The sequence below is a fragment of the Devosia sp. genome (assembly GCF_039927955.1).
Classification (GTDB): Bacteria; Pseudomonadota; Alphaproteobacteria; order Rhizobiales; family Devosiaceae; genus Devosia.
In genome coordinates this window covers 1-57,671 of sequence record NZ_JBDSUA010000047.1, presented here as the reverse complement: position 1 = coordinate 57,671, position 57,671 = coordinate 1, and the positions used below count along the sequence as shown (strand labels likewise).

General features: G+C 60.9%; 46 protein-coding genes (1 of these 46 running past the window's edge). 19 read left to right on the top strand and 27 right to left on the bottom strand.

What is annotated here, in order from left to right; genetic code table 11:
* On the bottom strand, positions 1-700 hold part of the coding region annotated (locus ABIT12_RS12705; RefSeq protein WP_348046249.1) for a BMP family ABC transporter substrate-binding protein (this coding region is incomplete at its 3' end). The annotated region extends 231 nt beyond the left edge of the window; 700 of 931 annotated nt are visible.
* Positions 701-1,238: 538 nt separating this feature from the next.
* On the opposite strand from ABIT12_RS12705, the gene atzF reads away from it, so the two are divergent.
* Positions 1,239-3,044: an allophanate hydrolase gene (gene atzF / locus ABIT12_RS12700; protein ID WP_348046247.1), complete on the top strand. Its 1,806-nt coding sequence runs from the start codon at positions 1,239-1,241 to the stop codon at positions 3,042-3,044.
* Here the strand turns inward: atzF and ABIT12_RS12695 are convergent, their stop codons facing one another.
* The 3 genes from ABIT12_RS12695 to ABIT12_RS12685 all read right to left on the bottom strand — a co-directional run bounded on the left by ABIT12_RS12695 (position 3,045) and on the right by ABIT12_RS12685 (position 12,784).
* Entirely contained in the window at positions 3,045-5,078 is a 2,034-nt protein-coding gene (locus tag ABIT12_RS12695; protein WP_348046245.1) for a GMC family oxidoreductase, read from the bottom strand.
* 81 nt (positions 5,079-5,159) lie between these two features.
* On the bottom strand, positions 5,160-7,292 hold the full coding sequence (gene pbpC / locus ABIT12_RS12690) for a penicillin-binding protein 1C (protein ID WP_348046243.1): 2,133 nt from the start codon (positions 7,290-7,292) through the stop codon (positions 5,160-5,162).
* Positions 7,289-12,784, bottom strand: coding sequence for an alpha-2-macroglobulin family protein (locus ABIT12_RS12685; RefSeq protein WP_348046241.1), 5,496 nt, complete (start codon positions 12,782-12,784; stop codon positions 7,289-7,291). The genes pbpC and ABIT12_RS12685 overlap by 4 nt, the downstream gene beginning before the upstream one ends.
* A gap of 507 nt (positions 12,785-13,291) precedes the next feature.
* Here ABIT12_RS12685 and nirB point away from each other — a divergent pair.
* On the top strand, positions 13,292-15,739 hold the full coding sequence (gene nirB, locus ABIT12_RS12680) for a nitrite reductase large subunit NirB (protein ID WP_348046239.1): 2,448 nt from the start codon (positions 13,292-13,294) through the stop codon (positions 15,737-15,739).
* Between the two features lie 5 nt (positions 15,740-15,744).
* Complete coding sequence (gene nirD / locus ABIT12_RS12675; RefSeq protein ID WP_348046237.1) at positions 15,745-16,101, top strand: nitrite reductase small subunit NirD; 357 nt, start codon at positions 15,745-15,747, stop codon at positions 16,099-16,101.
* A 46-nt stretch (positions 16,102-16,147) separates the two neighbouring features.
* On the opposite strand, the gene msrA is transcribed toward nirD, so the two are convergent.
* Positions 16,148-16,672: a peptide-methionine (S)-S-oxide reductase MsrA gene (gene msrA / locus ABIT12_RS12670; RefSeq protein ID WP_348046235.1), complete on the bottom strand. Its 525-nt coding sequence runs from the start codon at positions 16,670-16,672 to the stop codon at positions 16,148-16,150.
* Positions 16,673-16,928: 256 nt separating this feature from the next.
* On the opposite strand from msrA, the gene ABIT12_RS12665 reads away from it, so the two are divergent.
* The 5 genes from ABIT12_RS12665 (at position 16,929) to ABIT12_RS12645 (ending at position 23,871) form a co-directional block, all read left to right on the top strand.
* A complete protein-coding gene (locus ABIT12_RS12665; protein WP_348046233.1) occupies positions 16,929-17,666 on the top strand; it encodes a GntR family transcriptional regulator in 738 nt (245 codons plus the stop codon).
* 113 nt (positions 17,667-17,779) lie between these two features.
* Positions 17,780-19,183: an extracellular solute-binding protein gene (locus ABIT12_RS12660; protein WP_348046231.1), complete on the top strand. Its 1,404-nt coding sequence runs from the start codon at positions 17,780-17,782 to the stop codon at positions 19,181-19,183.
* Between the two features lie 103 nt (positions 19,184-19,286).
* A complete protein-coding gene (locus ABIT12_RS12655; RefSeq protein WP_348046229.1) occupies positions 19,287-21,248 on the top strand; it encodes an ABC transporter permease subunit in 1,962 nt (653 codons plus the stop codon).
* 115 nt (positions 21,249-21,363) lie between these two features.
* Positions 21,364-21,624, top strand: a complete 261-nt coding sequence (locus ABIT12_RS12650; protein ID WP_348046227.1) for a hypothetical protein — start codon at positions 21,364-21,366, stop codon at positions 21,622-21,624.
* A gap of 129 nt (positions 21,625-21,753) precedes the next feature.
* A complete protein-coding gene (locus ABIT12_RS12645; RefSeq protein WP_348063356.1) occupies positions 21,754-23,871 on the top strand; it encodes a methyl-accepting chemotaxis protein in 2,118 nt (705 codons plus the stop codon).
* Between the two features lie 37 nt (positions 23,872-23,908).
* Here ABIT12_RS12645 and ABIT12_RS12640 read toward each other — a convergent pair whose 3' ends face one another.
* The 8 genes from ABIT12_RS12640 to ABIT12_RS12605 all read right to left on the bottom strand — a co-directional run bounded on the left by ABIT12_RS12640 (position 23,909) and on the right by ABIT12_RS12605 (position 32,410).
* Positions 23,909-25,069, bottom strand: coding sequence for a sugar ABC transporter substrate-binding protein (locus tag ABIT12_RS12640; protein ID WP_348046223.1), 1,161 nt, complete (start codon positions 25,067-25,069; stop codon positions 23,909-23,911).
* Between the two features lie 65 nt (positions 25,070-25,134).
* The gene (locus ABIT12_RS12635) at positions 25,135-26,493 is read right to left on the bottom strand and encodes a CHASE3 domain-containing protein (protein WP_348046221.1); all 1,359 of its coding nucleotides are present in this window, start codon (positions 26,491-26,493) and stop codon (positions 25,135-25,137) included.
* Positions 26,494-26,644: 151 nt separating this feature from the next.
* Positions 26,645-26,980, bottom strand: coding sequence for an L-rhamnose mutarotase (locus tag ABIT12_RS12630; RefSeq protein ID WP_348046219.1), 336 nt, complete (start codon positions 26,978-26,980; stop codon positions 26,645-26,647).
* Positions 26,977-28,032, bottom strand: a complete 1,056-nt coding sequence (locus ABIT12_RS12625; protein WP_348046217.1) for a sn-glycerol-3-phosphate ABC transporter ATP-binding protein UgpC — start codon at positions 28,030-28,032, stop codon at positions 26,977-26,979. The genes ABIT12_RS12630 and ABIT12_RS12625 overlap by 4 nt, the downstream gene beginning before the upstream one ends.
* A gap of 90 nt (positions 28,033-28,122) precedes the next feature.
* A complete protein-coding gene (locus ABIT12_RS12620) occupies positions 28,123-28,953 on the bottom strand; it encodes a carbohydrate ABC transporter permease (RefSeq protein WP_348046215.1) in 831 nt (276 codons plus the stop codon).
* A 4-nt stretch (positions 28,954-28,957) separates the two neighbouring features.
* The gene (locus ABIT12_RS12615; protein ID WP_348046213.1) at positions 28,958-29,839 is read right to left on the bottom strand and encodes a sugar ABC transporter permease; all 882 of its coding nucleotides are present in this window, start codon (positions 29,837-29,839) and stop codon (positions 28,958-28,960) included.
* A 79-nt stretch (positions 29,840-29,918) separates the two neighbouring features.
* Positions 29,919-31,217, bottom strand: coding sequence for an ABC transporter substrate-binding protein (locus ABIT12_RS12610; protein ID WP_348046211.1), 1,299 nt, complete (start codon positions 31,215-31,217; stop codon positions 29,919-29,921).
* Between the two features lie 35 nt (positions 31,218-31,252).
* The gene (locus tag ABIT12_RS12605; RefSeq protein WP_348046209.1) at positions 31,253-32,410 is read right to left on the bottom strand and encodes a mandelate racemase/muconate lactonizing enzyme family protein; all 1,158 of its coding nucleotides are present in this window, start codon (positions 32,408-32,410) and stop codon (positions 31,253-31,255) included.
* Between the two features lie 73 nt (positions 32,411-32,483).
* Between ABIT12_RS12605 and ABIT12_RS12600 the strand changes: the two genes are divergently transcribed.
* A complete protein-coding gene (locus ABIT12_RS12600) occupies positions 32,484-33,176 on the top strand; it encodes a GntR family transcriptional regulator (protein ID WP_348046207.1) in 693 nt (230 codons plus the stop codon).
* Between the two features lie 82 nt (positions 33,177-33,258).
* Here ABIT12_RS12600 and ABIT12_RS12595 read toward each other — a convergent pair whose 3' ends face one another.
* Both ABIT12_RS12595 and ABIT12_RS12590 read right to left on the bottom strand, forming a co-directional pair.
* Positions 33,259-34,173, bottom strand: a complete 915-nt coding sequence (locus ABIT12_RS12595; RefSeq protein ID WP_348046205.1) for an esterase — start codon at positions 34,171-34,173, stop codon at positions 33,259-33,261.
* Between the two features lie 23 nt (positions 34,174-34,196).
* Positions 34,197-35,282, bottom strand: coding sequence for an ABC transporter ATP-binding protein (locus ABIT12_RS12590; protein ID WP_348046203.1), 1,086 nt, complete (start codon positions 35,280-35,282; stop codon positions 34,197-34,199).
* A 42-nt stretch (positions 35,283-35,324) separates the two neighbouring features.
* Here ABIT12_RS12590 and ABIT12_RS12585 point away from each other — a divergent pair, with 42 nt between their 5' ends.
* The 4 genes from ABIT12_RS12585 to ABIT12_RS12570 all read left to right on the top strand — a co-directional run bounded on the left by ABIT12_RS12585 (position 35,325) and on the right by ABIT12_RS12570 (position 38,983).
* Positions 35,325-35,540 (top strand): hypothetical protein, encoded by a 216-nt coding sequence (locus ABIT12_RS12585; RefSeq protein WP_348046201.1) that lies wholly within the window; start codon positions 35,325-35,327, stop codon positions 35,538-35,540.
* Positions 35,541-35,821: 281 nt separating this feature from the next.
* Positions 35,822-37,072, top strand: coding sequence for an extracellular solute-binding protein (locus ABIT12_RS12580; RefSeq protein ID WP_348046199.1), 1,251 nt, complete (start codon positions 35,822-35,824; stop codon positions 37,070-37,072).
* A gap of 94 nt (positions 37,073-37,166) precedes the next feature.
* Positions 37,167-38,096 (top strand): sugar ABC transporter permease, encoded by a 930-nt coding sequence (locus ABIT12_RS12575; protein ID WP_348046197.1) that lies wholly within the window; start codon positions 37,167-37,169, stop codon positions 38,094-38,096.
* Positions 38,093-38,983 (top strand): carbohydrate ABC transporter permease, encoded by an 891-nt coding sequence (locus ABIT12_RS12570; RefSeq protein ID WP_348046195.1) that lies wholly within the window; start codon positions 38,093-38,095, stop codon positions 38,981-38,983. Before ABIT12_RS12575 ends, ABIT12_RS12570 begins: the two co-directional genes overlap by 4 nt.
* A 36-nt stretch (positions 38,984-39,019) precedes the next feature.
* Here ABIT12_RS12570 and ABIT12_RS12565 read toward each other — a convergent pair whose 3' ends face one another.
* Entirely contained in the window at positions 39,020-39,610 is a 591-nt protein-coding gene (locus tag ABIT12_RS12565; protein WP_348046193.1) for a DJ-1/PfpI family protein, read from the bottom strand.
* Positions 39,611-39,708: 98 nt separating this feature from the next.
* A complete protein-coding gene (locus ABIT12_RS12560; protein WP_348046191.1) occupies positions 39,709-40,371 on the bottom strand; it encodes a GntR family transcriptional regulator in 663 nt (220 codons plus the stop codon).
* A gap of 233 nt (positions 40,372-40,604) precedes the next feature.
* Between ABIT12_RS12560 and ABIT12_RS12555 the strand changes: the two genes are divergently transcribed.
* From ABIT12_RS12555 to ABIT12_RS12545, 3 genes are read left to right on the top strand one after another with little or no spacing between them, the layout of a single operon-like run.
* Positions 40,605-41,822, top strand: a complete 1,218-nt coding sequence (locus tag ABIT12_RS12555; protein WP_348046189.1) for an iron-containing alcohol dehydrogenase — start codon at positions 40,605-40,607, stop codon at positions 41,820-41,822.
* A 10-nt stretch (positions 41,823-41,832) separates the two neighbouring features.
* Positions 41,833-43,302 (top strand): NAD-dependent succinate-semialdehyde dehydrogenase, encoded by a 1,470-nt coding sequence (locus ABIT12_RS12550; protein WP_348046187.1) that lies wholly within the window; start codon positions 41,833-41,835, stop codon positions 43,300-43,302.
* Entirely contained in the window at positions 43,302-44,123 is an 822-nt protein-coding gene (locus ABIT12_RS12545; RefSeq protein ID WP_348046185.1) for an alpha/beta hydrolase, read from the top strand. Before ABIT12_RS12550 ends, ABIT12_RS12545 begins: the two co-directional genes overlap by 1 nt.
* Positions 44,124-44,179: 56 nt before the next feature.
* On the opposite strand, the gene ABIT12_RS12540 is transcribed toward ABIT12_RS12545, so the two are convergent.
* From ABIT12_RS12540 to ABIT12_RS12520, 5 genes are all read right to left on the bottom strand, one after another.
* On the bottom strand, positions 44,180-44,920 hold the full coding sequence (locus ABIT12_RS12540) for a ribonuclease activity regulator RraA (protein ID WP_348046183.1): 741 nt from the start codon (positions 44,918-44,920) through the stop codon (positions 44,180-44,182).
* A gap of 51 nt (positions 44,921-44,971) precedes the next feature.
* The gene (locus ABIT12_RS12535) at positions 44,972-46,069 is read right to left on the bottom strand and encodes an ABC transporter ATP-binding protein (protein WP_348046181.1); all 1,098 of its coding nucleotides are present in this window, start codon (positions 46,067-46,069) and stop codon (positions 44,972-44,974) included.
* Between the two features lie 12 nt (positions 46,070-46,081).
* Entirely contained in the window at positions 46,082-46,972 is an 891-nt protein-coding gene (locus tag ABIT12_RS12530) for a carbohydrate ABC transporter permease (protein ID WP_348046179.1), read from the bottom strand.
* The gene (locus ABIT12_RS12525) at positions 46,969-47,928 is read right to left on the bottom strand and encodes a sugar ABC transporter permease (RefSeq protein WP_348046177.1); all 960 of its coding nucleotides are present in this window, start codon (positions 47,926-47,928) and stop codon (positions 46,969-46,971) included. The genes ABIT12_RS12530 and ABIT12_RS12525 overlap by 4 nt, the downstream gene beginning before the upstream one ends.
* 71 nt (positions 47,929-47,999) lie before the next feature.
* Positions 48,000-49,484: a sugar ABC transporter substrate-binding protein gene (locus ABIT12_RS12520; protein ID WP_348046175.1), complete on the bottom strand. Its 1,485-nt coding sequence runs from the start codon at positions 49,482-49,484 to the stop codon at positions 48,000-48,002.
* Positions 49,485-49,694: 210 nt separating this feature from the next.
* Between ABIT12_RS12520 and ABIT12_RS12515 the strand changes: the two genes are divergently transcribed.
* The 3 genes from ABIT12_RS12515 to ABIT12_RS12505 are packed head-to-tail and all read left to right on the top strand — an operon-like array spanning position 49,695 to position 52,799.
* Positions 49,695-50,399, top strand: a complete 705-nt coding sequence (locus ABIT12_RS12515) for a GntR family transcriptional regulator (RefSeq protein WP_348046171.1) — start codon at positions 49,695-49,697, stop codon at positions 50,397-50,399.
* Between the two features lie 51 nt (positions 50,400-50,450).
* Positions 50,451-51,611 (top strand): mandelate racemase/muconate lactonizing enzyme family protein, encoded by a 1,161-nt coding sequence (locus ABIT12_RS12510; RefSeq protein ID WP_348046168.1) that lies wholly within the window; start codon positions 50,451-50,453, stop codon positions 51,609-51,611.
* Positions 51,612-51,623: 12 nt separating this feature from the next.
* A complete protein-coding gene (locus tag ABIT12_RS12505; protein WP_348046166.1) occupies positions 51,624-52,799 on the top strand; it encodes an enolase C-terminal domain-like protein in 1,176 nt (391 codons plus the stop codon).
* Between the two features lie 29 nt (positions 52,800-52,828).
* Here ABIT12_RS12505 and ABIT12_RS12500 read toward each other — a convergent pair whose 3' ends face one another.
* The 5 genes from ABIT12_RS12500 to ABIT12_RS12480 are packed head-to-tail and all read right to left on the bottom strand — an operon-like array spanning position 52,829 to position 57,620.
* A complete protein-coding gene (locus tag ABIT12_RS12500; RefSeq protein WP_348046164.1) occupies positions 52,829-53,794 on the bottom strand; it encodes a hypothetical protein in 966 nt (321 codons plus the stop codon).
* A gap of 16 nt (positions 53,795-53,810) precedes the next feature.
* Positions 53,811-54,725 (bottom strand): ABC transporter ATP-binding protein, encoded by a 915-nt coding sequence (locus tag ABIT12_RS12495; protein ID WP_348046163.1) that lies wholly within the window; start codon positions 54,723-54,725, stop codon positions 53,811-53,813.
* Positions 54,722-55,750, bottom strand: coding sequence for an ABC transporter ATP-binding protein (locus ABIT12_RS12490; RefSeq protein ID WP_348046161.1), 1,029 nt, complete (start codon positions 55,748-55,750; stop codon positions 54,722-54,724). The genes ABIT12_RS12495 and ABIT12_RS12490 overlap by 4 nt, the downstream gene beginning before the upstream one ends.
* 3 nt (positions 55,751-55,753) lie before the next feature.
* Positions 55,754-56,611, bottom strand: coding sequence for an ABC transporter permease (locus tag ABIT12_RS12485; RefSeq protein ID WP_348046159.1), 858 nt, complete (start codon positions 56,609-56,611; stop codon positions 55,754-55,756).
* A 4-nt stretch (positions 56,612-56,615) separates the two neighbouring features.
* Positions 56,616-57,620 carry an ABC transporter permease gene (locus tag ABIT12_RS12480; RefSeq protein WP_348046157.1) on the bottom strand — a complete coding sequence of 335 codons (1,005 nt, stop codon included), beginning with the start codon at positions 57,618-57,620 and terminating at the stop codon, positions 56,616-56,618.
* Between the last annotated feature and the right edge of the window lie 51 nt (positions 57,621-57,671).

Genomic DNA, 57,671 nt, shown 5'->3' with positions numbered 1-57,671 from the left:
TGACGACCTTGGGGCTATCGACGTGGCAGGTGATGACGTCGCAACCGGCGTCGATCAGAGCATTGGTGGCTTCGGCTTCACGAACCGGCAGGCTCCACTCGCCGGTGAAGATCACCTGAACCGTGGCGTTCGGATTGGTCTTCTTGGCGCCGAGCAGGACCGAGTTGATATTGGACAGCACAGAGGGGATCGGCTTGGCGGCGACGAAGCCGATCTTACCGGTTGGCGAGGAGAGGCCGGCGGCAACGCCGTTCACATAATGCGCCTGGTTGAGATAAGGGAAATAGGAGCCGGCATTGGCGGGATCGGTATCCTTGTTCCACAGCGGCGCGGCGTGGCGGAATTCCACGGCCGGATACTTCTTTGCCATTTCGACCACGAACGGGTTGTAGTAGCCGAACGAGGTGGCAAGGATCAGATTGGCGCCGTCCAGATTGATCATCGACTCCATCGACTTGGAGACGGCGTCGGTTTCCGGCACGTTTTCTTCCTCGACCACGGTCACGCCGGGGACGGTTTTCAGAATTTCCATGGCCACAGCATGAGCCTGGTTCCAGCCGAAATCGTCACGCGGACCGACATAGACCGCACCGATAATGACCGGAGATTGCGCCCGGGCGAAGCCCATGGGCAGAACCGTCGTAGCCAGGCCGGCAGCGCCAGCCTTCAAAAGCGAACGACGAGACATAAGAAATGACATTGACGAGCTCCCTGCACCGAGAGACGCACCCGCTGCGGGCGGCGCCGCCAACATCAATGCAAAGCACATGCCAGAATTGACACCTTCTGAAAATCTATTTTTTTCAATGACTTACCGAAGGCCGTGTAGTTTTTTGGGCCCGGGCATTTTCAGGCAAGTGCTCAAGTTGCATCCATCAGGTGGAAATTAGCCTAATTTTTAATCTCAAAATTTTAGACTGCATGCAATGCGTAAAGCCGCTTTAACTTTTGTGATTCCATCTGGCCCCCAGGCATTTACTCGAAGACGAAATTCCATGGAAATTCTATGAAAATGCAACGAACTTTGCCCTTTCGGCCCCTCGCCGACACAATGTGACTTAGACCTTCTCTGCCTAAATAGTAATCAGTTGGTGAATTCGGATAGCCGTTCGACCAAAGTCCGCGGAGCACGGAACACCTAAACTATTGTTTTAAAACACTATTCGTTTTGGCACGGCGCTTGCTCCCATTACGCCACGAGCGCCAATCGAGCTAAAATTTAGAAGCTGGGGGATTTCATGCTGCCGATCATTCTGGATATCGCGACCTTGAAGGCGCTGTACGCGGACGGCAACCTCACCCCACTCGATGTGGTCGAGGCGGTTATCGAGCGGCGCGCGGCATGGCCGGACAAAGCAGTGTTCATCACTCCCGTCAGCGACGATGCCTTGCGCGCCGCCGCGCGTGCGCTGATGGCGGCACACCCGCAGCCCAATTGCCTGCCGCTCTGGGGCATTCCGTTTGCAGCAAAGGACAATATTGACGTGGCCGGCCTGCTGACCACGGCCGCCTGCCCCGCCTTTGCCTATTCTCCCACCGCAGACGCCACCGTCGTGGCGCGGCTCCGCGCGGCGGGTGCCATCGTGATCGGCAAGACCAATCTGGATCAGTTTGCCACCGGTCTGAACGGAACGCGCTCCCCCTATGGCGCGCCACGATCGGTGTTTGACCCCGCCTATGTATCGGGCGGGTCCAGCTCGGGCTCTGCGGTTACCGTCGGCGCGGGCTTTGCCAGCTTTTCGCTCGGAACCGACACGGCTGGCTCGGGCCGGGTGCCGGCAGCATTCAACAACCTGGTCGGGATCAAGCCGACACCGGGGCTGCTATCGACCACTGGCGTGGTCCCGGCCTGCCGAAGCCTGGATTGTGTCACCATCTTCACAGCCACTGTCGGCGACGGCGTGGCGGTTCGCAAGGTGGCGGAAGGCTTCGACGCGACTGATGTTTACTCGCGGCGCGCAACCTGGGCGAACCTGCCGGTGTCGCAGTTGCGGCTTGGTGTGTTGCAGGGCGATGAGCGCGAGTTTTTTGGCAATGCCGAAGTTGAAAAACTCTACGACGGTGCCATCGACGCGGCGCGGGCGCTCGGCGCAACGATTGTGCCGTTCAACTACACCCCGTTCCGCGAGGCGGCGGCCCTGCTTTATGACGGCCCCTGGGTCGCCGAGCGGCTCGCCGCCGTTGAAGGGTTTCTGGCCAGCAATGCCGATGATTTCGATCCCACCGTGCGGACGATCATCGAAGGCGCCAAAGGCCGCACCGCCGTCGAGGCGTTCAATGGCCAATACAAACTGGCAGCGCTGCGCCGTTTGACCGAGGCGGAATGGGCCAAGGCGGACGTGTTGTTGCTACCGACGTCGCCGACCACCTACACGGTCGAGGAGATGCTCGCCGATCCCATCCGCAAGAACAGCCACTTCGGCCGCTATACCAATTTCGTCAATCTGCTGGATTGTGCAGCGATCGCCGTACCGGCGGGATTTGACAGCCATGATCACCTGCCCGGCGGCGTCACGGTCGTGGCGGGCGCCTTCACCGATGACGCATTGGCGCCACTGGCCGATGCGCTTCATCGGGCGCTGGCGCGGGGCATGGGTCGGGACAAGACAGCGTTGCTGCCCGAGGCCAGCAAGGTGCCCCCTGCTCCCGATGCATTGGTACCCATTGTCGTTGTCGGCGCGCATCTGACTGGCATGCCGCTGAACCACGAATTGACCGGACCGGGCGGGCGACTGGTGAAGGCGTGTCGTACCGCAGCAGACTACAAGCTGTTTGCCTTGCCCGGAACAGTGCCACCAAAGCCGGGGCTGCTGCGTGAACCCGGCTTTGTCGGGACAGGCCTGGCGGTTGAAGTCTGGGCGCTGCCCGCGGCAGCGTTCGGCAGTTTCGTCAGCAAAATTCCAGCGCCGCTGGGGATCGGCAAGGTAACGCTCGACGATGGCAGCGTTGTCTCGGGTTTCCTTTGCGAGGCCCACGCTCTGACTGGCGCTGAAGACATTAGCCACCATGGCGGCTGGCGCGCCTATCTGGCCAGCCGCGCCTGATCAGAGGCTGGCAGCAATATGTTCAGCGTTGCGGAAGGCCAGCGCCAGAATGGTCAGCACGGGGTTGAACCCGCCATTGGTGGGATGCAGCGAGCCATCGCTGACGAACAGGTTGCCGTGACCCCACACCCTCCCGTGGGGATCGGTGGCCGAAAGGGCAGGATCGGTGCCCATACGACAAGTGCCGGCCTGATGCTGGCCACCAGAGAGATGTGGCGTCGGTGGCGCGCCCCAGACACGTTTGGCGCCAGAGGCCTTGAGCCAATCTTGCGCGCGCTGATGCATGAAGGCCGCAGTGCGCAACGTCTCGGCATGAACCTGCCCTGACAGCATGGCGACCGGCATGCCCCAGCGATCCCGCACGTCAGCCGTGCGCACGCGGGCATTTGGATCGGGGATTTCGTGGACCGGCCCGGTGACCTTGAGCACATGGCCGAACTGATTGCGCATGAACGCCTTGGGGGCAGAGCCCCAACGCGGCAGATCGGGTGGCAGGGCAGCCTTCCAGAACAGCGCCGGCGGCAGCACAAAATCATCGGCCAGCATGCCACCGCCGACAATACCGGGATTGCCATGATTGAACTGAGTGGTGGCGATGCTGACGCCGGGGCCACGCGACGCGTGGACGGCGTCGTCGAACAGGCCCCAGGCGGTAGGATAGACATGTCCTTGCAGATTGCGCCCAACCAGATCGTGGTTATTGCCCAAGCCAGTTGGTTCCCGTGATGAGGCAGAGTTTAGCAACAGGCGGGCGGTTTCGACGGCGCCAGCCGACAGGACCACGGCTTTGGCATTGACCGTGTGTGTCGCCCCATCGCTATCGGTGAAGCGCACTCCAGTGACTTTGCCGGTGGCATCGGTCTGCACCGTTTGGACCATCGCCCCCGTTACCAGATGGCAGCGGCCAGTGGCCAGCGCGCGGGCGATCATGGTGTTTTGCGTGCCGTTCTTGGCGTTGCTCGGGCACGGGAAACCAACGCAGGAGCCGCAGCCGGTGCAAGCATGGCGACCGGCGCGGGGCTGGCTGTTGATGGCAAGTGGGACCCGCGTGGTGTTGATGCCAAGAGTGGCAGCGCCGGCCCGCAGGATGGGCGTCGCCTCCTGCTCGGGCAGCGGCGGCATTGGATAGTCTTTGGCCCGGCCTCCCTCATGGGCGTTGCTGGCGCCGTTGCCGCTTACGCCGATTTCCCATTCAGCGCGTTCGTACCAGGGCGCCAGTTCGTCGTAGCCGAAAGGCCAATCGACCAGCGATGACCCTTCCGGCACGCCATAAAGGCTGGCCATGCGGAAATCGTCGCGGTGAAACCGCCAGGACTGCGCGCCGTAAACCAGCGTGCCGCTGCCGACGGCGGAAGCCAGATTCTGATAGCCGTTTTCATGCGGACGCAGGACGTGAGCAGCGCCATCCGGATCGATCACGACGCGCGGATTGCCATCCAGATCGGGCCCGGTGTTGTGGCCATAGAGCGAAAGCCGATGATTGCGCAAATGGTCACGATGGCCGCTATCGGCATGGTCACGAGCAAGGCCGCGCTCCAGCAGCAGCACCGATTTGCCGGCCTCGGCGAGAACGCCCGCGGCGACACCGCCACCGGCACCCGCGCCAACGATGATCACGTCATAATCAAGTGAGCCGGAAAACGCGGCGGGCGCACGACCGGCCCGGGCATCGGGCCCACTTGGGCCCTCGGGAAGACCATGGGCGTAGCCGACCATGATCCATGAGGCAGCGTCCGGGTTGCCGCCATTGCCGGGATCGGCATAGACGCCTTCGGCGACAAGTTCGCAGAGACGGGTGAACCACGGCTCCGTTTCGTGCTGGCGCAATTCAGCGTCCTGCTGGCCTTCGGCCAGGTCGGCAAAGGCGAACGGGAGTTGCGCTAGTCCCGCTCGCACCAGTGCTGCGTCGGCGGGGTCCTCGGCAAAATGGCGCGCCAGATAGGTCAGCGCGCCGAAGCCTGTGGCGCTATGATCCTGATCGGCAGGAACAATTCGATCGATCACGGCGCGCAGCAGTGAATCTTGCTCAATCATAGTCGTCTCCCTGCGGAGAGACTGGCCTGAAAGGCCGGCGGATGAAAGATCGAAATGCGCGGCTTTGCTGCGCGTGGACCCCTAGTCCAGGAACACTTTAACAGCGTCCGAACGCCCTTCGGAATCAACGACCGACAGCGTCACATAGCCCGGTCCGTCCGGCTTCCAGCTATTCTGGCGGGAAAAGGCCGAGCGGCCCACCGGAGCGCCATTGGCAAAGAACGTGAACGGCGGCGCGCCATTGCGGATCTTGATGATCAGCGGCAGATCGGCGCCGGAGGCAATACCCAGATCGACATCGACGCCATCGGCGGGGAAGGCGATTTCGGGCGCGGCGTCTCTCGCCACCTTGTCATCATCGGGATGACGGAAGCGACGCAGCGGCAGCGGCAATTCGGAATTCGAGGCAAACAGCACGCCCGGCGGCGCGGCGCGCAGTGGGGTGGTGCGGGTCGCCAAGCGGTCGAAGGCTTCAAACAGGATGGGCGCAGCAGCGGTGATGCCGGAAATGCCGGGCACCGGCGCCCCATCGGGACGCCCGACCCAGACGCCGACAACGGTTTTGCCGTCATAGCCAATGGCCCAGGCGTCGCGGTAGCCATAGGAAGTGCCCGTTTTGTAGGCGATACGGCCCGGCGAACCATTGAGCGGCGGCGGCACTCCGGCAAGAATGTTCGAGACATACCAGGCCGCGGTCGGATCAAGCACTGGAGCCGCTTCGCCGGCCTCGGCAACAGGGGCTTTGACACCATCCTGAAGATGCACAGGCGTGCCGCCGCGGCCGATCGCAGCATAGATCGAAACCAGATCGCGCAGGGTTACGCCGACCCCGCCGAGGCCGATGGCGAGGCCCGGCGCGGTATCGTCGGGCAGCAGTGGATTGGCATAGGCACGCTTCATCCGCGAGACCAGCCGCGAGGTGCCAACTGCGTCGAGCACGATGATAGCCGGGATATTCAGCGATTCCGTCAGCGCCTGGCGGATCGTGACTGTGCCCCGGTTGAAGCCGTCGAAATTGACCGGCACATAGGCGCCGAACGCGGTGGGACGGTCTTCGATCAGGCTTTCGGGATGCGCAAGACCAAGCTCGAAGGCAAGACCATAGATCAGCGGCTTCAGCGTCGAGCCGGGCGAACGGACCGCCTCGGTCATGTCGACATAGCCATCGCTTTCCTGCGAGAACAGGCCCGCCGAACCGACCGAGGCCAGAATGTCACCGCTGGCCTGATCGGCAACGACGATGGCCACCGAAACCTTGGGGCCGAGCGCCGTGGCGCGGGCCGTGCCCAGGCGCTCCAACACCGATTGCAGGCGGCGATCGACGGTCAGATCGATCTTACGGGCGTTGGGCTGGGCTTCCACCGCTGACTGCGCCATGTGGGCGGCAAACATCGGGAAATCACGGCGCGCGGTGGGGACCGGTTCGCGTTTGGCGCCCTGGGCCTCTTCGGCGGAAATGACGCCTTCAGCCACCATTCGGTCGAGCACCAGATCCCGTCCAGCGCGTGCAGCCGCAGGATCGCGATCTGGCCGACGGGCTTCGGGGGATTGCGGCAGGGCGACCAGCAGCGCGGACTCGGCGGTGGTCAGCCGCGTCGGCTCCTTGCCGAAATAGGCAAGGCTTGCGGCACGGATACCCTCGATATTGCCGCCATAGGGCGCCAGCGTCAGATAGAGCGTGAGAATCTGGTCCTTGGTGAGTTGATGCTCAAGAGCGTCGGCATGCACCATCTGGCGGATCTTGCCGCCGAGATTGCGGGTTGGCTCGCCTTCGATCAGGCGAGCAACCTGCATGGTCAGCGTCGAGCCACCCGAAACGATGTGGCCCCCAGCCCCCAGATATTGCCCTGCAGCGCGGAACATCGAGGACCATTCGATCCCGCCATGCTGTTCGAAATGGCGATCCTCATAGGCCAGCAGCATTTCGATGAAATGCCGATCCACCTCAGCGGTGGCCACCGGCAATCGCCAGCGCCCGCCCGCCGTGGTGAAGGGGCGCAGCAATTGGCCAGTGCGATCCACCACCGCCGTAGAGACCGGCAAGGTAGCAATATTTGGTGTAGCGGGCAGTGTGGTCGCGATATCGGCGATCACCGAATGGGCGTAGAGCGCACCCCCGCCGGCCAGACCGGCCAGCACGATGACAGCGGCGGCGGCGAGCCGCCAATAAGGCAGTCGCCGCCGGGGCTTTGGTAGGGTTTCAGGCTCGCTCATGGCCCGGTCGCGGAAACCTCGATGGTGCCCGCGGCCGTATTGGCGCGAAGTTCTGGCCGATACATGTCTTCGATGGTGGCGCCGGGCTGCACGAAGGCGCCTGGGGACCCGGCACGAACCATGTAAGCGGTCGAGAAGTTCTGCGTGTCCGACACATAGCGGAACGCGGCCACATACTGGTCAGTGCGCGCTTCGACATGGTTGGGCGAGTCCACTGTCAGCCAGGACAGATCGGAAACACCACCACCTGCGGACAGGTCGGGGTTTTCGATCTCGAAGCCAGCCGGCAGCGGATCGGCGACCACGTACTCACCCGAACCGAGCGTCGTTGCGGTCATGGTCAGCACCACCACGAAGCGATCGTTCTGGTGGATATTGGTCAGGTCCGCGGCCGTGCCATCTGGCAGGAAATAGTCCCGCGAAATGGTAAAGCCATTGCTGCTGGCCTCGGGTGGCTTGGCCGGAATGCCCGTGATCGAAATCTTGGCTTCCGTCGGTTTGTTGCCGGTGTTGACGATTTTGACCGCAGCAGCCTCGACCTGTTCCTGGTCGTAGCGCTGATAGACCGCGCCGGTCAGCGGCGCGCCATCGATGGTGACAGAACCATCGGCAGTGCCCTTGGCCAAGGCGGCAGCGGCAACCAGGGTCCAGGTGTCTTCCTGCGTGGAGGTGTAACGGACAGTGTCACGCAGATCGGCAAGGCGTTTGGTGAGCGGGGCCAGGTCCACGCCCGAAGGCTTGAACTCGGCAGCGAGAGCCAGCACGCCGGCGACGTCGCGCAGGCGGCTACCGTAGTCGGCACGGTAGGTATCGGGATCATCCTTGACCTTCAGGCCCTCAACGGCGGCCTGGAAGGCGGTGGCAGCGCGGGCGCCGTCACCATAAAGCGCCAGTGCAGCGCCCAGTTGGGCCTGTGCCAGCGGCGAGCCGAAGTTGTCAAGGCGCGCTTCAAGATAGTAGCGCAGGTCGCCGATGGCGGCGCGGCCACCGCGAGCCATGTCGAGCAGAGCGTAAGCGATATCTTCCCCGCCCTTGTCGAAGTCACTGGCGTAAGAAACCTGGTTGCCCAGATTGTCTAGAGCCGAGGTCATGGCGAGATCGGGAATATCGTACCCGGCCGCCTTGGCCCGCAACAGGAAATCGGTGACATAGCTGTCCAGCCAAAGATCGGTGCTGTCGAATGGACCCCAGAGGCCGAAACCACCGCTGGAGGTCTGCTTGGACAGCAGGTTGGTGATTGCGTCCTTGACGCGCTGGTCGATGGCTTCATCCTTGCCGAGGCCGATCATTTCGGCGACTTCGTTGAGATAGAGCAGCGGCAGCGCGCGGCTGGAAATCTGCTCGGCGCATCCATAGGGGTAGCGATCCAGCTCGACCAGCAGACCCGGTATGTTCAGACGGGCAATCGGGCCGATGGCCAGGGTCATCGAGGACGAATGCGGCACCATCTTGGCAAAGTACTTGGCATCGAGACTGATGGTTTCACCCGGATCGAGCTTGAGCAGCTTGCTGGTGGTCTGCGGCGCGCTGGCGGCACGGACACCCAGAGTGAGTTCCTTGACCAGAACGTCGCCATTGGGCTGCGTCAGCGTCACCTTGATCGGCTGGTCGCCAATTTCGGCGGCCGTCAGTTTGAGGTTGAGCGCCGTACGAGCGCCTGCCGCCAGATCGACGCTGGTTTCAGCAGCATCGGTGGTGATGCCAGTGCCGGTATCGAGAGCGACCTTATAGGTGCCCGCAGGACCGGCAACGTTGTTGACCTCGACCAGCAGGCGCGAGGTATCATCGAGCCGCAGGAAGCGCGGCGGGCTCAGGCTCACCACGACAGGATCGCGGACGATGACGTCGGCCGAACTATGGCCAATGGCCTTGGCGGTCCAGGCCATGGCCATCACCCGCACGGTGCCGGCAAAGTCGGGCATGTCGAAGGTCACCGTCGCGGTCCCGTCAGCGCCAACGGTGACAATGCCCGAATGCAGTGCAACCAGCACCGAAGTCGGCGGAGGCGTGCCGAGGCGCGAGGCGGAACCGTCCCCACCTGAATGCAATGCGCCGGGCATGCCCTGGGTCGGATCGATCAGCGATCCGTAAAGATCGCGCACTTCCATGCCGAGTTGGCGCTGGCCGAAGAACCAGCCATCGGGATCGGGCACCTTAAAGTTGGTGAGATTGAGAATGCCCAGATCGACGGCGGCGACCGCCACATAGGCCTGCTCGCCTGCAGTGACGTTGTCGAGCTTGACCGTCACGGTGAACGGCTGCCGCGGCAGCGAAACCTTGGGCGCTGTCAGCGCGACGTTGAGCTTGCGATCGCCCGGATCGACGTCGGCATAGGCCAGGCCCAGAGCGCGGGCCGGCATGCGTTTTTCGGCGGCACTAGCCGGGCGATACAACACGGCAGTGACGTAGGCGCCGGGGCCCCAGTCATCGGTCACCGGCAGGGCGACCGACAGGCCTTCGGCGGGCACTTCGACGGCCTGCATGTTGATGATGCGGTCATCAACCACCATGACCAGGGCGGTGCCGGCAAACTGCGGATCCAGACGCAGATTGGCGGTTTCACCGACATGATAGGCCGGCTTGTCGAGGGCAACCTTGAGGGTATCGGGCGTGTCCGATCCGGCCTGTGGATAGTAGTAGCCGGCGTAGAAGCTATAGGTAGTCGAGGTTGGCTTGTCGCCGGTGCTGGTCACTTCCAGGAGGTATTCGCCATACTGGACGGGTGCGGAAACCGTGGCCGGACCACCCGCGACGGTATCTACCGTGCCATTGGCAACTTCGCGGTTGGTGGTGATCGCTTCCCACTTCCAGGTGTCACTTTCGCGATACCACTGGTAGTTGGTTTCAACGCGGGACAGGGTCCAGTTGATGCCGGTCTTGGCAATCGCTTCACCCGTGGGGGCAACGGCGATCACGTCGAAGGCGGCAGCGCTGCCTTCAGCCAGACCATCGGAATCTGCGAATTGTGGCTTGACGCCGAGGCGGTCGACATCGGCCAGAACGGGGCGGGAAATGCTGCGTTCGACGGTGCGGCCGTTGGTATCGACCAGGCGCATGATGATGTCAGCAATCAGTGGCTTAGTGGTCGATTGCGGTAACGGAAGGGTAACCTCGGCAGTAGCATTACCGGCATCATCGGTAACACCAACAACGCCAAGCGGTTCGCGATTGGTCTCGATGGTGTCATCAAGGCGACCGAAGGTATAGCCGGGGAAATTGGCCAGGGTCGACGTCGGCGACAACACGGCATCGGCTTCCAGCGACAGGCCGGGCGCGGTGGCGCCGTAGAGATATTTTGCAGCAACATCGATCGGCGTCGGCACATCGGTGGCGACCGGGCCTTCGGCCGCCGTGATATCGAAGGCCAGGCGTTCAGGCTCGAAGTCTTCGACCAGGAAGGTGGTGCTGGTCAGCGCTTCGGCTTTTGGATCGGCGTAGAGACGGAGCGTCCAGGCGCCACGCATCGCGTCCGCAACCATTGGCAGGGCGGCGAAATAACCCCCGGCGCCCTGATCGTTGAGCACTTCCTTGGTGGCGACGACGCCATCGGGACGTTCGACTTCCAGCGTCAGCGGCAGTTGGGTAACGGCCTCGGCATGCGGATCGCGCAGCAGCGCAGTCAGGAACACGGTTTCGCCTGGGCGATAGACACCGCGCTCGGTGGTGGCAAACAGGTCAAGCGGACCGGGCGACGGACGCCCCTCGACACCGCGGTCGGTCAGATCGAACGCCGGCTTGGACAGGTCGAGGAAGGCGTAATCGCCGGCTTCGGTTTCGGCGACCAGCAATTGCGGGGCGCGGCCACCCTCGCCACGGGCCAGGCCCGGAGCGAAATTGACGTGACCGCTGGCGTCGGTAGTGGCTTCGCCAAGCACTTCGTTATTGACCGCAATCATGCGGACCTTGGAATTAGCGACGGGCTGGGCGCTGCTCAGCGAACGCACAAAGGCATGGACACCATCATCGCCCGAAACCGTGGTCAGCCCCAGATCGGTGACGATGAACCACTGGGTTGCGGTATCGACCCAGTATTCCTGATTGACGCCAGTGACCTTGGCGGTGACCACATAGGCGCCGGGTGCAATATTCTTGAGCACGTCGGCAACGGGAATGGCGGTAACCGACATTTCGTTGGGCTTGCTCTGGGCGAGATCGACCGTACCGGTCCAGATCTGTTCGCCATACTGATTGGCGACGTCTTCGGCGGAATAGCCGGTCAGATTGCCCTGGAAGATGCCATTGCGCACGGCAGTGGCGATCGAGCGGTCGCCGATGCGGTAGATCGTGGCATCCGCGCTTTTAGCGTTGACCGAGGTGATCGGCAGACCGCCGCCCAGGCCGGCAGGCAGCACATAGGCGTTGTTGGCAAAGCCGACGAAGGGCGAGCGATCGGGCACATAGACATCGAGCGCCACGTCATTGCGCAGGGTCTCGCCATCCGCCGACGGCAGGCCGGCACGAACCTTGATATGGTAGCGGCGGCCGTGTTCGACCCCTTCGATACAAATCTGGCTCTGTTCGGTTTCGATGGAAGCCTTTGGCGCTTCGTCGATCACCAGATAGCTCGACAGATCGGTGCTGCCCGATGGCAGCGGATCGGAGAACACCACACAGATGCGCGGCGCGGCGGATTCGGAATCGACTTCGTTCGAGGCGATGCGGAAGCCGTGCTCGGCGACAACCTTGTCGAGGCGAGCCTGCAGGGTGGCATCATCGACCAGCGCCAGGCTGGCGCGATAGGTGACGATGGATTCGCGATACATCTGGCGGCGTTCCAGGCCACGGGCCAGATCGCTCAGCGCGGCAGCGCGTTCATCCAGTTCTTCGGACTGCAGGAAAGCATTGAGTGCTGCTGAAACGGCGGTCGCCCCAAGGTCGTAGCTGGAACTGTCCTGGCCACTTTCGGCGGCAGTATCGGCCTGTGTCAGCAGCACATCTGCCAATTTGAGCCACACGGCCGGATCGTTGCCGACGATGGCGAGCGCCTGGCGGTATGAAACCGTGGCGCCCGCGGGGTTTTCCTGGGCTGCTGCATCGTCGCCAGCGGCGACCAGATCGGCGTAGGTCAGGCCCTTTGGCGGGGTATCGGTGCTGGCCATGCCCTGAGCCAGCTGGGTGGCGCTATAGATCAGGTCAGACGCGGGGAACGGCAGGTCGCCGGTGCGGGTGGCAGCAAGCACTTCAGGCGAGGGAGCAAGGCCGATGCGGCCGGAGGTCGCGGTCGAGAACGGCTTGTCCGGTCCGACCGCACCTTTGAGGAAGCACCAACTGGCCTTCTGGTTGAAGGTAAAAGCGCGGCAGATGCGATCGTCGGTGCATGCCGTCTGACAGGCTTCGAGGGTCGTATCCTTGATGATGGAATAGTCGAAACCTTCAAGGTCCGTGCCTTGCAGCAGGGTCACCTTGCGGTCTGCCGCATCGGCAGCGACCACACTCAGGGAAAGAAATACCGCAGCACAGAGCCACAACGCGTTCCGAACGAACTGCCGCATATTCCCCACCCATGTAAGCATTTAGCTTTGCCGCACCTTATGTGGACGGCAAGGCGCGGTAAAGGTGTCGCAGCGCGCCCGGACAGCAGTTTGATCAGATGGCGGGACGAGGATGGCACGGGGCAACCCGACCAAAGAGAACCCGGCACGGGAGACGCTGATCAAGATTTGCTCAACGCAGGGCGATGCTTATCAATTGAGCATCTTGATGCCTGATTGGGCTTTATACAGATCAGCGCCGATTGCAGACGATCCCGCCTCTCCGCTCTAAGCTATTATTAATATTCAACATTTTATCTCAGAAGAGTTTTGGCACGCTTCCTGCATCAGATTGGGCGCAGAGCTGGCTCAGGCCGCTCATTCGTATTCGGCGCCCAATGGCGGGCGCCCCCCCAAGGCAAAGCTGCCAACTGGTTCGTGTCTGCGGTCATTTTGACCAAGGCGCGCTTCGGTTGGCGGCTTTTTCGTTTTTGCGCTGCTCTGGCAGGGCTGACCAGGAGACTGCTGATGGCTGAGAAGCTGGTGATTATCGGGAACGGCATGGCGCCTGGCCGAATGCTTGAAGAGCTGTTTGACGCGGCACCGGGCCGGTTTGATGTCACCATTTTCAACGCCGAACCGCGGGTGAATTACAACCGGTTGATGCTGTCGCCGGTGCTGTCAGGCGAAAAGACCTATGAGGAGATCATCACCCATGGCGACGACTGGTATGAAGCCAACAATGTGACCCTGCATAAATCATCGCCGGTGACACTGATCGATCGCGATGCCCGTACCGTACTGTCCACCAATGGCATCGTCGCCCATTACGATCATCTGGTGATTGCGACCGGCTCGTCGCCTTTTGTACCGCCCATGCCTGGTCACCAGCTCCCCGGTGTCGTGACCTATCGCGATCTGGATGACGTGGACAAAATGGTCGCAGCGTGCGAACGCGGCGGCAAGGCAGTGGTGCTCGGTGGCGGGCTATTGGGTCTTGAAGCCGCCGCCGGCCTGCGCATGCGCGGCATGGATGTCACGGTGCTGCATCTGGCCCCGACACTGATGGAACGCCAGCTCGATCCGGCCGCTGGCTACCTTCTGGAAAAAGCCTTTGTCGAACGCGGCATCACGGTCATTACCCGCGCCAATACCAAGGAAGTGCTGGGCACCGACAAGGTCGAGGGCGTGCTCCTCGATGACGGTACGATCATCCCCGCCGATCTGATGGTGATGGCCGTCGGCATCCGCCCATCTTCGGGTCTGGCCAAGGCCGCCGGTATCGCCGTCAACCGCGGCATTGTTGTTGACGACCAGATGCGGACGGACGACCCGGCAATCTACGCGCTGGGCGAATGCGCCGAGCATCGCGGCATGTGTTATGGGCTGGTTGCTCCGCTTTACGAACAGGGTCAGATACTGGCCAAAACCCTGATCGGCCACGAGGCAAGCTACCAGGGTTCGGTCACTTCGACCAAGCTCAAGGTCACCGGCATCGACCTGTTCTCGGCCGGCGATTTCGGCGAGGGCGAGGATCGCGAAGAGATCGTGCTGCGCGATGCCACCGCTGGGGTTTACAAGCGACTGGTGCTCAAGGACGACAAGATCATTGGCGCAGTGCTGTATGGCGAGACCGGCGACGGCCCATGGTTCTTCGACATGCTCCGCCGACAGACCGACACCCGCCAGATGCGTGAGACGCTGATCTTTGGCCAGGCCTATCAAGGGGGCTCCCCACTGGACCCTATGGCGGCCGTTGCAGCATTGCCGGATGAGGCAGAAATCTGTGGCTGCAACGGCGTCTGCAAGGGCAAGATCACAGCAGCCATCACCTCCAAGAGCCTGACCAATCTGGACGGCGTGCGCGCCCACACCAAGGCCTCGGCCTCGTGTGGCTCCTGCACAGGCCTGGTCGAGCAATTGCTCCATGCCACGCTCGGCGACGCCTATAATCCGGCGGCCGTACAACCCATGTGCGGCTGCACCGAATACGGCCACGATGACGTGCGCCGCATGATCATCGCCAAGAACCTCAAATCCATCCCGCAGGTGATGCAGGAGTTGGAGTGGAAGACGTCATGCGGCTGCGCCAAGTGCCGCCCAGCGCTCAACTACTATCTGGTCGCCGATTGGCCGGGTGAATACGAGGACGATGGCCAGTCGCGCTTCATCAATGAGCGCGTCCACGCCAATATCCAGAAGGACGGCACCTATTCGGTGGTGCCGCGCATGTGGGGCGGCATGACCAACCCGTCCGAACTGCGCGCCATCGCCGATGTGGCCGACAAGTTCAAAATCCCCGCCGTCAAGGTGACCGGCGGCCAGCGCATCGATCTGCTGGGCGTTAAAAAGGAAGACCTGCCCGGCGTCTGGGCCGACCTGAACGCCGCCGGCATGGTGTCGGGCGCTGCCTATGCCAAAGGCCTGCGTACCGTCAAAACCTGCGTCGGCTCGGATTGGTGCCGCTTCGGTACCCAGGACTCCACCGGCCTCGGCATTCGGCTGGAGAAGTTCATGTGGGGCGCCTGGACCCCAGCCAAACTCAAACTTGCGGTCTCCGGTTGCCCACGCAACTGCGCCGAAGCCACCTGCAAGGATATCGGCGTGGTCTGCGTCGATAGCGGTTACGACATCCATTTTGCCGGTGCTGCCGGCCTCGACATCAAGGGCACCGAAGTTCTGTGCCATGCCGATACCGAGGACGAAGCGCTCGAAATCATCGTCGCGCTCACCCAGCTCTATCGCGAACAGGGCCGCTACCTGGAGCGCATCTACAAGTGGGCCAAACGGGTCGGCAGTCCGTCGATCAAGGCGAACATCGTCGAGGACCTGACCAAGCGCCGGCACTATTACGACCGCTTCGTCTATTCCCAGACGTTTGCCCAGGTCGATCCCTGGGAAGAGCGCGTCAACGGCAAGGACGCCCATGAATTTGCCGCCATGGCCGAATTCGGCCTGCCGATGGCCGCGGAGTGATCACCATGCACCAGACCAACACCGTGCCCCAGACCGAGTGGGTCGAAATCGGCACCGTCGATGCCATCCCCCGCCGCGGCGCCCGCTGCATCAACACACCGACCGGCAAGATCGCCGTGTTCCGCACGCAGGAAGACCAGATCTTTGCCATCGAAAACCGCTGCCCCCACAAAAACGGCCCGCTCTCCGAAGGCATCGTTCACGGCGCCTCGGTCACCTGCCCGCTCCATAACTGGGTTTTCGACCTGCAAACCGGCAAGGCGCTTGGCGCCGATGAAGGTCAGGTCAGAACCTACCCGATCGATGTCATCGATGGCCGTATCTTCATCGTGCCCGACCTGATGATGGCCGCGGCGGAATAGAACAAGACGGGCGTGAGGCGAGCTTTGGGCCCGCCTCAACTCCAGCCTATTCGGCGGCCGCAGCACTAGCGCGATGCGGCAGTTTCCAGCCGGGCCGGATGAAGTGACAGGTATAGCCGTTCGGGTACTTTTCCAGATAGTCCTGATGCTCCGGTTCGGCCTCCCAGAATGGACCGGCGGGTTGCAGTTCAGTCACCACCTTGCCCGGCCACAGACCTGACGCGTCAACATCGGCGATGGTCTCTTCTGCTACGCGCTTCTGCTCGTCGCTCGTATAGAAGATCGCCGAACGATAGCTGAGGCCACGATCATTGCCCTGCCGGTCGAGCGTGGTCGGATCATGAATCTGGAAGAAGAATTCGAGCAATTGGCGAAAGCCGATCCGGTTCGGATCGAATACGATCTCCAGAGCTTCAGCATGGGTGCCGTGGTTGCGATAGGTGGCGTTGGGCACATCGCCGCCGGAATAGCCGACACGCGTTGCGATCACACCATCATAACGGCGGATCAATTGCTGAACGCCCCAGAAGCAGCCGCCGGCCAGAATGGCAGTCTCGGTTTTTCCGCTCATTTTGGCGCTCCTTGTTACCGCATGACATTGTTTTGAGGGTCCTACACTAATCCACATAAGAGCGTTTTTCAAAGCACGGCATCGTGGGCGCACCATTTGCGGCAGGGAGCAAACTCCTCGGCAAATTGCCTGGTTGAGGTCAGAACACATTCAATTGTCTGGCCAGTTGCAGCGCCTTGTCGGGTCTTTGCACGGTTGACACCCTTGGCTATGTCTGTTTTTCTTCATCTGGCCATACAAATGAATGTCGGGGCTCATGAGCAACGTAATTGCTTTGAACGATGGTCTTCAGCCACCGGAGCCAGTCGGCGACTCGGCGGTCGAGCTCGTGGTGGGCCGCCTGAAGGACCTGATCGAGCAGGGAAACCTTCGCGTCGGCGACGCGCTGCCGTCGGAGCGAGAGCTTTGTGAGCGGTGTGGCGCCAGCCGGACGACGGTGCGCGAAGCGATGCGCATCCTCAAGGCCTATGGTGTCGTCGATGTTCGCCCCAAGACCGGGGCCGTGATTATCGACCGGCGCATGGATGCCGTGTTCCAGCTGTTTTCGTTTCGCACGCTCGAGATCACCGGGCAGACTTTTTCCGACACGCAGGGCTTTCGCCATCTGATCGAGGGCGGCTGCTATGATGTCGTGGTCGAGCGGTTGACGAGCGCCGATATCGCCGAGTTGCGTGCCATTAACGACCAGATGCGCGATGAATCGAGCGCTACCGGGGCGTCGCTGCAGGATTTCCGGTTTCATGCCCGGCTGATCTCGATCATGGGCAACCGCCAGCTTGACGAGCTGTATCGGCTGACCAAGCCGGTGATGCTCAAGATCATGGAGAACAGCTATATTCGCGGCAAGCTGATCGGGACCAATCATCGCCAGCACGCCGGCATCGTCAACGCCCTGGAAGGGCGGGACCGGCTTGCCTTCCAGTATCGCGTCTCCGAGCATCTCAATGCCGGGCGCTATCTTTATTCCAACGAGGAAGAAACAGCTTCAACGTAAGCCAGGGATGGGCTTCAAGCGGGAGTATAACCTGCGGCCTACCGGGTTGACGTTAAGAAAGAGAAGTCGATCTTTGGTGGCGGAGGGTCACCAACAAATTGGAGGAGGAACCAATGACTGACAAGAAATTGACTCGTCGGGCGATGTTGCAGGGAACTGCTGCGGCTGGCGCTGGACTATTTGCAGCCGGGAGCGGATTTCCGGCCTTTGGCCAGGATGCGCCCAAGCCCGATGCTCCATTGCCGGTCAGCGCCTCAGGCAAGCTGACGGTGATCCACCGGACCGAATATTTCGAGGAAGCACAGACGATCTTCCGCAGTGCCGTCACCGATTTTGCGGCCGCCAACAAGGTGGAGCTCGATATTTCGACGACCAATTCGGAATCGTTTGGTGATTTCCTGGGCAAGATGACCGCCGCCGTAAAGGCCGGCAATCCCCCCGACTTTGCCTATACATCCACGGTCTCGATCGCCCAGATGAACGCTCTCGATATCGCCGAGGACGTCACCGATGTGGTGGAAGAAGCGATCAAGCGCTATGGCAACGTCATGCCGGGCATCAATGCCGAAATCAACGGCAAGTTCGATGGCAAGTGGAAGTCCATTCCTTATCTGGGCAGCACCACTTCGTTCATGTTCCGCAAGGACAAACTGGCTGAAAAGAACATCGACGCATCGACGTTGCTGACGCTCGATCAACGGCGCGAAGCGGCGCTGGCAATCTCCGGCCCCGATCTTTACGGCTGGGGGCTGACGCCAAACCAGTCCGGTGATGGCTACGGGTTCCTCAATTCGGTGGTCCTGGCCTTTGGCGGCCATTATTCGGACGAAACCGGGCAAATCGTGCAGTTCAACACGCCCGAAACTGTCGCGGCATATGAATGGCTGGTCGAAACCTATGATCGCAACGGCAAGTATGCCGCCATGCTGCCGCCTGGCGTCGAAAGCTGGAACGACACGGGCAACAACGAAGCCTGGCTCGCCGGCAGCATCGGGTACACGCTCAATTCCTTTTCGGTTTATGCGCGCGCCAAGAAAGAGAAGAACCCGGTATTCCCCAACATCACCCTGGTGCACGCACCAACGGGCAATAATGGCGATAGCCGTGACGGCGGATTCGTCGGTGGCTGGCTGACCATCTTCAAGAATGCACCGAACAAGGATCTCGCCAAGCAACTGGCGCTGGAAATGATCGATCCCAAGAACTTCACCGCGATTTCCTCGATCGCCGGCGGACTGTTCATGCCAGCCTATGAAGGCTTGTGGACGCCCGAACTGCTGGCAGCCGATCCCAACTATGGGATCATCAAGGAACAGGTGAGCGTTACCAACCCGTTCCTCGGCGAAACCTGGCCGGCCAAGCCGGCACCGCAGTTCGGCGCCATTCGCGCTTCGGGTCTGCTGGAGCAGTCGGTTGGCAATGCGATTTCCAAGCGGATGACAGCCGCTGAGGCAGTTGCCGACGCGCATCAGAAGATCGTCGAGCTGTTCGAAGAAGGCGGCATCATGCAGCCGTAAGGCCGCATGGATGTGAGGCCGGGCGATCCCATGCCGCCCGGCCGATCCCTTCAGCGCCGCCCTGCGGCGCATGTCTTAAATATCGTAGATCAGGAGCGCCGTGATGGATGATCAGGTCCGGCTGAACGACACCTATTCCGCTGCACCGGAAACCTGGAGCCGTTGGGCGCGCCGCGTGCTTGGTCGCGACTGGCAGACCGGATATCTGTTCGTGCTGCCCATGGTCATCATCATGGGCGGTTTGATCTTCTGGCCGTTCATCAGCGCCATCATGCTGAGCCTGACAGCGTTCAATTTCTCCACCGGCGAAACCTACAATGTCGGCATCCGCAATTATCAGCGGCTGTTCAGCAATAGCGACTACATCCTCGCACTCAAGAACACGATTTCCTTCACCTTCTGGTCACTGGCGTTCAAATTCGTCATTGGCATGATCGTGGCATTGATCCTGAACAGCCGCCTGCCCTATCGCAGCATCCTCAGCGGCATCATGTTGCTGCCATGGATCGTGCCGGAAATCGTCACCGCGCTGGCCTGGAAAAGCATCTACGATCCGCTGTTCGGCGGCCTCAATCCGATGCTGATGGCGGCACGCATAATCGATCGTCCGCTGGGCTGGATTTCCGATCCCAACATGGCCATGGGCAGCGTGATTTCGGTCAACGTCTGGAAGGGCATTCCGTTTTTCGTGCTGCTGTTTTTGTCGGGCCTCAAGGCGATCGACAGGGAACAGCTTGAAGCGGCGGAAGTCGATGGTGCCAACGTGGTGCAGCGCTTCCGCCATGTGACCCTGCCGGGCCTGCGTTACGTGATCGTGGTGACGTTGTTGCTGTCGTTCATTTCGACCTTCAACCAGTTCGGTCTGCCCTTCCTGCTCACGGGTGGCGGCCCAAGCGGCGCGACCAAGCTCTATGCTATTCTGGCTTATGAAAAGGCCATCGGCTCGCTGCAATATGGTCCTGGTATCGCGATTGCGTTCAGCACGGCGCCATTGATTGCCATTCTGATCTGGCTGCTCGCCCGCTTCATGCGCCAGGACGACAAGCGCGACGACAATGCCGACAGGAAGCCCGGCATCGTTGACCGGTCCATGGCCGTTGCGGGCAAAATCCTGAGCCTGGTCATCGACGTGATCTTCTGGCCAATCCAGCTGATCTATGCCGGCGTCGAAATGATCGCGCGTTTTGCGCGCAGGATGAGCGGACGTTCGCCGTCCAAACCATTGCTGTCGCTGGCGGCCCGCGAGCGTGGCGGCACGATTGCCAAGCTCGTGGTGCTGTTGCCGTTCATGGTCTTCGTGATTTTCCCGTTTTTCTGGATCATCATCACCTCGCTCAAATCGACCGCCCAGATCAGTGAGCGCCGCTCGATCTTCTGGCCCCAGCCGGCAACGCTGGAGCAGTATGATGCGCTGATCCACGGGACCGGCTTTATCACCTGGTTTCTCAATTCAATCCTGGTGGCTGCCGCAAGCACCGTGGTGTCGGTGTCGCTGGCATCGCTGGCGGCCTATGCCCTGACCAGGCTCCGCTTCCTCGGCGCGGGCCTGCTGACGACGCTGCTGCTGATCACTTACCTGCTGCCGGGTACGCTGCTGTTTATCCCGCTCTACCAGACGCTGAGTTCGATCGGCATCATCAACTCCTATGCGGCGCTGATCCTAACCTATCCAACCTTCCTGCTGCCCTTTGCCACCTGGGTGATGCTGGGCTATTTCCGGTCGATTCCGGTCGAAGTGGAAGAAGCGGCAATGATCGATGGCGCCAACCGCTTTTATATTTTCTTGCGCATCACCCTGCCGCTTGCCGCGCCGGCGCTGCTTTCGGTCACACTGTTCGCGTTCACCAATGCGTGGAACGAATTCCTGTTCGCCTTCGTCTTCATCACCAGCGAGTCCCTGCGCACCTTGCCCATCGGCCTGCAATCGATGGTGGTGGGAGACATCCTGCCCTGGGGCAAACTGATGGCGGCCTCCCTGCTGACCGCCGTGCCGGTTGCACTGCTGTATATGTACGCGCAACGGTTCCTGGTGGGCGGGCTGACTGTAGGCGCGGTGAAGGGATGAGGCGCAACGAGAGATGGTCATGGGCTTGACCGGGCGCGTGAGCTTGATCAACCTCGGGCCGTTCTCCATACGCAACCAGATGTCTCATGGCGGGTTATCTGCGAGGAGACCCGGTATGACCCATGTAAAATATGACATTGTCGAACACGATGGCGGCTACGCCTACAAGGTGGGTGATGTTTTCTCGGAGACATTTGCTACCCATGCCGCTGCCCTTGATGCAGCGGTAGCAGCGGCCAACCGGCAGCAGGCCGAAGGCACGACTGAAGCGATCCAGTATCAGGATGCGCAGGGCAAATGGCATGAGGAACTTGCGCAAGGTGGCGACCGGCCGGAAACCGAAATCGAAGACGACCTTATCGAGCCAATACGCTGAAAGACGTTAGTCTTCAGCCAATATCGCGATTGGGACACCGTGTTTGCCAGCGGGTAGTCAGTCGATTGTTCATGGGACGTTAACCATGCGAGCGCACCGTTAAAGCCGGATTTGCTTGCGGGTTGGCGAATGACAAATTTGACGATCAGAGGACGGCTGACGGCTATCGTCATGCTGTCCCTTATGCCCGTTGGCTTGCTCGGCTATCTGTTCGTCGCGCAGAGCCAGAAGGACATCGCATTCGCCGACCAGGAACTTCTGGGCACCCAGTACCTGGATGTTCTAGCACTGGATCTGGTTGCAGCGGGAAATCAGCCGCTGGCAAGCGATGCGGAGATCAAGCGCGTCAGTGCGCTGCTCGATCCCGCGCTTGGCACCACCGATGCAACGGCGGCCTATCTCGCCGAAAGAAACAAACAGGCAAGCGGGGAATATTCTCCGTCATTTGGCAGTGCCGCACTGGCACTGGTTGCCAAGATTGCCGATGGCTCGAAGCTGACGCTCGATCCTGATCTCGATAGCTTCTACGTCATGGATTTGCTGACCACCAAGCTGCCCGGTGGCTTGGACGCCGGCAACCAGATTGTCGCCGCGCTAAACGCCAGTGACGGCTCCGCTAAACAGAGCATTGCCCTGGCGGCATCGGTGGGGGCATTTGAATCGCTGGTGGCGGGGCTGCAGAATTCCTATCGCTCCGCCGTCACCGGCAACGCCGATGGCTCAGTTGCGGCGTCCCTTAAAGCGCCGACCACTGCCTATGGCGAAGCGGCGGCTGCTTTTGCCGGCCTCGCGCACAGCCTTTCTGACCCGCAGAGCACTGGGGAGGGTTCCATCTCGGCGTTGCCGGGCGCGCATCAACTCCTGGCAGTTGCCGCGGGCAAGGTCGCCTCAACCGGAATAGCCGAACTCAACCATCTGCTGCAGGCACGCATCGATGGCCTCAACAGCCGACTGATCCAGATGCTCGCTGCCGCCGCAGCGCTGGTGGTTATCACCCTGGCGGTGTCGGTGGTATTTACCCGTTCAATCCTGGGCAAGATCAAGCGGCTTGAAACTGGCATTCGCGCCATTGCCGACGAGCAGGCCGACGCAGCAATCGGCGACGCCAATGATCGCGACGAGATTTCCGCTCTTGCCAGGGCCGTGGCCTATCTGCGGGATCGTACCGTGGACAGGCTTGCGGCCGCAGACGATCTCAAATCGAGCGAACAGCGCAATGCGGCGCGGATCGATCAGCAGGCCGCCGCCGAACGCGAAACGGGGCTGCGGGCCATGGCCGACGCGGCCAGTGCCCAGAAAGCGGTTGTCCTGCAACTCTCACAGTCGCTTTCGTCGCTGTCCGAAGGCAATCTCGCCTGTCGGCTGGAGCGGGCGTTCCCAGTTGAGCTTGAGGGTTTGCGGGAGGCCTTCAATCGCACGCTGGAGAGCCTTACCGGGATTGTCCAGAATCTCACCGAGACGTCGTCGGGCGTCAGGTCAGCGACGGGGGAAATCCTTGCCGGGGCGAACGATCTGTCCGAGCGGTCGACGCGCCAGGCCGCTGCTGTCGAGCAAACCTCGGCGGCGATGGAACAACTGGCATCGACGGTCAAGGAAAACGCCGGCCGGGCCGAAACGGCCAGCAAGAGCGCCATTGGCATATCGAACACGGTCAACGAAACCGGCTCGGTCATGCACGAAGCCAATGATGCCATGGAGCGGATCGCCGCTGCGTCCTCGAAGATTTCCAATATCATCGGCGTCATCGACGACATCGCGTTTCAAACCAATTTGCTGGCGCTCAACGCCTCGGTGGAAGCGGCTCGCGCTGGCGATGCCGGCAAGGGCTTTGCCGTGGTTGCCGTTGAAGTGCGGCGCCTGGCACAATCGGCCGGCAGTGCCTCCTCAGAGGTCAAGGTGCTGATCGAGAATTCTGTCAACGAGGTATCGGGCGGCAAGCAGCTTGTGGCACGGGTGGCGGACAAACTCGCCGCCATGGTCGAAAACGTGCGCAACAACAGCGATCTCATCGCCAGCATTGCCTCGTCCAACAATGACCAGTCGGACGCCATTGGCGAAGTGCTGACGGCGATCCGCGAGATGGACGAAATGACCCAGCACAACGCCGCGCTGGTCGAGCAAACCAATGCTGCCATCGAACAGACCGAAGGTCAGGTCAGCCGGCTGGACGAGATCGTCTCCGTGTTCACCCTCGCCGGCAAGGCGCGCGGCGAGGCGGCTGTTCCCGCACGGCGACGCGCGTCATAACGCCGACAGCGCATTGGCTTGATGGTCGCGAGCGCAACTAGTTCGCCTCCGACGACCATGGGAAGTTCACGTACTGGTCCCGGGTGTCGTAACAGATGTTGCCGTACATCTTGAGATAGCTGTCCCGCCTCACTGGATCTGCCCATGCAGCGGCGGGATTGGCGAGGTCGGCCTCGTACTGAACAATGTTGTCGGCGGTCAGAGCAATGGGAAGGATATCCATCGCCTGAGGGACGCTTTTGCCTTCGATCCAGTCGGCGCCGTATTGGCCCATCGCATAGCCGAACATTGGCGACGACAATGCGATGCTGGCCTTATAGGGGCCATCGCCCTTTTTGATTTCGGCCACTGCCTCGGGTTCGCCATCAATGCCGCCGAGGAATTGATCCGGTCGATCCTTGCCGGCGGCCCGCAATGCCTGCAGCGCGCCCAGGACCACAGAGTCAGCGCCCAGCACGACGTCGATATCGGGATTGGCCAGCAGGATCGTATTCATCGTGGCAAAGCCGCCCTCCTTGGTCACCGGCTTGGGCGCGATATCGGCAATGATATTGACGCCCGGGAGCGCGTTGAGACCGTCGCGCATCGCCACGAACCGCGGTGACAGGTACTCCATGCTGTCCTGCGTCAGCAGCACGACATTGGCCTTGCCGGCCAACCTGGTATTGATGTGGGCGATTGCAGCATCGGTCAGTGCCTTGCCGGTGGCATATTGGGGGGCGTTGAGCAGCAACGTCGCGGGTGGGGGCACCACGGTGCCGACAAATGCCCCGGACCAGATGACCTGCTTCAACCCATCGCTGATGGCGGCCGGATCGGACGAAGTGGCAACGATCGCGCCGGTTCTGGCTGCCAGAAACGACTGGATCTGCTCGACCGCTTTGGCGGGATCGTCATTATTGACGCTCTTGCGATAGTTCAGCCCGCGATCATGGGCCGCCATGGCCAGGCCGTGATCGATGCCCTCAAGAAACTCACGCTCGTTTTCCTGCACGAAAGCCAGGGTTTTGGTCAGGTCTGGCGGAGCCGCGCAAGCGGGCGCAGCTGGGTTAAACGCCGGAAACACCGTCGGCTGAGTGATACCAGGCGCGCCGTCCTGTGCTGCGGCCGCAACAATGCCGGCGGCCAGTATTGCCGTCAGGATCACGCCGCGCCTTACCACCGAGCACACATCAATGCCGTACCAGTCCGATGCCATGCAAGCTCCCTGCAGGGCCTTGTTCTCGACCCTTGCGGCACCGTCACATAAGGCAGGCTTGCGGTCTAGTGCGCCGTGCCGCCGCGCACGAAATCGGACGAAAAGGCCAGCCTGGCCGCAGTGCCTGGCTGCCGGTGGCCGTAGTCGATCTGCGATCCCAGGCTGGCGCACATGGCATTGACGATTTTCGTGCCAACGCCCGTGCCCTTTGCCGGCGCCCCCTCGGCACGCCCGACGCCATCGTCTTCGACAACTATTTCTATTTGCGCGTCGTCCCGCTTCATCAGGCGAACCCGAACTTCGCCAACACCATCCGGATAGGCGTATTTGAAGGCGTTGGTCACCAGTTCGGTAATCACGACACCCAGCGTAATCGTGGCATCGGTGCCAAGCTCGATGGCGTCGATTTTCCAGGACAGGTTTACCCCATGTGTCTGGCTGCGCAATGAAGTGCGCAAATGCTCGAGCAGCCCGGTGAGATATTCCTTCAGATCGACGCTGCGGGCATTGGCAGAACTATAAAGCCGCTTATGGACCAGCGAGATCGCCAGAATTCGGTCCTGGGTTTCGGCCAGGGCGTCCTTGGCGGTCTTGTCGACCAAGGCCTTGGATTGCAGGCTCACAAGCGATGAGACCAGCGACAGGCTGTTGGCAACCCGATGATTGACCTCCGACAGCAGCATCTCCGCGCGATCACGCGATTGCGCCAGATCGGCGGTGCGCCGGGCAACCCGATCCTCAAGGGCGCTGTTAAGCGCATTGACCTCGTCACGGGTCGAGCGCAGCTCCTTGGTGTAGCGGGCAACGCCATATGTTGCACCCCCCGCCACGGCGACGATGATGAGCGCGCCAATGCCCGACACCAGCCGTAGCCATTCCGTATTGGCGCGCTGCTCGGCAATACCAGCGGTCAACTGGCTGTCGGCCTGCCCGATGACGCCGGAAAAAAACACGTTAGCTTCGTCCGTGAGTGCCTTGCCGCTATTGGTGCGCACGATCGCCAGCACCTGTTCGTCCTGCTTGTCCCGCTTGAGCTCGATGGTTCGGTCGAACTCGTCAAATTTTACCCGGAAAATCTCGGTCAGCCGATCCAGCGTTGCCGAGGCTGCGGACGACGGCGGCAAAAGTTTCTCCAATGCCACAAGGTGCCGCTGGGACTGGACTTTGGCGGTCTGGTAGGGCCCGAGGTAGATTTCGTTGCCGGTGATGATGAAGCCGCGCTGGCTGGACTCGGCAGTTTGCATGGCGCTGCGCAGTTCGACCGCCGCAATCCGGGTATCGCGCGCTTCGCTGACCACCTCGAAGTAGTGTTGGGCTCGCTCGCCCAGCCAGAACGTCATGACCACAATTGCCATCAGGGCGACAAACCCGATGAGCAGGAACGCGGACGTCGAGCGAACGAGATATCTGGTCGAAATCGGCACTCAAAAATTCCCGCGCAGAAGATAACCAATCGCCGTCATGCCGCGTCTGCAGCGAGCGAAGCATTTGCAGGTTATCCTGTTTTCGACCAGCGTCACAGCGCCTAACCTGCGGGAAAGCCGACGCGTCACATCAAGAACAGCCAGGCCGTCATCAGTTGAGGTGAAAAACCTCCGGCATCGGGCTCCACCAATCCCCGTCGGCGGCTGACGACAAACGTTCCTGGCAGGGATCAGTCAGTGCCAGCCAACGTTTGGTGACGTCCATCTCGCCCAACACTTTCAGATCAGCCTCGTAGTTTGTGCCGACATACTCCCAATAGCCGAACAACAGGTTTTCGGGCTCGCGGATAAAGATTGAGTAATTGCGGATATTCGCGGCCGTCAGCGCGCTATTCATTTCCGGCCATGGCTTGGCGTGCAACTCCTTATAAAGCGCCATCTTTTCAGGACGGACCTTAATCACCATGCCCATGCGCACCACAATCATCGAATGCGCTTGCCGGACGCGGTAAACAGGCGCGCCGCCGTCGGGTCGAAATAAAGCTTCATCCTGTCGTCTGCTTTCGGCCGCGCCAAACGCCTCTCGGCAACGAGTATCTCGCCAGTGGGCAAGGTTGCGTAGACGTAGGACGTGGCGCCGAGTTGCTCGACCATATCCACTGTGACCTGCAGCCCGTTGCCTTCACTCACATCCAGATGTTCTGGGCGGATGCCAAATTGCAGCTCCTGCCCGGGGATCAACTGCGTCTCCGTCGGGTTGTCTATGATCGTCCCGCCCACAGCCAACCGACCATTTTCCGTGACGACAGCGTGGAGGAAATTCATGCGCGGCGAGCCAATGAACCCGGCAACAAACGCATTGTCGGGATCCTCGTAGAGTGCCATGGGCGAGCCGATCTGCTCGACATTGCCGGCGCGGAGCACCACGATCCGGTCGGCCATGGTCAGGGCCTCGGTCTGGTCGTGGGTCACGTAAATCATGGTGTTGCCCAGCACCTTGTGCAGCTTGGACAGTTCCACCCGCATCTGCACCCGCAGTTCGGCATCGAGATTGCTGAGCGGCTCATCGAACAGGAAGACTTTAGGATCTCGAACAATCGCGCGCCCGATAGCAACGCGTTGGCGCTGGCCACCTGACAATTGCGCCGGCTTTCGCTTCAGCAATTCCTCAAGGCGGAGGATTTGAGCAACGCGTGCGAGTTTTTCGGCGATTTCAGCTTTGGGCCGACGCGCGACGCGCAGGCCGAAGGTCATGTTCTCGGCCACCGTCATATGCGGGTAAAGCGCGTAGGACTGGAACACCATGGCAACGCCACGGTCCTTTGGCCGTGCCTGGGTGACGTCGGCGTCGCCGATCCTGACTTGCCCACTCGTAACCTCTTCCAGTCCGGCGACCATCCGCAGCAGAGTGGATTTCCCGCATCCCGATGGCCCGACGAAGACCGCAAACTCGCCCTCCTCGATTGTCAGACTGACGTCATGGATGACCTTGGTCACGCCGAAGGACTTGTTGACGTTGATGAGCTCGACACGCGCCATTCGCTACCCTTTCAAAACTCCCGGCGCTGCGCCGAGCCGGGCTACATCAGATTTTCTCAATCAATGGCGCTGGGTGTCATCGATCCGGCGCTATCCCTTGACGGCGCCACTCGTCATGCCACTGAGGATAAAGCGCTGCCCCGCCAGATAGACCAGAAGCACTGGCACGATGGTCAGCAGGATATCGGCGGAAACCAGGTTCCAGCTCTGCTTGAACTGACCAAAGAAATTGTAGACCGCCAGGGTCATTGGCCAGTTTTCACTGCTGTTCAAATAGTAGAGCGGCATGATGAAGTCGTTCCAGGTGTTGAGAAAACTCAGAATGAACGTCGTCACCAAAACCGGCATCAGCAGTGGCAGGATGACCCGAAAGAACATTTCAAGTGGGCCGCAGCCATCGATCGCGGCAGCCTCGTCCAGCTCGCGCGGGATCGACGCAACAAAGCCGTACATCAGGAAAACGGCGAAGGGGACCTGCAAGGTGGCATAGAGGATGATCATGCCAGGCTTGGTGTTGATCAGGTGGGTCACCTGCATCATTTTGGTCAGCGTGAAGAAATTGATGGGCAAGGCAATGCCCATGATCAGGAAGAAATACAGCGCCCGGTTGAGGCGCGTGCGATGGCGGGACAGGATAAACGCTGCCAGTGCCGCGAACAAAGTCGCCAGAATGGCCGCCCCGGTCGAATACAGCATACTGTTCAAAAAGCTGATGGTGAGCTTGCCGCGATCGATCACCGTGGCAAAATTCTCGAAATGCAGTTCGGTCGGCAGATCGACGCCCATTGAGCTGGACTGGGCTTCGGACTTGAGCGCGTTGACGCAAACCAGATAGACCGGAATGGTGGTCACCAGGCTTGCCGCAATGGCCAGCACATGCGGCGCCAGGCTCGTCAGGGTATTTTTAGGTCGTACCGACACTGCTCTACTCTCCCACCGGCTTGGGATCGAGCAGCCGGATGACGCCATAGCCGGCAGCGATCAGGATGACGAAGAGGACGCTGTTCAGTGCTGTGCCAAGCCCGTACTGGCCCTGCGAAAACGCCTTGAAAATTCCGGTTTGCAACACTTCGGTGGCATAGCCGGGGCCGCCATTGGTCATCGCGTAAACAATGTCAAAGACGCGAATTCCGTAGAGCACGTTGAGCACGGTAACGATCATGATCGCCGGCATCAGCAGCGGCACCGTGACGTAGCGGAACTGCCACCACGCATTGGCGCCATCCATTTCGGCCGCTTCATAATAGTCGCGTGGAATGGTCTGCAACCCGGCGAGCAGGATGACCATGATGTAGCCGACGCCCTTCCAGGTATCGACAAAGATGACAGAATAAAGCGCGATCCGCGGATCGACCAGCCACTGCATCGCCACCGCATTCAGTCCGATGGCACGAAGAAATGTATTGAGAAGGCCCGTTGCGGGATTAAGGATCGACCGGAAGATGAGGCCGACTACGATGAACGGCAACACGGCTGGTATGTAGATCAACACCCGGTAGACATTGACGAACCGCTTGACACCTTCATTCAAGAGCAGCGCCAGCCCCAAGCCAAAGATGGTCTTGAGAATGATCGTCACCAGCGTAAAGAGGAAGGTGTTCCAGAAATAGCCGAGGTAGTGTTCGCCCGGAGAGAACAGCTTGATGAAGTTTTTCAGGCCGACAAAATTCACCTCGTCGGAATAGCTGCTCCAGTCGGTGAAGGCATAGGCGATGCCGCCCAGGCTGGGAACGATATAAAACATTCCGTACAGCAACAGCGCCGGAATGGCGAAGTACAGCGGATAGCGTATGCCGACGTTCTGCATGCTGATGTTCCGTTCTGATGCAGTAGACCCTGGCCAAACCCAGGCCAGGGTCCGCAATTGTCTGCGACGCTTTAGGCGGTCACTTGGTCCAAGCCGGGTCTTTGGCTGCTTCAGCCAGTTCGCCGCGACGCTTGTCCACATTGGCCAAAACTTCAGCCGGCGTTTGCTGCCCGGTGAGCATCGCTGTCAGGTCCTTGCCGATATCCATCCACTGCGGGTTCACGTAGTTGACCTCAGTTTGATAGACGACGCCGCGCGCATCCTTGTGGGCGTCCATGAAGGCCTGCAGTTCCGGAGTGAATTTGCTCTTTATGCCCGGGAAGGGCAGCGTGAAGAACTGCGGCTCGCTATCCAGATAGGCCTGGAGATTTTCTGGCTGGGTCAGGAAATCCAGATACTGCTTGGCTTCGGCGATATGCTGGGAGCCCGAATAAATGAAGTGGGTCGGGCCGGCGGGATTAATGTTGAGCATCTGGTTATCGGCCAGCGGCATGACGAAGGCGCCAAAATCGTCGGCATTGATATTGGGATAGTCGTGGTGCAGGTCCTGCGGGAATGCACTTTGCGCCATGAACATGGCGATCTTGCCGTCCGACATAGCCTTGGTGCGATCGGCAAAGGTATCGGACAGCGCATTCTGGCCGAAAAAGCCCAGATCGTAGATTTCCTTGAGCTGGGTCAGGTCGGTCAGCATGGTGGGATTGTCGGCGAACTTTGCCTTATTGGCATTGAGTTCAGCCGCAAGGCCGGGCGTGACCTGCTCGAAGCGCGGCCCGAGTTCCGGGAACCAAAGAACATGGTGCCAGCCGTCTGAAATCGGCTCGTAAAGTGGCTGAATGCCATTATCGAGCAGTTTCTGAGAGAGTGTCTTGAACTCGGCATAAGTGGTCGGCGGGGTCAGGCCATACTGCTTGAAGATCGCCTTGTTGTAGTTGACCACCCAGACGTAACCCAGCGTGTCCCAGTAGGTCAGGCCATAGAGCTTGCCGTCAACGGTGGACTGCGATGCAACCAGCGGATCTTCCAGCTTGGCCCAGGGTTCGTCGGTCAGATCCACTGCGTTCTTGGCAACATTGTAGTTGAGCTTGAGATCGGTAACGCCGCTCTGGCCGCCGAACAGGTCAGTCGCCTCGCCCGAGTTCAGCTTGGTCTTGAGCACGTTGAAATACTGGTCGGACGGCACGATCTGGAAATCGATGGCTATGCCGGTTTGCTCTTCAAATTTCTTGGCGAGCGTCCGCTCCCCTTCTTTGAGCCAGTTGGCATCGACCTGGTAGGTCAAGGTGACCTTTGGGGCAGCAAAAGACGGCGTTGCGGCAAGTGCGATAACCGCCACCGCAGTAGCGGAAATCAGGGTCATCAAAAGTGGTCTGCTCATACTTCGTTCCTCCTTCGGTTCTAAGCTCACACTGTTCAGCCGGGCGTTCCCGCCCGGCTCAAGGCGATACGGATATTGTCGGGCCCTCGTCCGATCTGCTCTTCGGCAAGTACAGTGGGGCAGGACCACTGGCTTCGGGCGGCCTGCGATAGCGTCAGCCCGTGGCCCGGCCGGCTCGGCGCATAGGCCCAGCCATCGCGGATTTCGATCGGTTGCTCGATCAGGTGTTCGAAGTTCTGGAAGGAATATTCCAGCCATTCCACTTCCGGCAGTGCGCAGGCCATATGCACGCCGACCTCGAGGAAGGTATTGCCCAGCGACACCGGAATGCCCAGTTCCGCGGCCAGCCAGCCAGTACGCATCACGTCAGTGACCTGACCGTGTACGTTGAGAATGTCGGTGGCCCCGGCCAGCATGAGTTGGCGTTTGCCGGCGGCATCGAGATATTCGCCCGAGTTGATGAGCGTCCATGGCAGACTGTTGCGCAGCAATCGCAAGCCGTCGAAATCGTTGCGCAGGATCGGGTCTTCGACCCACAGCAGCTCATGGCCGGCGCGGCAGATGGCCTCGATCTTGACCGCCGCTTCCTTGGCACCCCAAGCCTCGTTGGCGTCGATCATGACCGGCGCGCCCACCCGGACTGTCTGCCTGAGCAGATCGAGCCGGTGTAGATCGCGCTCGAAATCAGGGTGCCCCACCTTGATCTTGAAGCCGGCATAGCCCAGGGCATCGGCCGCACCGAACAGTTCGCAGAACTCATGGTCGCTGAGATGAAAATCCAGCCCGGACGCATAGGCGCGAACGCGATCGCGCTGACCACCGAGCAATTTATGCAGCGGCATATCCACCTGTTTGGCCGCCAGATCCCAGAGAGCGACCTGCAGCGCCTCCTCGAATGGCAAGCGGAATGACCGCTGCCGACCACCGCGCGGCCGGTTGACGCGATGGATCAGCGCCAGGGGAGACTGCCCCTGCAAACCGGGCCAGACTTCCTCGGTAAAGATGCGAACGATTTCGTCGTGGCTGGGGAGACTTTGAAATAGGGCTTGAACAAAGCCCAATCCCACACGACCGTTCTGATCGATCAATTCGATCGCTGCAACATTTGCGCTGGTCGCGCGAACCTGACTGTCACCAATGGTGCGATCACGGCCAAACTGAAATCTGGTGATGGTAAAGTCGACGATTTTCATGTTTGATCTATCAAACTTTAGCTTTGATATATTTAATGTGCTGTTTAGTAGATCATTGGGGATATGAAGGCAAGTGGCCAACAAAGTACCGAGGAAAGCCGCGCTCGAAACCGGCAAGGGCAACAAGCTCAGCGACACCGCCTATGTCGAAGTGCTGGAATTGCTGTTTGGGGGCGGATTGCGGGCCGGCGCGATCTATTCGCAGCGCGAACTGGTGGAAATGACCGGCGTGCCGGTCGCGCCGCTGCGCGACGCGCTGCATGTGCTGGAAGCCGAGGGGCTGGTGATCATACATCCGCGCACCGGCATCGAAATCATCAAGCCGGGCATGGAACTGATCGGTTCGACCTACCAGTTTCGCGGTATTCTTGAACGCGCTGCAGTGCGGGTGTTCGCAGAAACGGCAGATGCAGCGGAACTAGATGAACTGGAGCGGCGGCACCGCAAGGTCATCGGCTCAATCGAGGCCGACGGGCTGTCCGATGGCCTCACCGCCGAGATCGACGAGCTGGAAACGATGCTGCACTATGCCATCGTGCGCAGCCTTGCCAATCCGCTGATCGAGACGGCCTACAAGCGGATCCACAACTACTTCCGGCTCATTCGCCTCTACCGAAAGATCTCTTCGCCACTGGTTCTGCAGTCGCTCAACGAACACCTGCAAATCATCAACGCGTGCAAGGCGAAAGACCCGAACGCAGCCATGGCCGCCCTGGAGAACCATTTCAGCGCAGCAGTGCAACGCAGCCTGGGCATCTTGCGATAGTGGTCACGCACTGACGCGGACAACCCAGCAGGTGCCATTGTCGATGTCGATTGGCTGCTGCGCTGCGGACGGAAGGCAAAGGCTATCGCGCAAATGCCTCGAACGGATTGATCTCGGTAAGCTGAGTTATGGTCTGCTCGTCGACACCTCGTTGGCGCAACGCCGGCAGAATGCGCTGGCTCAGCGCTGTGTAAGGGCGGGGAACGCCACCGCCGGTCTGGGCAGGATCATACCAGCCCAGATCATGGCTCAGCAGCAGCTGCCTTTCGAGGCCGGCGTCGAGGGCGCGCAGGATCATGGTGATCACGCCTTCGTCTTCAGCCCGACCGATCTGGTCATACTCGATCCAGGCACCACGGGCGGCGACGGCCTTGTGCAGGTTAAAGTCAGGCTCTTCCTGGGTGTGAATGGAAATGAACCGCCTGGCGATGTAACCACTGGCCTCGATGATATCGAGCTGATCCAGAACCACGCGCCCCTTGATGGTGTGGCTGCCGATAACCGCATTGGTTGCGCGCCCTGCCGCAGCGGCAGCACGCAAAATCCTCGCCTCCAACGCGGTAATGCCATCATCACCCGCGCTGAGCTTGATCCAGCCGGCACGGAAGCCAGTATCCTCGATCTCCTCGTTCAGCTCGGCCAGCATCCAGTCGCGCAGTTGCAGTTCGGATGCATCGCGCACCCATTCAGGTATCCAGGGTTCGCGATAATTGCCGGTCGGTACCACGATCGGGAAATTGGTCGCCTTGCTGACGGCCAGATCAATATCGGCGCGGCGCCCTACCCCACCTGTGGTGCATTCGACCAGCGCAGTTATGCCCAGCGCCTTGATTGCCTCGATCTGCGGCGCCATCAGCGCAATAACGTCGGAAGCATCGGCTTGCGCATAGCCCGGCTGATCCGGCGTGCGCAGGTCAACGAACACATGTTCATGCGGCAGGATCGGGCCCAGATCGGCTTTGGTGAGCGGTCCGAGCGTTGTGTAGAGGAATGCCATCAGTGCCTTTCCAGTCGCAGGCGTTAGACCCGCAGGCCCGCAGCGTCAAAAACGAAACAGGTTGCCGGATCGATGCCGAATTCGGCGTCGCGATCCGTCGACATGCTGGAGTGTCCGCGCTGCTGGATGTTGATTTGCGCGCCGTTATTGCCAAGGGCATAGACGTAGGACACCCCGCCCAGTCGCTCGACTACCAGAGGCCGGGCGGTCAGCTTGATCTGTGCGTCAGCGGCATCGACGAAGTGTTCCGGCCGAACGCCCAAGCTGACCCTGTCGCCGAGTTTGGCGTTGCCGGTCTGCGTCAAAACGGGAATCCCTGGCCCCGGGAATTCGGCAAGGCGCAGTTCCACCTGCCGTCCGTTGACCGCGACGATCTCGCCATCCAGAAAGTTCATCCGTGGTGAGCCGATGAAGCCAGCGACAAACACATTGTGCGGGTTATCGTAGAGTTCGATCGGCGTGCCCTGCTGCTCGATGCGGCCATCGCGGAGCACGACGATCTTGTCCGCCAGCGTCATCGCCTCGACCTGGTCATGGGTGACATAGATCATGGTGGCGCCCAGATCCTGATGCAGCTTGGCGATCTCGATGCGCATCTGCACTCGCAACTCGGCATCGAGATTGCTGAGTGGCTCGTCGAACAGGAATGCCTTGGGCTGACGCACGATAGCGCGGCCGATAGCGACGCGCTGGCGCTGACCACCCGACAGCTGGCGCGGCTTGCGATCAAGCAGTGGCTCAAGATCAAGGATGCGGGCGGCGTGGGCAGTCCGTGTCGCTACGTCTTCGCGCGGCATGCCGCCCATGCGCAGGCCGAAGCCCATATTCTGCTCGACCGTCATGTGCGGATAGAGCGCATAAGATTGGAACACCATGGCAACGCCACGCTCGGCAGGATCGTGGTCGGTTACATCCTCGCCGCCGATCGTGACCTGTCCACCGGTCGGCTCGTCGAGGCCGGAGATGATGCGCAACAAGGTGGATTTTCCGCAGCCGGACGGCCCGACAAAGACCACGAACTCGCCATCTTCAACATCAAGATCGACACCATGAAGCACCGGCACCGAACCGAAACTCTTGGTAATCCCACGCAGTTGAACGCCTGCCATCGTCGCCTCCCAAACCCAGCGCGCCTTCAAGCGCCCGTTTCGTTGGTGTTGTTGATTATTGTCAGCCGATCGGTGGCTATCAAATACACCACCAGACTCACGATCGCCCCCAAGAACACCACTCAAATTGCTCTGCTTCAGGCCGAGAATATCGCCGATTTGTGCGGGCTGTTTCCGGCCACCGACATTCACTCAATCCTCTTGAAACGCGCCGCTCCCCCGCGCAATCGGTTGCGGGTCAACACATTTAGCCTGTAGATCCTCGCTCGGCCTGTCAGCATTTTGTGACGACCGCTTTTTGTCTGTTACATTCATTAAGCCGAGAACTGGAGCAATTGCAAGAGTAGGCAGGTTTCCAGCTATTGCATTGTATTTACTGGTGAATATCATAAATCTCGCCAATCATGAGGTACGTACAGCTATTTTGCTTGTCGAAATAGTTCAGGCTGCTTAAAAAGATTGGGCGCCGATGCCAAAGGCAGGGCGCACCGTGGGAACGACCAAAAATGGCGGCCCGCGTCCACCTGAGGAGGACATCAATGAAGCTTTTAGCGCTTGCCGCAGCGCTGGGCATTTTGGTCGCCGGACCAGTCCATGCGCAAACGACTGTGAAATATCTGAATATTGCCTCGATCCCTGCCGAGGTCGAGCTGATGAAGCAGGCCGTGGCCGAATATGAAGCAGCCCATCCTGGCGTGACGATCGAATTGCCGTTCCTCGAGAACGAGGCCTTCAAGGCCAAGCTCACGACGCTGCTGCAATCGAGCGACGCGCCCGACATTTTCCACTCCTGGGGTGGCGGCGTGTTGACCGAGCAGGCCAAGGCCGGCGTGCTTCGTCCGATCGAAGGGATCATTTCCCAGGAGGCCAAGGACGCCCAGGGGAGTGCTGGCGTGGCAGCGTTCACGCGTGACGGTCATATCTACGGCATGGCCCGCGACGTGGCGGAAGTGGTGATCTGGTACAACAAAAAGCTCTTCACCCAAGCCGGCGTCGATCCGGCAAGCCTTGCAACCTGGGATGGTTTCCTGGCGGGCGTGCAGAAATTCAAGGACGCCGGCATCACGCCGTTTGCACTCGGTGGCAAGGATAAATGGCCAGCCCACTTCTGGTGGAGCAAGCTGGTGGTTCGTCTCGCCGGTCAGGACGGCTTTAACGCCGCTGCCGCTGGCGAAGGCGACGGTTTTGCCGGTGCCGATTTCGTCAAGGCCGGCGACATGTTCCTGCAGCTTGCGGCGCTCAGCCCATGGCAGGAAGGCTTCCAGGCCGCGTCTTATGGCGACGCCTCGGGTTACTTTGGTGACGGCAAGGCCGCCATGCATCTGATGGGCGACTGGGACTACGGCGCGATGAAGGATAATTCGGCGTCCAAGGCCGGCATCCCCGATGAAGACCTCGGCATCCTCCCCTTCCCCACGATCGAGGGTGGCAAAGGCGATCCAACTGACACACTCGGCGGTCTGTCCGGCTACCTGTTCAGCAAGAACGCCTCCGATGAATCGGTGAAGTTCCTCGAATGGTACAATTCGAGCGAGGTGCAGAAGCGCTTTGCCGATGCCGGCTTCTATATCCCGATCACCAAGGGTTCGGCGGATGGCATGACCAACCCGTTCAAGATCCAGGTGGCCAAGGATATCAACGGCGCCCACTGGCATGCCCTGTTCTTCGACCAGATGCTTGGGCCTCAGGTCGGCGGCGTTGTGAACGACGTTTCCGCTGAACTGGCTGCCAATGAAATCACCGCTCAGGACGCTGCCGATCAGATCAAGGATGCAGTGGACAGCAAGTAGTCTTGCCGAAACTGATCCGGCGGGCGGCCCTGCGCTGCCCGCCGATGATCTGGACTAATATCGACTGCTTGAAAGGTTGAGCGATTTGACAAGCATGGCAACGACCGAAGTGCAGTCGATCCCGGTGCAGAACGTGCGCCGCAGACGCTATATGGACCGCAGAAGCCTGATCCCACTGCTGCTGCTGCTGCCGCCATCGCTGATCCTGTTCGTCACCTTCGTGGCGCTGCCGATGGTTGACGCGGCGACCTATTCGTTTTTTCAGTGGACCGGCTACGGTCCGGTGACTGACTTCGTCGGCTTCGACAACTATGTCGACGTGCTCACCCATCGTAATTTTGCGACATCCGTCCGCAACAGCCTGCTGGTGGTCGCGGCATCGCTGCTGATCCAATTGCCGCTTGCGCTCTGGGTCTCCATCGCTCTGGCTGAACGGGCGCGCGGCGTGGCCTGGATACGGACGCTGTTCTTTTTGCCCTATATGCTGGCCGAAATTGCTGCCGGCCTGATCTGGAAGTTCGTCTATGACGGCAATTACGGCCTGGTGCCGCACATCGGCGACGCCCTCCACACCAAGTTGCCGTTCCTGCTGGCCGACAAGCTCTGGGTCATCCCGGCGATCATGCTGGTGATTGTGTGGAAATATTTCGGCTTTCACATGATGATCTATATCGCGGGCCTGCAGTCGATCCCCAGTGAGGTGATCGAGGCGGCAAGGCTGGACGGCGTCAAGAAGTGGCAGATCGTGCGCTACATCAAGATCCCGATGATCTGGTCGTCGATCGTCATTTCCGTGTTCTTTTCGATCACCGGGGCACTGCAACTGTTCGACATGATCATCCCGCTCACCAATGGCGGCCCGTCAAACTCCAGTCACACCATCGTCAGTTTTCTTTACGCGTTCGGCATCCTGCGCATGAAAATCGGCTTTGGTGCCGCCGTCAGTGTGTTGCTCTGCATCGCCTGTGTCATCGTCGCAATGGTGTACCGGCGGGTGCTGTTCTCCAAGGAGGCGGACCAATGACCGAAACCGCGCTCAACGGGCCCAAGCAACTGTCCGCCACGCCGACAGTTCGCCCCAAACGCCGGAAACGGCCGTCGATCTCGCTGGTCCAATGGTTGACGCTGGCGCTGGTCGCAGCCTTTATCATCGTGCCGTTCTACACCACCCTGCTGGGCGGCTTCAAAAGCGTTGGCGAATTGCGCACCAACCCGTTCGGGCTGCCGCAAACCTGGGACCCGAGCAATTTCGTCGGCATTGTCATGGGCCCCAGCCTGTTCAGGTCGCTGGGCAACTCGCTGTTTATCGCCCTGGCGACCGTGGCGCTCAGCATCCTGCTGGCCTCGATGACGGCGTTTGCCTTCGCCCACATCCGCTTTTTTGGCAGCAAGCTGCTGATGAATTTCCTGCTGCTGGGGCTGCTGTTCCCGTCTGCCACTGCAATCCTGCCGCTGTTCATCAAGATGCGGGATCTTGGACTGCTCGATAAACATCTCGGCATCATCGTGGTGCAGGTGGCGTTCAGCCTCAGCTTTTCCATCCTGCTGTTCCACAATTTCTTCAAGCAGTTGCCCAAGGAACTGGTGGACGCGGCGCGTCTCGACAATTGCGGCTACCTGCGCATCTACTGGTATGTGACGCTGCCGCTCAGCCTGCCGATCATTGCGACGGTGGGTGTGTTCAACTTCGTCGGCAGCTGGAACAGCTTCCTGTTACCGCTGATCGCCCTGAACTCGGACGCCAACTACACCTGGCCGCTCGGCATCATGCAGTTCCAGGGCGAACACGGCTCCGACTGGCCCAAGATCTTGGCCTACCTGACGCTGACCATCTTGCCAGCGGTGGCGTTTTTCCTGCTGGCCCAGCGCTACATCATTTCCGGGCTGACTGGCGGCGCGGTCAAGGGCTAGGCGAAAAAATGGGGCCGGCAAAGCCAGCCCCTATATTCAGTCGGCGTGCTTGATTTCGGTGCCGAGGACCTTGAGGCATTCGCGGATAAAAGCCGCGAGCGCCGTCCAGCCCTTGGCCGAAACCATGGTGCCGTCGACATAGGCCTGGGTCGGGGTGAGGTCGATATAGGTGCCGCCGGCCAGCGTCACTTCGGGCTCACAGGCGGCGAGGGCCGCAACCTTCTTGCCGCGAACGACGCCATCCACCGCGACCAGAATCTGAACGCCGTGGCAGATAGTGAAAATCGGCTTCTTGGTCTCGTGGAAGTGCCGGACCATGGCCTGCACGCGCTTGTCGGTGCGGATGTATTCCGGGCCGCGTCCGCCGGCGCAATACACGGCGTGGTACTGGTCCAGATTGACCTCGTCGAACGACTTGTTGATCTGGAAATTGTGGCCCGGCTTTTCGGTATAGGTCTGATGACCCTCGAAATCATGCAGCGAGGTGGCGATGATGTCGCCGGCCTTTTTGTCAGGACAAACGCAGTGCACGGTATGCCCGACAGCTTCCATGGCCTGCTGGTACACAAAGATTTCGTACTCCTCGGTGAATTCACCGACCAGCATCAGAATTTTTTTACCAGGCATTTCAGTCTCCAGTGCATGAGGGTCAGGGCCGGCTCGAACCGGCCCGGTGACCGTGAGAATGGCAATTCAGTGAAGGATATTTGTCGGCTGAACCTGGTTCATTCGAAAACCGGCAGCAGGCGATCACGGGAACGCTCGATGTGCAGGCGCATGGCCCGTTCGGCAGCGTCGGCATCGCGGGCCTCGAACGCGGAAATGATTGCCTCGTGTTCGGCCAGCGCTTCCTCGGTGACGCGGGAATGGAACATCAGGCGAAAAATGTGGAAGTGCACGTGCTGGTGCGCCAGCATTTCGCGGATCAACTCGTTGCCGGCCGATTGCAGAACCATGTCATGGAACACGGCGTCCTGGCGGGCGAATTGGGAATAGCGGGCACGTTCGTCGCCGGATTTGGCCCGTCGGGCCATCACACCGGCGGCTTGCGTCAGGCTATCAAGCGTTGCCGGCGTCAGTTGCGCCACGGCACGCCGCGCCGCGTTGGGTTCCAGTTGCAGGCGAAGTTCATAAAGTTCGGCGAACTGCTGCGCTGAAATCTGCGGCGCTGCGCTGAAGCCGATGAGATGGGTCTTTCGCACCAGCCCCTCCCCTTCGAGCCGCCCCAGGGCTTCCCGGATCGGGGTCTGCGACACGCCAAGTTCACGCGACAGGTTGTCCACCGTGATGCGGGACCCCGGGGCGATCTTGAGCGCCATCAGTTGCGAGAAGATGGCTTCATAAACTTCGTTGGCGAGACTTGTCGGCCGTGGGATGGACAGCGCCACAGCAGCAGCCCCCTCCACTTTCGTCTCAGCGTTTAGAGCCTGCCGTGCCATGTTTGCCCCTTGACAATGCACCTTGGCTAACACGATGTTGCGACCCATGCAATCGTATATGATATCGGATGTGAAATGAGACCACAGACATCCAGGATGGGAATTTGGATCATCTGGCTGCCCGACGGCGTGATAGGCCTTTGGACCCAATCGTCAGCCATCTCCTTGCAGGACAGCCAGCCATGAGCCTTTTCGCTGCTATCAGAATGCCCCGCGAGGTTGTGTTCGGGGCGGGCCAACGGCGCTCGCTTGGCACGATTGCCCGCCGGCTGGGCGCCCGCGCCCTGGTGTGCACCGACGCGCGGCTCGCGAGCGAGCCGGTCTTTGCTGAAATGCTGGCCGATCTGCGCGCTGCGGGGCTGACGGTTCAGGTCGATTCCAGCGTGTTGCCAGACGTGCCGTGCTCATCGTGTGCGACCTCGGCTGACGCCGCTCGCGCGTTCGCGCCGGAACTGGTGATCGGCATTGGTGGTGGCAGTTGCCTTGATCTGGCAAAATGCGTCGCACTGCTGCTTACCCATGGCCGCAAGCCGCAGGATTACTATGGCGAGTTGAAGGTTCCGGGACCGATCCTGCCCGTCATTGCGGTGCCTACCACCGCCGGGACCGGCTCGGAAGTGACACCGGTTGCGGTGTTGTCCGATCCGGACCGCGCGCTCAAGGTGGGGATTTCGAGCCCATTCCTGATCCCGCACGCTGCCATCTGCGATCCCGAACTGACCAGCACCTGCCCGCCCAGCCTGACCGCAATAGCAGGCGCGGACGCAATCACCCACGCTATCGAAGCCTTCATGGCCATTCGGCGCGAACCCGGCGCTGACCTGACCCAGACGCGCGTATTTGTTGGCAAGAACGCGCTCAGCGATCACTTTGCGCTCATGGCCCTGGGCCTGCTCAACCGGAGCCTGGAACGGGCCGTCACCAATGCCGATGATGCGGCTGCACGGGCCAATGTCATGATGGGGGCGATGGCCGCCGGTGCTGCATTCGGCACGGCGGGCACCGCTGCAGCCCATGCCATACAGTACCCGATCGGTGCCGATACTCACACCGCCCATGGGTTGGGCGTGGCCTGCCTGCTGCCTTATGTGATGACTTATAACCGCAAGACGTGCCTGCCGGAACTCGCCGCGATCGCCCGCGCCATGGATCTGACAGGGGACAGCGAGGCCGAATTGGCCGATGCCGCAATCGAGCGGGTGGCCGAGCTGTTTGCCGCCATCGGCATTCCGCTAAATCTTGAAGCCCTGGGCGTGAAGGCCGACCGGCTGGACTGGATCGCCGCCCAGGCCCTGACCATCGGACGCCTGATCGACAACAACCCCCGTCCGATCGACGCCGCCGCGATGAGCCGCCTGATACAGGCAGCGTTTACCGGCAATCGCGCGCTTGCCGAATAAGGACACTGTAATGAACGCCGCAGCCACCCTGTCTGCTCCTGCCGCAATCGACTGTTCGCGGCATGCACGCGGTCTGTTCATCGGGGGGAAATGGTCGCCTCGCGGCGGTATCGCTGTGGTGGACCCTTCGACAGAACGGGTGCTGGCGACAGTCGCAGACGCCACTGTTGCCGATGCCATTGCGGCGGTGGATGCGGCAGCGGCTGCGGCGCCCAGGTGGCGGGCAACAGCGCCGCGAAAGCGCGCGGAAATCCTGCAGCGCTGTTTTGCGCTGATGACCGAACGGCACGAAGAACTGGCGACCCTGATTTCGCTCGAGAACGGCAAATCGCTGACCGATGCCCGTGGCGAAGTCAGCTATGCCGCCGAATTCTTCCGCTGGTACGCCGAGGAAACCGTGCGGATCGGCGGGGAATTCCGCACTGCGCCCTCCGGCAACAATCGCATTCTGGTGGATTACGAACCGATCGGCATCGCGGTGCTGATCACGCCGTGGAATTTCCCCGCTGCGATGGCCACCCGCAAGATCGCGCCAGCGCTGGCTGCCGGCTGCACCGTGGTGCTCAAGCCGGCCAGCGAGACACCGCTGACGGCTTACGCACTGGCAGAACTCTATCAGGAAGCGGGCGTGCCCCATGGCGTGGTCAACGTCATCACCACGTCCACTCCCGGGCCGGTCACAGGTGCCATGCTCAATGATCCACGGGTGCGTAAACTCTCGTTCACCGGCTCGACCGGCGTCGGTCGCACCCTGTTGGCAGAGGCGGCAAAGACCGTGCTGAGCTGTTCGATGGAACTGGGCGGCAATGCCCCCTTCCTGGTGTTCGACGATGCTGACCTGGACGCTGCGCTGGACGGCGCCATGGTCGCCAAGATGCGCAATGCCGGCGAGGCGTGTACAGCGGCCAACCGATTTTATGTGCAGGACGGCATCTATGACCGGTTTGTTGCCGGGCTGGTGGCGCGGATGGGCGCGCTCAAGGTCGGACCGGGCACCGATCCGCAGACGGAATGCGGGCCGATGATTACGCGCAAGGCCGTCGACAAGATCAATGCGCTGGTGGCCGACGCCACGACCAAAGGCGCCAAGGTGGCCTTGGGTGGACAGCGCTCAGAGGGGCCGGGGTTTTACTATCCGCCCACAGTGCTGACCGAGGTTCCAGCGGACGCGGCCATGGCGTTTGAGGAGATTTTCGGGCCAGTAGCGCCCGTCTATCGCTTTGCCGAAGAAGCTGACGCAATCGCTGCGGCCAACAATACTGAATACGGCCTGGCGGCCTATATCTTCACCGGCGATTTGAAGCGCGGTCTATCGGTCGCCAGCCGGATCGAGTCGGGCATGATCGCGCTTAATCGAGGCCTGATGTCTGATCCGGCGGCGCCCTTCGGCGGCGTCAAGCAGAGTGGCTTGGGCCGCGAAGGCGGCGTTCATGGGGTGCTGGAGTTCATGGAAGCCAAGTACATCGCGGCGAGCTTTTAATGGATCAAGCGCCAACAGACCCGTTTCGGACCCGCGATCACGTCGCGGACTTTGACCGCTACGTTGCGGTGTATTCCAGCCGCAGCACCGAGAGCCGGGCCCGCCATGCGAGCCGGTTGGACGTTGCCTATGGTGATGATCCGGCCGAGCGGCTCGACCTGTTCCTACCACCCGGACCGCTAAAAGGCCGCCCGGTGCATCTGTTCATCCATGGCGGCTATTGGCGGATGTTTGGCAAGTCGGACTTTTCGTTCATCGCCGATAGCGTGGTTGCCACTGGCGGCATTGCCGCCATCATGGATTACGCCCTGATGCCCACGGTGCGCATGCAGACGATTGTCGATCAAGTCCGCCGCGCCGCCGTCTGGCTCGTTGCCAATGCCGCCGAGCTCGGTGGCGATGCGGCGCGCCTCAGCATATCCGGGCACTCCGCCGGTGCCCATCTCTGTTGCTCGTTGATTGACGATCAATCGCCGGTCAGCCCCACCGCCAGCCTGCTGCTGAGCGGTATTTACGATCTGCGACCGTTGCAGACATCGTTCCTGCAGCCGGTGCTGGCGTTGACCAATGACGAGGTCGAGCGCTTCTCCCCCACGCGCCGCAGCTATTCGTCAAATGGCCGTGTGGAATTGCTGGTCGGTGAGCAGGAGACGGCACCATTTCACCGCCAGAGTGCCGAACTCACGACGGTTTTGAGATCGGCCGGCGTTCCAGCCTCCAGCCAGGTCCTTGCCCAGGCAAACCACATGAGTGTCGTGCTGGACCTCGGCGATACCAGCACCGTTGCGGGGCGATGCCTCGCTGACCTCGTGGCTTTGTGACAGCCAAAAGCTGAGGCGCGCAACGCGGCCCCAGCTAATCATGGCGTCCTGACGCGTCAGGACTTTCCGTTGGCCTTTTTCCACGCTTCGTACTCGCCGTTCGCATCTGGATGCAGCGGGTAGTAGCGTTGCAGTGGCGCGCCCTCCATGAGCTTTATTCTGGAGAACTCTTCCCATTCATGATGCTTTTGCGCTTCGTCGATCACCGCCTGCGCCATGGCAACAGGCAGCACCACCACCCCATCGTCGTCGGCCACGATAATGTCGCCGGGGATCACGGTGACGCCACCGCAGGCAATCGGCACGTTGACGGCATTGGGGTAAATGCTGGTCTGGACATGATAGTTCGGCGTCCAGCCACGCAACCACAGGGGCAGATCGAGTTTTTCGACATTGGGCCGATCGCGCATGCAGCCGTCAATAACGATGCCCGCGCCGCCCCTGCCCTTGAAGTAGGTGGACATCATGTCGCCGAACACGCCCGAACTCATGTCGCCGCGCGCATCCACGACAACCACGTCGCCTTCCTGCGCGTGATAGAGCACATGCCGGTGCAGTTGCGTTTCGGGATCGGCATATTCGCCCTCGCTGAACAGGTCCGGCCGTTGCGGCAGGAACTGTAGCGTCAGCGCCGGCCCGACGATCGAGCGGCCGCGGTTCTGGGCCACCGGCCCCACCATGTGCGGGTTTCGGTAGCCCATGTGCCCAAGGGTGCCGGCAACGGTGGCGGCGCCGATTTCCTTGAGCGCTTCAATCATTGCCTTGGGTGGTCGGGTAATATTGCCAGTGTTGGTCATGCGTGCCTCAGGGAAAGAATTTCAGAAGTTCAATAAGCGGCTTGGCCTGCCTCATTCCGCGTTCAGCGCCATTTCCGTTGCGCCGTCGAACAGATGCATGCGCTCCTGATCGAATTCGAGCCAGATTTGCTCGTCGGGAGCAACCATCACGGTTGGCGGCACGCTGATATTGACGATGGCGCCGGACAACAGCGCCTGCACGAAGGTGACATCGCCGGTGGGCTCAACCGTGTAGGCCCGGGCCGGGACCGCGCCGGGGACCGCACTCTTGTGCAGCTTGATGGTGGAGTGGCGCGCGCCGAGGACGACCTTGCTGGTGGTGGCGTTCTGAACTTTTCTGGCGTTTTGGGGCGACAGCGCAAGGCTCCAGCCCTCGGCCCCGGTCAGCGCGGCGTTGCCGTTGGCGGTGGAAACCTCAAGCGGGATCAGGCTCATCGCCGGGCTGCCGATGAAGCTGGCCACGAACATATTGACCGGATGGGCGAACACCTGCGCCGGCGAGTCATATTGCTGCAGGAACCCGCCGTTCATCACCGCCATCTTGTCGGCCATGGTCACGGCTTCAAGCTGGTCGTGGGTGACATAGATGATGGTGGCCTTCAGATCCTGATGAAAGCGCTTGATTTCCGAACGCATCTGCACGCGCAGCTTGGCGTCGAGATTGGAGAGCGGCTCGTCCATCAGGAACACCGCCGGATCGCGCACCAGGGCACGGCCGAGGGCAACGCGCTGTTGCTGGCCACCCGATAGCTCGCGCGGCTTGCGCTCCAGCAGATGCGTCATATCAAGGACCTTGGCTGCTTCTCGAACCTTGCGGTCGATTTCCTCGCGCGGCAGCTTTCGCATCTGCAGCGGAAACGCCAGATTGTTATAAACCGACTTTTGCGGATAAAGCGCATAGTTCTGGAACACCATGGCGATGTCCCGGTCTTTCGGATCAAGGTCATTGACCACCCGGTCGCCGATGGAAATCTCGCCCGAGGTGATCGGCATCAGACCGGCAATCAGATTGAGCGTGGTGGTCTTGCCGCAGCCCGAAGGGCCGACCAGCGCAACGAACTCGCCGTCATTGACCATCAGCGACACATCGTTGACAGCTTTGAAGGCGCCATAGGTCTTGACGAGATCTTTAAGCACCACGTGGGCCATGAAACTAACCTTCTAGTGTTTGACGGCGCCTTCGGTGAGGGCACGTACGAAATAGCGCTGGAGCACGAGGAAGAGGACGACGACAGGTACGCTCATCATGAAACTCGCCGCCATCAGGCCGGGGAAGTCCGTGGTGTTTTCAGAGAAAAACCGCTGGATGCCGACCGGCAAGGTCAGTTGGTCGTTCTTGTTGAGGAACGTGTAGGCGAAGATGTACTCGTTCCAGGCGCCGATGAAGGAGTAGATCGCCGTGGCGATAATCCCCGGCACCGAGAGCGGCATGACGATGAGAATGAATGCCTGGAATCGGGTCGCCCCATCGATACGTGCGGCCTGTTCGAGCTGGACCGGGATGTTGTCGTAAAAGCCGCGCAGCAGCCATATGGCCAGCGGCAGGCCGAAGGTCAGATAGGTCAGGATCAGCGAGCCGTGGGTATTCACCAGCCCGAGCAGCCGCATCAGGATAAACAGCGGCACAAGGAAGATCACCGCCGGGAACATGTTGCGCAGCAGCACGGCAAAGAACAGGAACTTGCGCCCCGGAAAGGTGAACCGTGAGAAGGCGTAGGCGGCGGGGACCGCCACGACGACCGACAGCACCGTGGTGACGGTCGAAACATACAGGCTATTCCAGAAGAAGTGCAGGAAGTCCTGGCCCACGCTGTTGGTGGGGTCGAGCAGCTTCTGATAGCTCGCCAGCGTCGGCTCATTGGGCCACCATTGCGGCGGAAACTGCATGGCGGCAAAGCCCGACTTGATCGAGGTCAGCAGCATCCAGATCATCGGCACGGCGGTGTAGAGCAGCATCAGCAGCAGGAAGATGCGGCCGACCCAGCGCCAGCCGTCGATCGGCTTGCGCGATTTTGGCGCAGTGCGTGCAGCAGTGTCGGCCACCGAAGTCATGCGCCATGCACCTTTCGCTCGTTGCCACTCAGCGCCCGTACGTAGAAGTAGCCCAGTGTCATCAGGATGATGAACAGCAGCACCGAGTAGGCCGCCGCCACGCCCCAGCGCTGACGCCCGAAGGCCAGCTCATAAATGTGGGTGATCCAGATGTGGGAGGCGTTGGATGGTCCGCCGCCGGTCATGATCCAGGGGATGATGAAGGAATTGAAATTCGACACCGCCAGCAGCAGGAAGGTCACGGTGGACACGCTGCGCAGATGCGGGAAAGTGACGTGCCAGAACCGCTGCCAGGCATTGGCACCATCCACGGTCGCCGCCCGCAACAGCTGGTCGGGAACGGTTTGCAGGCCGGCCATCAGCATGATCATGGCAAACGGGAATTCGCGCCAGACGTTGACGACGATCAGCGAGGGCAACACGGTGTTGACGCTGTCGATGAAATTGGGCGGACGGTCGGCCAGACCGAGGCCGACCAGAACCGCGCCGATGACGCCAAAATCGGAGTGGTAAATCCACTTCCAGATGTAGGAGGCCGCGACCGCGCTGATCACCCACGGGATAATCAGGATGGCACGCAATACGCCCCGACCGATGAAATCGCGGTGAAGGGCAAGCGCTGCGCCCAAGCCGAGCACGAACGCGAAAAAGGTCGAGGCGATGGTCCACACTACTGTGTTGACGGTGACACGCCAGAACACGTCGCTGCTCAGGATCGATTTGTAGTTGTCGAGGCCGACGTAAATCTTGTCCTTCAACTGCAGGCTGGGCGGGGTTTTAAAAAATGACAGATCGATGGTGTAGTAGATCGGATAGGCAATGACGATGAGCATCACCAGGATCGCGGGCAGCACATACAAATAGTCAGTGCGACTGGTCCATGCCTGCCGCAGGATGCTGGAACGCGGCGCGTTCTTTGGGCGTGGAGCGTCGGCCTGGCTTGTCACCGTGGTCATTGGGGCGCCTTTAAACTGTCGGCAGAAAGACCGGCGGGAGGGCCGCCGGTCGCGCTTGTTTTAACAGTTGGCTAGAGGCCGCCGCCGCCCATGATATCCTGCACCTTCTTGGCAGCGTCATCGGCAGCCTGATCCACTGTCATGGCGCCCGTCAGGGCATTCTGCAGCATGTCGGGCACGACGATGTTCATGATTTCCGGGGTTTCCGGCAGGGCGGGGAACGGAACGCCGTAAGGCAACATGGAGGTGGTGACGTCGAGGAATTTGATCTTGTCCAGACGTTCCTTCATCCATTTGGTCTTGAAGCCGTTGAGGTTACCCGGATTCGAGCCGGCATAGGCCATTTTCAGCGACCATTCCGGGCTGGTCCAGAAGCAGATCAGGGCTTTGGCTGCCGCCTCGTCCACCTTGCCGCCGTCAACATATTCGGGCTTCAGGATGTGGATGTTGGAGCCGCCGAACACGACGGCGCGCTTGCCGTCCGGACCGGTCGGGATCAGGCCGTAACGCATGTTGTCGATGACGGTCTGCGCTTTTTCCTGATCGCTGCCGGTGGCCTTTTTCTGTAGATCGAGCATCACGTTATAATCGGACGGATGCGAGATCATCATGCCGAGCTGGCCGGCGAGGAACAGTGGCTGGTTGTCGGCCTGCTGGTTGGTAAGGGCCGAAACCGGGACCGACTTATCGCGCACGTACATATCGTACGAAGCCTGAAGGGCCGCCTTGCTGGCCGGGCTGTTAAGTTCGACCTGGGCGTAGGTGGGGCTGGCTGAGGCTTCGTCGAATACGCCGCCGCCGTAACCCCAAAGCTGGGGCATGAAGCGGTATGGCGTATTGCCGGCATTCTTGCGGGCGACAAGTCCGTAACCGGAAATCCCCAACGTATCGTGGATCTGCTTGGAATACTTGACGACATCGTCCCAGGTGGCCGGCGCCTTCTCGGGATCGAGACCCGCCCGCTTGAACACATCGGCATTCCAGATGAACGCCATGGTCTCGTTGTTGGTCGGAATGCCGTATGTTTTGCCTTCCCACGTGTCGGACTTCATGGCGCCGGGCCAGAAATCTTCGGTCGAGTAGCCAACGTCTTCAGGCTTGAGTTCCTGAAGATAGCCTTTTGACGCGAATTCTACGCCACCCAGGATTTGCAGACGGACCACCATCGGACCGGCATTGCCGAGCAGTGCGGTGCGGAACTTGTCGAGCAGGTCGTTATAAGTGAGCGCCTGCTCTTCCAGCTCGATATTGGGGTAGGTTTTGCGGAAGGTCTCGAAAAAGTCCTTGTAGTATTGGCGCAGCAGGTCGGGATCGCCCTCGAACACGCCCTGATACCAGAATGTCAGATGCCCTTTGTAGTCGAGCGGGGTGACCTTGCCGCAATCGGCCGCAGTGTCGAATTCTTCCGTACCCGCAATGGAGCGGACATATTCCGGCGACCACTTGCTGAGGTCGACGGGAGGCGCTGCGAATACCGACGACGACAGCATCGATGTCGCCATGGCCGTCAACGCAATGCCGCGACCAATCGCGCGGCCGAGATCAAGACTCGTCATTGAACTCCTCCAAATTCCTGTTTGACCGCCGGCCGTAGCTGCGCGGATTCCACCCTCGTGGCCGGAGTGCTTTTTCCAAGTCTGCTCCGACCCGCTTACGGTTGCAGAACGAGAATTGCGTGTCAACCTATGCAGATTGTATATTGTTTGACGCTAGCTGTGTACGATATAGCTCGGTCGGGATCATCCAGGGGCAACGGTTCGGTCGACATGAAGGAATACAAGGCAGCACCGCCAGCGGGCATCGACCCGATCGGCGCTTCAACCGAAAGCGCCGCGCAGCTTTATAAGGTGATCCGCGAGGACATCATCTCGGGACGCCTGCAACCCAATGAGCGGCTTGTGGTGGGCGATCTGGCGCAGCGCCACGGCTCGTCAACAACACCAGTGCGCGAGGTGTTGCAGCTGCTGCGCGGCGAAGGTTTTGTGATCTTTACGCGCAATCGCGGCGCGCGCGTCCGGCCGATCGATCAGGACTTCATTCGAGACATCTACGAGATTGGCGTGCTGATCGAGCCAGCCCTCACCAGGTGGTTTGTCGGCATGGCAACCGAAACGGACATCGCCGAACTGGAATCGCTGCAGGCCCAGATCGAGGCCAACAATTTTGCCGACCAGACCAAGCACAGTGACCTCGACACAAGGTTCCACACGCTAATGTACCAGCGGCACTACAACCGCCACGCCGCCGAGCTGTGGTGGAAGCATCGCGAGGTCCTTCGCTCGGTCAGCCGGCGGTTCAATTTTACGCTGGCCCGGCGAGCACAGGTCATCCGCGAGCACCGCGAACTCATCGCCCACATCAAGGCGGGAGAGGCCGACAAGGCCGCCGAACTGGTGGCGCGCCATGTTGAGGGTTCCGGAAAGCACATCCTGGAACAAATGCGTGCGGCCAGCGCTGCCCGCGCCGGCTAACGCCCGACGAGAACGCTTCGCAATTCACGGTTGTCCAGGAAAGCAGAGCAAATGAAGATTACCAACGTCAGGCCGTGGCTGATCAAGTCGAACGCCTCCTACTGGGGAGAGTTCTTGTTCGTTGAGGTCAGCACTGATGAAGGCATAACCGGCTGGGGCGAGATCACCACCACCACCAAGATTGCCAACCGCGCGCTGACCGCGATGCTGCGCCAGATCAGCACCATGCTGGTGGGCGAGGACCCGGCGCGGATCGAACTGATCTGGCACAAGCTGTTTCGTAGCTTCACCTATATGGGCAGCCGGGGGGCGGCGACCGAATGCCTCAGCGCCATCGATATTGCGCTCTGGGACATTCGCGGCAAGGCGCTCGGCAAGCCGATTTATGAGCTGCTGGGCGGCGCGGTGCGTGACGAGATCGCGCTTTATACCCATCCCGACCAGCGCAAGTTCACCACCAAAGAAGGGGTGATCGCGGAAATCCAGGACATCGTGAAGTCCGGCCACACCGCGCTCAAGTTCGACCCGTTCCCCCAGCAGGGGCTGATCATCAACGGGCAGGCGCGTGAGCAGCGCAATGGCTATCTCGATGGCTCCATGACCCGCAAGCACGAGCGCGAGGCGGCAGAGCTGACCGAATTGATCCGGCAAACGGCCGGGCCGGATATCGAGGTACTGATCGATGCGCATGGGCGCTTCGACGTACCGACGGCGATCCGGCTGTGCCGGACGCTGGAAGAAGCGGGCGATATCGACTGGTTCGAGGAACCCTGCCCGCCCGAAAGCATCAATGCGCTCAAACAGGTGCGTGACAAGGTCAATGCGGCCATCTCGTGGGGCGAGCGCGGGCATACCAAGTGGGACTTTGTGCCGATCCTTGAAGGTCAACTGGCCGATTTCATCATGCCCGACGTGACCTGGACCGGCGGCATTACCGAGCTGAAGAAAATCTCGGCGCTATGCGAGGCGTATTACATTCCGGTGTCGCCCCATGACGCGGCCGGGCCGATCAATGTGGTGGCCGGCGCACAGGTGATGATGACCGTGCCCAATTTCTACAAGCTCGAAACCTCGGAATGGAACCTGTCCAAGTACGATCACCTGATCGACGTGCCGCTGGATAATTCCAACGGCACGCTCAAGCTCAACCCGGCGCCGGGCCTGGGGATCGAGATGAACCGGGACTACCTTGAAGCCCATGTCATCGAATAGGGAGCGACCATTGTGAAGATCACTGCTGTCGAGACCGTTATCGTCAACGCCATCCATCGCAACTGGATTTTCGTCAAAGTGCTGACCGATCAGCCCGGCCTGCACGGCTGGGGCGAGGCGACGCTGGAGTGGAAGACCCGCGCGGTCAAAGGCGCCATCGACGATCTGGCGCCGTTCGTCATCGGGCAGGACCCGCGCAATATTGAGCATCTGGCCAACCGGATGAGCCGCTTCAGCTTCTGGCCGCTCGGCTCGATCGGGATGACCGCCGCGTCCGGCATCGAGCACGCGCTTTGGGACATCAAGGGCAAGGCCTTGGGCGTGCCCGTCTGGCAACTGCTCGGCGGCAAGGTGCGCGACAAGGTGCGGGTCTATACCCATCTGGGTCGCGGTGCGGTGGGCTTTCAGGTGCCCAATGCCGACATCAGCGCTTATTGCGATGCAGTGCAGGGCACCGTTGAGATGGGCTATAACGCGGTCAAGCTCGGCTTTGTACCCTATGGCGGCTATGACGCGCCGCTGCAAAGCGTGCGCCACACCGAAAAGCTGGCAGCGGCGGTGCGCGAGCGGGTCGGCGACGATGTCGACATCATGGTGGATTTCCACGGCAGGCCGGATTCGCTCGATGCAGCGATCGCCTACACCAACGCCATCGCGCCGATCAAACCGCTGTTCTGCGAGGAAGTGATCCAGCCTGGCGACGCGGCGGCGATGGCCGATATCGCGCGGCGGGTGCATTGTCCCCTGGCGACCGGGGAACGGCTGTTCATGCCGCGCGAATTTGCCGAACTGGCCGAGCTGCGCGCCGTCACCTACATCCAGCCGGATCTGGCCCATTGCATGGGCATTTCCGGCGGTCGCAAGATCGCGGCGATTGCCGAGGCGGCGCATATGGGCGTTTGCCCGCATAATCCGATGGGGCCGGTGGCCGGCGCCGTGGCGCTGAACTTTGACGTCGCGACCACCAATTTCGTCATCCAGGAAGAAGCGGTCGGCATCGTGCCGTGGTTCGAGGAAATCTGCTCGGTCCATCCGTTGCAGCTCAGGGACCGCAGCTGGATGGTGCCGGACGCACCCGGGCTTGGCATCGAAATCGATGAAATCGCCGCCGCCCGCCATCCGTTCGCGCCCGAGGTCATCCCCGCGATGGACGCCATTCTTGCCGACGGCCGCATCGCCAATTGGTAGCAGCTGTTTGCCGTTGTCGGGATGCCAGCTCAGGGCCGGGACGCTGATCTGGCCAGTAGTGGAACGCCGGCAGCGATATCGCGCTCGAACACCAGTGTGTCGTCTTTGACGCTCAGCCTGGCGTGATGAATGACGGTAATGCGTGCCGCCCGATCGGGCGGGCCAGCAGCCGCGTTGAGCTCATCCCAATTGGGGTGGGTGAAATAATACAGAGCCGCATGCTCGCCAACCACCACCACGTCGGCGTGGCGGGCGTATCGGATATCCATCGGGTCCGTTCCCGGCACCTCGCCGATCAGGCCCTGCCGTTCCCAGTGCAAGGCGTCGCGGGAGCGATATGCACCCTGCCCGCGCCATTCGTCCACGATAAGCCAGTGCCAACCGCCAAGCACGAAGACGTTTGGACCCTCATGGGGTGGTGCATCGGGCGAGCCGGCCAGCACCAGTCCTTCCTGGGTCCAGGTGAACAAGTCCGGGCTGGTGGCACTCCAGGTGCTGGAGCCGCCGTTTTCATCCTTGTACCAAAGCCGCCAGAGCCCGTCGGGGCATTTGAGCACGCAAGCGTCGATCACCCGGGGACTGTTCAGCGTCAGCGGCCCGACGCGGGTCCAGTTGATCAGATCTGGACTGGTAAAATGGGTGATGGTGCGCGGCACGCCCGGCCAATTGTCGGGCACGCCGGGAATGTAGCTGAGGAACATGTGGTATTGCCCCTCGCCCCAGATCACCTCCGGCGCCCAATGCGTGTTGCCGCCAGGGATGTCCTCCGGTGCATCAAGGCCGGCAACCGTGCCGCGATAATGCCAGCTGGCGCCCGCATCGGTGCTTACCGCGATGCCGATGGGTGAGCCATGGATCCAGCTGAAATTGGGGCCAGCGCTGGCCGGGCGGCGGTTGGTGTAAAACATCCACCATTCATCGGTGCCCTGTTTCTGGATCACCGTGGGATCGGCTGCGCCGTCCTCGATCGGATCGCGGTAAATCGGCGCGCTCATCAGTTGTCCTCAAGTTCTAAGAATAGACCCGCACCAGGCGTCCATCAGGCCTGGACACCAGCGAACTGGGTGTTCCCACCAGCCTGCCGGCCAACTCGACCATGGCCGGATCGGTCGCCAGCTTGCCGCTGCCAGCGTCTTCGGTGCTCAACACGCTGGCCTTGAGCAAGCGGGAATACGGATGCTCGGGGTTATCCAGCACAGTGCGCGCGTCGCCCATTTCCACGATCCGGCCCCGCTGCATGATGATCAGGCGGTCGGAAATGTAATACGCCGTCGCCAGATCATGGGTGATGTAGATGACCGAGACGCCCAGATCATCGCGCAGTGATTTCAGCAGGTTGACAATGCTCATGCGCAGCGACGCATCCACCATCGACACGGGCTCGTCGGCCACCAGCAGCGGCGGATTGGGGATCAGCGCCCGCGCGATCGCCGCGCGCTGCAATTGCCCGCCGCTCATCTCGTGGGGATAGCGCCCTTTCACCTCGGCAAGGCTCAACCCGACCTTCTGCAAAGCGCCATCCATGGCGCCATCGAGGTCGTCGCGCTTCTTGAGATGCAGGAACCGCTTTGCCGTCGATTCCAGATACCGGTCGATCCGCTTCAGCGGATTGAACGCCTCGAACGGGTTCTGGAACACCGGCTGCACATTAGCCATGAACTCCAGCCGTTCCTGCCGCCCGACACGATGACTCACCGTCTTGCCGCGGAAACTGATTTCGCCGCTCGTGGGCAGTTCCAGCCCCAGGATCATGCGGGCGAGTGTGGTCTTGCCCGACCCGCTCTCGCCAATGATCGTGAAAATCTCCGGCTTCTCGACGCTCAGCGACAGGCTGGCATCATCCACCGCCTGCACCGTCTTGCGTGATAGCAATCCACCCATGACGAAGGTCTTGGACACATTGCTGACGTTCAGCAGCGCAGTCATGCCATTGCTCCCAGCACGGCCTGTGGGCCGACCAGCGGTTCCACGTCCTTCCACCGCCAGCAAGCGGTACGATGGTCGTTTGCCACGGTTTCCAGCGGCGGCACTTCGATCTTGCACTTGTCGATGGCCAGGGGACACCTTGGGTGAAACCGGCACCCGGCTGGCGGATTGCCAAGGCTTGGCGGACGTCCCTCCAGCGCCGGTCGCTGCGTCCGGTCGCCAATGCGCGGCAGGCTCGCCACCAGATGCGCCGTATAGGGGTGCCTTGGCTGGAAGAACATCTGCCGGGTCGGGCCTTCCTCCACCAGTCTGCCAGCATAGATGATGCCGACGCGGTCAGCCATATTGGCATGCACGCTCATATCGTGGGTCACGAACACCACGGACGAGCCCATCTCCTGCTGGATTTCGCGGATCAGTCCCAGCACTTCCTTCTGCACCACCACGTCGAGCGCCGTCGTCGGCTCATCGGCGATGACGAACTCGGGATGGCATACTGTGGCCAGCCCGATGGTCACCCGCTGCCGCATACCCCCGGAAAGCTCATGGGGATAGGCGCGCAACACATCGGCAGGCAACTTCAGCCGTTCCAGGTGGTTCAGCACCCGCTCACGATATGCCTCGCTGCTCAGCCCCAGCGGCCGCTTGGCAAAGTCCTCGAAGGTCTTGCCGATCCGGCGCACCGGGTTGAGTACACTCATTGAGCCCTGCATGATGTAACTCAGGCGGCGCCAGCGCACGGCTTCGATCTCAGCCGGCGTGGCGGTGGCGACATCGATCGGCCCGCTCTTGAAATCGTACTTCACCGATCCGGCAACGATCCGCATCGGCGGCCTGATGGCAGCCGCCAGCACCTTGATGAATGAGGTCTTGCCCGACGAGCTTTCCCCGGCAATGCCGTAGATCTCGTTTTTGCGCACCGTCATGGTGATGTCGTCGACCGCCCGCACTTCGCGTTCGATGCCGAAATAGCTCATCTGGTAATAGGCCTTGAGGCCTTCGACCGTAAGAATGTCCTGGGTCATGGCCTATGCTCCCATGCGGCGCAGGCGGCTGCGCGGGTCGATATACTCGTTCATCGATACGGCCAGCAGGAACAGCCCGATGAACGTGACGACGATGAGCACCACCGGGATGGCAATCCACCACCACACGCCCACCACCATGGCCGAGTGATTGTTGGCCCAGTAGAGCGTCGTGCCGATGGTGGGGTTGTTGATATTGGTGAAGCCCAGCACCGCCAGCGTCACTTCCAGCCCGATCGACCACAGCATATTGGCCATGAAGGTCGAGAACACGATCGGCATCACATAGGGCAGATGCTCTTCGAGCAGAATCTTTGGCGTGCTCATCCCGGCAAACACCGCATGGCGCGTGAACTCACGGTGCTTGAGCCCCAGCGCCACCGAGCGGATCAGCCGTGCGTCGAACGGCCAGCCGAATGCGGCCATGATGAAGGCCAGCGTCAGGCTGTCGAGATTGTTGCGCAATACGAAATAGAACAGCACCAGCACCGGAAAGATCGGCACGGCGACGAAGATGTCGTTGACGAACATCAGCACCCGGTCGACCCACCCGCCGATATAGCCCGACGCCAGCCCCACCGTCAGCGAGATCACCCGGCTCAGCGTCGCCACGATGATGCCGAAGGTCAAACTGTTCCGCATGGCGGTGGACATCTGCCAGAACAGGTCCTGGCCACGCGAATTGGTGCCAAACCAGTATTGCGGCGATGGCGCCATGTCCGGCGGCACCAGATAGATCATCGTGGTGTCGACCGGCGAAAAGAAGCTCAGCAGCGCGAAGATGACGATAGCGGTCACCAGCACCGTGCCGATCGCAAATTCGATATTGTAGCGAATGAGATCGCGGAATACGGCAAACATGGACTTACTCCGCCCGTACGCGTGGATCGAGAAGGGGGTGCAGCAGGTCGATGATGAAGATGGCCACCGCCACTGCGGTCACCGAGACTGTTCCCACGGCCAGCACCAGCGAGAAATCACCGCCACCCACAGCATCGATCAGCAGCGAGCCGAGCCCGGGATAGTTGAACACCTGCTCCACGATCACCGTGCCCGAAAACACTCCGCCCAGTGTCATTGCCAGCGCCGTCAGCTGTGGTACCAGCGCGTTGCGGACCACATAGCCACCAACGATCGTGCTGCGTTGCACGCCGGCCAGTTCTGCATAGGTCACGTAATCTTCCGTCACCACATTGCTGACCAGCGCCCGCATGCCGAGGAACCAGCCGCCAAACCCGACCAGCACCAATGATGCTGCCGGCAATATGGAATGCACGATCACCGAGCCGGCAAATTGCCAGGTCCAGCCCGTGGTCACATCCATCGAGAAGCCGCCCGAAATGGGTAGCACCGGCCACAGAAAACCGAAGATGATAAGGAGGACGAAGGCCACGATATATTGCGGGATCGGCTGCAGGCCCATGGCGATCACGCCAAAGCCCTTAAGCAGACGGCTGTTCTGATTGTAGCCAGCCAAGGCCCCGAGCAGGTTGCCGACCAGGAAATTGATCAAGATCGACACCGTCAAAAGCCCGACGGTCCACGGCAGGGCCCGCATCACCAGCGTCATCGCCGGCGTCGGAAACGCGATCATCGACGGCCCCAGGTCGCCGTGCATCAGTCGCACCCAGAAACTTCCATATTGCTGGAGAATGGGCTGATCGACGCCATACATGGCCGTCAGCGCCTCCCGCATCGCCTGCACCGCTTCCGGTGCCGAATTGGACCGTGCCGTCATGCGCCCAAGCGCTGCTTCAACCGGACTGATCGGCGACAGATGCGTCACCAGAAACGTCGCCGACACACCGAAGAAAATCACCGCAAGAAGCTGCAATGCGCGCTTCCCGATGAACCAAAGATAACCCTGCATATTGTGGACCTCGCGACCTCGACTCGCTCTTCCCCTCGCCCCTTGAGGGAG

Excerpts from the sequence above, each read along its gene's own strand:
- atzF (WP_348046247.1), top strand. The coding sequence starts at position 1,239 with ATGCTGCCGATCATTCTGGATATCGCGACCTTGAAGGCGCTGTACGCG.
- ABIT12_RS12565 (WP_348046193.1), bottom strand. The coding sequence starts at position 39,610 with ATGCCTGGTAAAAAAATTCTGATGCTGGTCGGTGAATTCACCGAGGAG.
- ABIT12_RS12525 (WP_348046177.1), bottom strand. The coding sequence starts at position 47,928 with ATGACCACGGTGACAAGCCAGGCCGACGCTCCACGCCCAAAGAACGCG.
- ABIT12_RS12695 (WP_348046245.1), bottom strand. The coding sequence starts at position 5,078 with ATGATTGAGCAAGATTCACTGCTGCGCGCCGTGATCGATCGAATTGTT.
- ABIT12_RS12485 (WP_348046159.1), bottom strand. The coding sequence starts at position 56,611 with ATGTTTGCCGTATTCCGCGATCTCATTCGCTACAATATCGAATTTGCG.
- ABIT12_RS12610 (WP_348046211.1), bottom strand. The coding sequence starts at position 31,217 with ATGAGCAGACCACTTTTGATGACCCTGATTTCCGCTACTGCGGTGGCG.
- ABIT12_RS12660 (WP_348046231.1), top strand. The coding sequence starts at position 17,780 with ATGACTGACAAGAAATTGACTCGTCGGGCGATGTTGCAGGGAACTGCT.
- ABIT12_RS12640 (WP_348046223.1), bottom strand. The coding sequence starts at position 25,069 with ATGGCATCGGACTGGTACGGCATTGATGTGTGCTCGGTGGTAAGGCGC.
- ABIT12_RS12665 (WP_348046233.1), top strand. The coding sequence starts at position 16,929 with ATGAGCAACGTAATTGCTTTGAACGATGGTCTTCAGCCACCGGAGCCA.
- ABIT12_RS12535 (WP_348046181.1), bottom strand. The coding sequence starts at position 46,069 with ATGGCCCACGTGGTGCTTAAAGATCTCGTCAAGACCTATGGCGCCTTC.
- pbpC (WP_348046243.1), bottom strand. The coding sequence starts at position 7,292 with ATGAGCGAGCCTGAAACCCTACCAAAGCCCCGGCGGCGACTGCCTTAT.
- ABIT12_RS12580 (WP_348046199.1), top strand. The coding sequence starts at position 35,822 with ATGAAGCTTTTAGCGCTTGCCGCAGCGCTGGGCATTTTGGTCGCCGGA.
- ABIT12_RS12480 (WP_348046157.1), bottom strand. The coding sequence starts at position 57,620 with ATGCAGGGTTATCTTTGGTTCATCGGGAAGCGCGCATTGCAGCTTCTT.
- ABIT12_RS12510 (WP_348046168.1), top strand. The coding sequence starts at position 50,451 with ATGAAGATTACCAACGTCAGGCCGTGGCTGATCAAGTCGAACGCCTCC.
- ABIT12_RS12650 (WP_348046227.1), top strand. The coding sequence starts at position 21,364 with ATGACCCATGTAAAATATGACATTGTCGAACACGATGGCGGCTACGCC.
- msrA (WP_348046235.1), bottom strand. The coding sequence starts at position 16,672 with ATGAGCGGAAAAACCGAGACTGCCATTCTGGCCGGCGGCTGCTTCTGG.
- ABIT12_RS12545 (WP_348046185.1), top strand. The coding sequence starts at position 43,302 with ATGGATCAAGCGCCAACAGACCCGTTTCGGACCCGCGATCACGTCGCG.
- ABIT12_RS12615 (WP_348046213.1), bottom strand. The coding sequence starts at position 29,839 with ATGCAGAACGTCGGCATACGCTATCCGCTGTACTTCGCCATTCCGGCG.
- ABIT12_RS12540 (WP_348046183.1), bottom strand. The coding sequence starts at position 44,920 with ATGACCAACACTGGCAATATTACCCGACCACCCAAGGCAATGATTGAA.
- ABIT12_RS12530 (WP_348046179.1), bottom strand. The coding sequence starts at position 46,972 with ATGACTTCGGTGGCCGACACTGCTGCACGCACTGCGCCAAAATCGCGC.
- ABIT12_RS12555 (WP_348046189.1), top strand. The coding sequence starts at position 40,605 with ATGAGCCTTTTCGCTGCTATCAGAATGCCCCGCGAGGTTGTGTTCGGG.
- ABIT12_RS12645 (WP_348063356.1), top strand. The coding sequence starts at position 21,754 with ATGACAAATTTGACGATCAGAGGACGGCTGACGGCTATCGTCATGCTG.
- ABIT12_RS12490 (WP_348046161.1), bottom strand. The coding sequence starts at position 55,750 with ATGACCCAGGACATTCTTACGGTCGAAGGCCTCAAGGCCTATTACCAG.
- ABIT12_RS12590 (WP_348046203.1), bottom strand. The coding sequence starts at position 35,282 with ATGGCAGGCGTTCAACTGCGTGGGATTACCAAGAGTTTCGGTTCGGTG.
- ABIT12_RS12685 (WP_348046241.1), bottom strand. The coding sequence starts at position 12,784 with ATGCGGCAGTTCGTTCGGAACGCGTTGTGGCTCTGTGCTGCGGTATTT.
- nirB (WP_348046239.1), top strand. The coding sequence starts at position 13,292 with ATGGCTGAGAAGCTGGTGATTATCGGGAACGGCATGGCGCCTGGCCGA.
- ABIT12_RS12520 (WP_348046175.1), bottom strand. The coding sequence starts at position 49,484 with ATGACGAGTCTTGATCTCGGCCGCGCGATTGGTCGCGGCATTGCGTTG.
- ABIT12_RS12515 (WP_348046171.1), top strand. The coding sequence starts at position 49,695 with ATGAAGGAATACAAGGCAGCACCGCCAGCGGGCATCGACCCGATCGGC.
- ABIT12_RS12625 (WP_348046217.1), bottom strand. The coding sequence starts at position 28,032 with ATGGCGCGTGTCGAGCTCATCAACGTCAACAAGTCCTTCGGCGTGACC.
- ABIT12_RS12605 (WP_348046209.1), bottom strand. The coding sequence starts at position 32,410 with ATGAAAATCGTCGACTTTACCATCACCAGATTTCAGTTTGGCCGTGAT.
- ABIT12_RS12500 (WP_348046164.1), bottom strand. The coding sequence starts at position 53,794 with ATGAGCGCGCCGATTTACCGCGATCCGATCGAGGACGGCGCAGCCGAT.
- nirD (WP_348046237.1), top strand. The coding sequence starts at position 15,745 with ATGCACCAGACCAACACCGTGCCCCAGACCGAGTGGGTCGAAATCGGC.
- ABIT12_RS12550 (WP_348046187.1), top strand. The coding sequence starts at position 41,833 with ATGAACGCCGCAGCCACCCTGTCTGCTCCTGCCGCAATCGACTGTTCG.
- ABIT12_RS12595 (WP_348046205.1), bottom strand. The coding sequence starts at position 34,173 with ATGGCATTCCTCTACACAACGCTCGGACCGCTCACCAAAGCCGATCTG.
- ABIT12_RS12495 (WP_348046163.1), bottom strand. The coding sequence starts at position 54,725 with ATGACTGCGCTGCTGAACGTCAGCAATGTGTCCAAGACCTTCGTCATG.
- ABIT12_RS12630 (WP_348046219.1), bottom strand. The coding sequence starts at position 26,980 with ATGATTGTGGTGCGCATGGGCATGGTGATTAAGGTCCGTCCTGAAAAG.
- ABIT12_RS12655 (WP_348046229.1), top strand. The coding sequence starts at position 19,287 with ATGGATGATCAGGTCCGGCTGAACGACACCTATTCCGCTGCACCGGAA.
- ABIT12_RS12575 (WP_348046197.1), top strand. The coding sequence starts at position 37,167 with ATGGCAACGACCGAAGTGCAGTCGATCCCGGTGCAGAACGTGCGCCGC.
- ABIT12_RS12570 (WP_348046195.1), top strand. The coding sequence starts at position 38,093 with ATGACCGAAACCGCGCTCAACGGGCCCAAGCAACTGTCCGCCACGCCG.